General features: G+C 58.1%; 42 protein-coding genes, 1 pseudogene and 2 riboswitches (1 of these 45 running past the window's edge). Of the genes and pseudogenes, 26 read left to right on the top strand and 17 right to left on the bottom strand.

What is annotated here, in order from left to right; all coding sequences use genetic code 11:
- Positions 1-792: the 5' portion of a nitrite/sulfite reductase gene (locus AACY11_RS19435; RefSeq protein ID WP_339432922.1), read on the bottom strand. 867 nt of this gene lie to the left of the window's left edge; the window shows 792 of its 1,659 coding nt (coding positions 1-792); it begins with the start codon at positions 790-792; its stop codon lies off the left edge, out of view.
- 521 nt (positions 793-1,313) lie between these two features.
- Here AACY11_RS19435 and AACY11_RS19430 point away from each other — a divergent pair.
- Entirely contained in the window at positions 1,314-2,387 is a 1,074-nt protein-coding gene (locus tag AACY11_RS19430; RefSeq protein WP_339432923.1) for an ABC transporter substrate-binding protein, read from the top strand.
- A 6-nt stretch (positions 2,388-2,393) separates the two neighbouring features.
- On the opposite strand, the gene AACY11_RS19425 is transcribed toward AACY11_RS19430, so the two are convergent.
- Complete coding sequence (locus tag AACY11_RS19425; RefSeq protein ID WP_221732738.1) at positions 2,394-2,612, bottom strand: DUF2970 domain-containing protein; 219 nt, start codon at positions 2,610-2,612, stop codon at positions 2,394-2,396.
- Between the two features lie 113 nt (positions 2,613-2,725).
- Positions 2,726-6,436, bottom strand: coding sequence for a methionine synthase (metH, locus tag AACY11_RS19420; RefSeq protein WP_339432924.1), 3,711 nt, complete (start codon positions 6,434-6,436; stop codon positions 2,726-2,728).
- A 156-nt stretch (positions 6,437-6,592) separates the two neighbouring features.
- Between metH and AACY11_RS19415 the strand changes: the two genes are divergently transcribed.
- Both AACY11_RS19415 and nfuA read left to right on the top strand, forming a co-directional pair.
- Entirely contained in the window at positions 6,593-8,875 is a 2,283-nt protein-coding gene (locus AACY11_RS19415; RefSeq protein ID WP_339432925.1) for a fatty acid cis/trans isomerase, read from the top strand.
- A gap of 253 nt (positions 8,876-9,128) precedes the next feature.
- Positions 9,129-9,713, top strand: coding sequence for a Fe-S biogenesis protein NfuA (gene nfuA, locus AACY11_RS19410; RefSeq protein ID WP_003225494.1), 585 nt, complete (start codon positions 9,129-9,131; stop codon positions 9,711-9,713).
- Positions 9,714-9,785: 72 nt separating this feature from the next.
- Here nfuA and cobM read toward each other — a convergent pair whose 3' ends face one another.
- The 4 genes from cobM to AACY11_RS19390 all read right to left on the bottom strand — a co-directional run bounded on the left by cobM (position 9,786) and on the right by AACY11_RS19390 (position 11,934).
- Positions 9,786-10,532 (bottom strand): precorrin-4 C(11)-methyltransferase, encoded by a 747-nt coding sequence (gene cobM, locus AACY11_RS19405; RefSeq protein WP_339432926.1) that lies wholly within the window; start codon positions 10,530-10,532, stop codon positions 9,786-9,788.
- A gap of 81 nt (positions 10,533-10,613) precedes the next feature.
- Complete coding sequence (locus tag AACY11_RS19400; protein ID WP_339432927.1) at positions 10,614-11,027, bottom strand: cobalamin biosynthesis protein; 414 nt, start codon at positions 11,025-11,027, stop codon at positions 10,614-10,616.
- The gene (locus AACY11_RS19395; protein WP_339432928.1) at positions 11,024-11,725 is read right to left on the bottom strand and encodes a CbtA family protein; all 702 of its coding nucleotides are present in this window, start codon (positions 11,723-11,725) and stop codon (positions 11,024-11,026) included. Before AACY11_RS19395 ends, AACY11_RS19400 begins: the two co-directional genes overlap by 4 nt.
- 11 nt (positions 11,726-11,736) lie before the next feature.
- Complete coding sequence (locus tag AACY11_RS19390; RefSeq protein ID WP_339432929.1) at positions 11,737-11,934, bottom strand: CbtB domain-containing protein; 198 nt, start codon at positions 11,932-11,934, stop codon at positions 11,737-11,739.
- Between the two features lie 124 nt (positions 11,935-12,058).
- Positions 12,059-12,281: riboswitch (cobalamin riboswitch) on the bottom strand.
- A gap of 94 nt (positions 12,282-12,375) precedes the next feature.
- A riboswitch (cobalamin riboswitch) is annotated at positions 12,376-12,589 on the top strand.
- A 100-nt stretch (positions 12,590-12,689) separates the two neighbouring features.
- On the opposite strand from AACY11_RS19390, the gene cobW reads away from it, so the two are divergent.
- From cobW to AACY11_RS19360, 6 genes are all read left to right on the top strand, one after another.
- Positions 12,690-13,760, top strand: coding sequence for a cobalamin biosynthesis protein CobW (gene cobW / locus AACY11_RS19385; protein WP_339432930.1), 1,071 nt, complete (start codon positions 12,690-12,692; stop codon positions 13,758-13,760).
- Between the two features lie 3 nt (positions 13,761-13,763).
- The gene (gene cobN, locus AACY11_RS19380; protein ID WP_339495547.1) at positions 13,764-17,615 is read left to right on the top strand and encodes a cobaltochelatase subunit CobN; all 3,852 of its coding nucleotides are present in this window, start codon (positions 13,764-13,766) and stop codon (positions 17,613-17,615) included.
- Between the two features lie 54 nt (positions 17,616-17,669).
- On the top strand, positions 17,670-18,674 hold the full coding sequence (locus AACY11_RS19375) for an ATP-binding protein (RefSeq protein WP_339495546.1): 1,005 nt from the start codon (positions 17,670-17,672) through the stop codon (positions 18,672-18,674).
- Complete coding sequence (locus AACY11_RS19370) at positions 18,599-19,330, top strand: vWA domain-containing protein (RefSeq protein ID WP_339432933.1); 732 nt, start codon at positions 18,599-18,601, stop codon at positions 19,328-19,330. Before AACY11_RS19375 ends, AACY11_RS19370 begins: the two co-directional genes overlap by 76 nt.
- Positions 19,331-19,430: 100 nt before the next feature.
- Entirely contained in the window at positions 19,431-21,077 is a 1,647-nt protein-coding gene (locus tag AACY11_RS19365) for a phospholipase D-like domain-containing protein (protein WP_339432934.1), read from the top strand.
- A 312-nt stretch (positions 21,078-21,389) separates the two neighbouring features.
- Positions 21,390-22,949, top strand: coding sequence for a TerC family protein (locus AACY11_RS19360; protein ID WP_339432935.1), 1,560 nt, complete (start codon positions 21,390-21,392; stop codon positions 22,947-22,949).
- Positions 22,950-23,029: 80 nt separating this feature from the next.
- On the opposite strand, the gene AACY11_RS19355 is transcribed toward AACY11_RS19360, so the two are convergent.
- Positions 23,030-24,421 carry an aldehyde dehydrogenase family protein gene (locus AACY11_RS19355; protein ID WP_339495545.1) on the bottom strand — a complete coding sequence of 464 codons (1,392 nt, stop codon included), beginning with the start codon at positions 24,419-24,421 and terminating at the stop codon, positions 23,030-23,032.
- Between the two features lie 103 nt (positions 24,422-24,524).
- On the opposite strand from AACY11_RS19355, the gene ptrR reads away from it, so the two are divergent.
- Positions 24,525-25,403 carry a putrescine utilization regulator PtrR gene (gene ptrR / locus AACY11_RS19350; protein WP_339495555.1) on the top strand — a complete coding sequence of 293 codons (879 nt, stop codon included), beginning with the start codon at positions 24,525-24,527 and terminating at the stop codon, positions 25,401-25,403.
- A gap of 131 nt (positions 25,404-25,534) precedes the next feature.
- On the opposite strand, the gene AACY11_RS19345 is transcribed toward ptrR, so the two are convergent.
- Entirely contained in the window at positions 25,535-26,869 is a 1,335-nt protein-coding gene (locus AACY11_RS19345; RefSeq protein ID WP_339432938.1) for a TolC family outer membrane protein, read from the bottom strand.
- 10 nt (positions 26,870-26,879) lie between these two features.
- Positions 26,880-27,761, bottom strand: a pseudogene (locus AACY11_RS19340) (HlyD family type I secretion periplasmic adaptor subunit); the annotation flags it as partial.
- Between AACY11_RS19340 and AACY11_RS19335 the strand changes: the two are divergent.
- Together AACY11_RS19335 and AACY11_RS19330 are read left to right on the top strand one after the other, a co-directional pair.
- Complete coding sequence (locus tag AACY11_RS19335; protein ID WP_445261950.1) at positions 27,692-28,261, top strand: M10 family metallopeptidase C-terminal domain-containing protein; 570 nt, start codon at positions 27,692-27,694, stop codon at positions 28,259-28,261. The pseudogene AACY11_RS19340 and the gene AACY11_RS19335 sit on opposite strands and share 70 nt — an antisense overlap.
- A 580-nt stretch (positions 28,262-28,841) precedes the next feature.
- Entirely contained in the window at positions 28,842-29,489 is a 648-nt protein-coding gene (locus AACY11_RS19330; protein ID WP_221732769.1) for a hypothetical protein, read from the top strand.
- A 73-nt stretch (positions 29,490-29,562) separates the two neighbouring features.
- Here AACY11_RS19330 and AACY11_RS19325 read toward each other — a convergent pair whose 3' ends face one another.
- Positions 29,563-30,381 (bottom strand): alpha/beta fold hydrolase, encoded by an 819-nt coding sequence (locus tag AACY11_RS19325; protein WP_339434231.1) that lies wholly within the window; start codon positions 30,379-30,381, stop codon positions 29,563-29,565.
- Positions 30,382-30,597: 216 nt separating this feature from the next.
- Here AACY11_RS19325 and AACY11_RS19320 point away from each other — a divergent pair, with 216 nt between their 5' ends.
- Genes AACY11_RS19320 through AACY11_RS19310 form a run of 3 tightly spaced genes read left to right on the top strand, consistent with a single transcriptional unit; the run spans position 30,598 to position 41,136 of the window.
- Positions 30,598-32,304: a ShlB/FhaC/HecB family hemolysin secretion/activation protein gene (locus tag AACY11_RS19320; protein WP_339495544.1), complete on the top strand. Its 1,707-nt coding sequence runs from the start codon at positions 30,598-30,600 to the stop codon at positions 32,302-32,304.
- Between the two features lie 25 nt (positions 32,305-32,329).
- Positions 32,330-40,783, top strand: a complete 8,454-nt coding sequence (locus tag AACY11_RS19315; RefSeq protein ID WP_339495543.1) for a two-partner secretion domain-containing protein — start codon at positions 32,330-32,332, stop codon at positions 40,781-40,783.
- Positions 40,780-41,136, top strand: a complete 357-nt coding sequence (locus AACY11_RS19310; protein ID WP_339495539.1) for a hypothetical protein — start codon at positions 40,780-40,782, stop codon at positions 41,134-41,136. Before AACY11_RS19315 ends, AACY11_RS19310 begins: the two co-directional genes overlap by 4 nt.
- Positions 41,137-41,166: 30 nt before the next feature.
- Here AACY11_RS19310 and AACY11_RS19305 read toward each other — a convergent pair whose 3' ends face one another.
- Both AACY11_RS19305 and AACY11_RS19300 read right to left on the bottom strand, forming a co-directional pair.
- The gene (locus AACY11_RS19305) at positions 41,167-41,391 is read right to left on the bottom strand and encodes a SymE family type I addiction module toxin (RefSeq protein ID WP_339495538.1); all 225 of its coding nucleotides are present in this window, start codon (positions 41,389-41,391) and stop codon (positions 41,167-41,169) included.
- An 80-nt stretch (positions 41,392-41,471) separates the two neighbouring features.
- Positions 41,472-41,843, bottom strand: coding sequence for a helix-turn-helix domain-containing protein (locus AACY11_RS19300; protein WP_339495537.1), 372 nt, complete (start codon positions 41,841-41,843; stop codon positions 41,472-41,474).
- 99 nt (positions 41,844-41,942) lie between these two features.
- Here AACY11_RS19300 and AACY11_RS19295 point away from each other — a divergent pair, with 99 nt between their 5' ends.
- From AACY11_RS19295 to AACY11_RS19270, 6 genes are all read left to right on the top strand, one after another.
- Positions 41,943-44,963, top strand: a complete 3,021-nt coding sequence (locus AACY11_RS19295; protein ID WP_339495536.1) for a CHC2 zinc finger domain-containing protein — start codon at positions 41,943-41,945, stop codon at positions 44,961-44,963.
- A 12-nt stretch (positions 44,964-44,975) separates the two neighbouring features.
- Positions 44,976-46,049: a site-specific tyrosine recombinase XerC gene (gene xerC / locus AACY11_RS19290; RefSeq protein WP_339495535.1), complete on the top strand. Its 1,074-nt coding sequence runs from the start codon at positions 44,976-44,978 to the stop codon at positions 46,047-46,049.
- Between the two features lie 665 nt (positions 46,050-46,714).
- A complete protein-coding gene (locus AACY11_RS19285; protein ID WP_339495542.1) occupies positions 46,715-47,263 on the top strand; it encodes a polymorphic toxin type 50 domain-containing protein in 549 nt (182 codons plus the stop codon).
- A complete protein-coding gene (locus AACY11_RS19280) occupies positions 47,260-47,571 on the top strand; it encodes a colicin (RefSeq protein ID WP_339495541.1) in 312 nt (103 codons plus the stop codon). Before AACY11_RS19285 ends, AACY11_RS19280 begins: the two co-directional genes overlap by 4 nt.
- 98 nt (positions 47,572-47,669) lie before the next feature.
- Positions 47,670-48,098 (top strand): cysteine peptidase family C39 domain-containing protein, encoded by a 429-nt coding sequence (locus AACY11_RS19275; RefSeq protein ID WP_339495540.1) that lies wholly within the window; start codon positions 47,670-47,672, stop codon positions 48,096-48,098.
- Complete coding sequence (locus tag AACY11_RS19270) at positions 48,095-48,451, top strand: hypothetical protein (RefSeq protein ID WP_339495539.1); 357 nt, start codon at positions 48,095-48,097, stop codon at positions 48,449-48,451. The genes AACY11_RS19275 and AACY11_RS19270 overlap by 4 nt, the downstream gene beginning before the upstream one ends.
- Before the next feature lie 30 nt (positions 48,452-48,481).
- On the opposite strand, the gene AACY11_RS19265 is transcribed toward AACY11_RS19270, so the two are convergent.
- Both AACY11_RS19265 and AACY11_RS19260 read right to left on the bottom strand, forming a co-directional pair.
- Positions 48,482-48,706, bottom strand: coding sequence for a SymE family type I addiction module toxin (locus tag AACY11_RS19265; protein ID WP_339495538.1), 225 nt, complete (start codon positions 48,704-48,706; stop codon positions 48,482-48,484).
- An 80-nt stretch (positions 48,707-48,786) separates the two neighbouring features.
- Complete coding sequence (locus AACY11_RS19260) at positions 48,787-49,158, bottom strand: helix-turn-helix domain-containing protein (RefSeq protein ID WP_339495537.1); 372 nt, start codon at positions 49,156-49,158, stop codon at positions 48,787-48,789.
- Positions 49,159-49,257: 99 nt separating this feature from the next.
- Here AACY11_RS19260 and AACY11_RS19255 point away from each other — a divergent pair, with 99 nt between their 5' ends.
- From AACY11_RS19255 to AACY11_RS19240, 4 genes are all read left to right on the top strand, one after another.
- The gene (locus AACY11_RS19255; protein ID WP_339495536.1) at positions 49,258-52,278 is read left to right on the top strand and encodes a CHC2 zinc finger domain-containing protein; all 3,021 of its coding nucleotides are present in this window, start codon (positions 49,258-49,260) and stop codon (positions 52,276-52,278) included.
- A gap of 12 nt (positions 52,279-52,290) precedes the next feature.
- The gene (gene xerC, locus AACY11_RS19250) at positions 52,291-53,364 is read left to right on the top strand and encodes a site-specific tyrosine recombinase XerC (protein ID WP_339495535.1); all 1,074 of its coding nucleotides are present in this window, start codon (positions 52,291-52,293) and stop codon (positions 53,362-53,364) included.
- Positions 53,365-54,029: 665 nt separating this feature from the next.
- Positions 54,030-54,725: a hypothetical protein gene (locus tag AACY11_RS19245; RefSeq protein WP_339495534.1), complete on the top strand. Its 696-nt coding sequence runs from the start codon at positions 54,030-54,032 to the stop codon at positions 54,723-54,725.
- Between the two features lie 5 nt (positions 54,726-54,730).
- The gene (locus AACY11_RS19240) at positions 54,731-55,093 is read left to right on the top strand and encodes a hypothetical protein (RefSeq protein ID WP_339495533.1); all 363 of its coding nucleotides are present in this window, start codon (positions 54,731-54,733) and stop codon (positions 55,091-55,093) included.
- 53 nt (positions 55,094-55,146) lie between these two features.
- Here the strand turns inward: AACY11_RS19240 and AACY11_RS19235 are convergent, their stop codons facing one another.
- Entirely contained in the window at positions 55,147-55,701 is a 555-nt protein-coding gene (locus AACY11_RS19235; protein ID WP_339495532.1) for an RNA 2'-phosphotransferase, read from the bottom strand.
- 596 nt (positions 55,702-56,297) lie between these two features.
- Complete coding sequence (locus tag AACY11_RS19230; RefSeq protein WP_339495531.1) at positions 56,298-56,636, bottom strand: helix-turn-helix domain-containing protein; 339 nt, start codon at positions 56,634-56,636, stop codon at positions 56,298-56,300.
- 200 nt (positions 56,637-56,836) lie between these two features.
- Between AACY11_RS19230 and AACY11_RS19225 the strand changes: the two genes are divergently transcribed.
- A complete protein-coding gene (locus AACY11_RS19225; protein WP_339434235.1) occupies positions 56,837-57,532 on the top strand; it encodes a transposase in 696 nt (231 codons plus the stop codon).
- Positions 57,533-57,671 lie beyond the last annotated feature (139 nt).

Genomic DNA, 57,671 nt, shown 5'->3' with positions numbered 1-57,671 from the left:
CGCAAATACTTCAGGGGTCAGCGCTTTGACGAGGATCTTGATCCGCGCCTTGTATTTGTTGTCGCGACGGCCGTAACGGTTGTAGACCCGCAGGATGGCGTCGAGGTAGCTCAACAGGTCCTGCCAGGGCAGAAACTCATTGATGAACGCGCCGACGACCGGCGTACGACCGAGGCCGCCACCGACCAGCACGCGAAAGCCCAGTTCGCCAGCTTCGTTGTGCACTGGCTCCAGGCCAATGTCATGCACTTCAATGGCTGCGCGGTCAGCGGTCGAACCGTTGACGGCGATCTTGAATTTGCGTGGCAGGTAAGCGAATTCAGGGTGGAACGTGGTCCACTGACGCACGATCTCGCACCATGGGCGCGGGTCGATCACTTCGTCGGCAGCGACGCCGGCAAACTGGTCGGTGGTGACGTTGCGCAGGCAGTTGCCGCTGGTCTGGATCGCGTGCATCTGCACCGTGGCCAGTTCCGCCAGGATGTCCGGGATATCTTCAACCGCCGGCCAGTTGAACTGCACGTTCTGTCGTGTGCTGATGTGGGCGTAGCCCTTGTCGTAGTCGCGGGCAATCCTGGCCATCATGCGGGTCTGACGCGAAGTCAGTTGGCCGTAAGGCACTGCCACTCGCAACATCGGCGCGAAACGCTGGATGTAGAGGCCATTTTGCAGGCGCAGGGGACGGAATTCTTCCTCGCTCAGCTCACCTGCCAGATAGCGTCGGGTCTGATCACGGAACTGCTTGACGCGGTCCTCGATGATCCGCTGATCGTACTCGTCGTATACGTACATATAAGTCCTGTTCTCAGGCTTGGGCTACTCGGAAAACGCTGGGTTTTCGCTTGCTGGAGTCCGAGGTTGCCTCTGCAATTCTGCGCGCACGGCCGCGCACTCTCTAACGGAGCCGGGGCAATATACCCGTTTGCAGTTATGCGCAAAAGTGATGTTTGAGTATATGTAAAGAACCAAATCGCCTAACGAGAATGGCTGTCAACTAACCCACATTTGTCGTGCGGACAATCATCGTCTTAACTGTGGTCGAGTCTTTCTGCAATCACCGATAAAACCGACAAGAGGCGATGCAATGAGCAACCCAACCAAAGCAAGGAAAAGCGATAGCAGTGTCGATGCCTGGGCGATTGTGTTCCTGATCATTCTGGTCGTAGGAACGGCGGTATTCTGGGTCAGTCATCAGTAAGCGACCCCTCCGGGCCCGTGTCCGACGATTGTCGGACAAAAAACGGAATCAGGCGCCAGCAGCCGGTTTTCGAAGGCTATAATCGCGGCTGTTTTTCCTTGGGCCCGGCTGTTTCATGTTCAGGTTTTTTCACATCAGCTTTCTATTGTTTGGCGCGGTTTTCGCGTCCAGCGCGCGGGCGGAGTCCGTGCTGTTTCTCAATCCCGGCTCGACCGAGGAAACGTTCTGGGTCAGTTATTCGCAATTCATGCAGGCAGCCGCCCGGGATCTTGGCATTGATCTGCGCATTCTCTATTCCCTGCGTCGACCCGAACTGACACTCGCTCAGGCGCGTCTTGCGTTGCAGGGGCCGAATCGTCCCGATTACCTGATGTTCGTCAACGAGCAATACGTGGCGCCACAGATCCTGCGTCTGGCTCAAGACAGTGGCGTGAAGTTGTTCATCGTTAACGCTGCACTGACCCCCGACCAGCAAGCTCTGGTCGGCGAGCGCACGGATCGGGTCGGCAACCTGGTGCCGAACGATGAGGAGGGCGGCTACCTGATGATGAAGGCGTTGATTCGAATGCATCGGCCCGTGAGCGGGGGTGAGGAGATCGAATTGCTGGCGTTCTCCGGTTTGAAAATCACGCCGTCGGCGCAGTTGCGTGAGCACGGCATGCAGCGCGCACTGGCCGAACATCCGCAAGTACGTTTGCGCCAACGTGTCTACAGCGGCTGGACGCAGCAGCGCGCCTATGAACAGGCCAAACAGTTGTTCGCGCGCTATCCGAAGGTGTCACTGGTGTGGTCGGCCAACGATGAAATGGCCTTTGGTGCGATGCGCGCGTTTTCCGAGACCGGCAAAATCCCGGGGCAAGACGCCTTGTTCAGTGCGGTCAATACGTCACCGGCGGCGCTGCAGGCTCTGGTCGATGGGCGCTTGAGCGTGCTGTTGGGCGGACACTTCACTTTGGGCGGCTGGGCGCTGGTGGAACTGCATGACCACGAGCAGGGCGTGGATCTGGATCAGCATGGCGGCCGCGATCGTCAGGTGCCTTTGCTGCAACTGATCGATAAGGCTCATGCCCGGCGAATGCTGGCCATGGGAAGTTCGCCTGACTACGGCGTGAGATTTCGCAAACTCTCGGCCAAAGGGCGGCCAGCCTCGTACCGCTACCCGTTCACTTTCCAGGCCTTGATGCACTGAAACACGTCAGACGCCGGCGAAATGCACGACCAGTTTGACGATGGCAAACAGCGTCAGCGCAAACACTGCGGTGAACACAATCCCCAATATCACGAAATGACTGGGTTTGCCGTGGGTGAAGTCCCGTGCCCGGTTCTTGCCGCTCTGCACGCCGAACGCCGCTGCCATCACGCTGTGCAGCATCTGCCAGAAACTCGGCGGTTTGTTGTCGACTGGATCGTCCATAAATCCCTCGTCTGCCATGTGTGTCAGACAAGCATAGCCAACCGTTTCAAGGGCACCGCAAAAACCACTGTGGGAGCCCGCTCGCTCCCACAGAGTATTGCGTTGAAGCTGGATTAGTTGTCGTAACCCAGATTCGGCGCCAGCCAGCGCTCCGTCACGCTCAGTTCCTGACCTTTGCGCGAGGTGTAGCTCTGCACCTGATCCTTGTCGACCTTGCCCACGGCGAAGTACTGCGCCTGCGGGTGGGCGAAATACCAGCCGCTGACCGCTGCCGCCGGGAACATCGCGTAGTGCTCGGTGAGGAATACACCGCTGCGCCCGGCGCGCATTTCGGCGGCTTCTGGGTCGAGCAGGGCGAACAATGCAGCTTTCTCGGTGTGATCCGGGCACGCCGGATAACCCGGCGCAGGACGAATGCCGGAGTATTGCTCTTTGATCAGCGCTTCGTTGTCGAGCACTTCATCCCGGGCATAGCCCCAGTGTTCTTTACGTACCTGCTGGTGCAGCCATTCAGCGCACGCCTCGGCCAAACGGTCGGCGAGTGCCTTGACCATGATCGAGTTGTAGTCGTCGCCGGCATCCTGATAAGCCTTGGCCACTTCTTCGGCGCCGATACCGGCGGTGGTGATGAAGCCACCGACATAGTCGATCACTTCGCTGTCCTTGGGCGCCACGAAGTCGGCCAGCGAGAAGTTCGGTTTGCCGTCGGTCTTGATGATCTGCTGACGCAGATGATGCAGCTTGGCCAATGGCTTGCCGTCATCGCCGTACAGCTCGATGTCGTCGTCATGCACCTGATTGGCTGGCCAGAAGCCGAACACCGCACGGGCACTGATCAGTTTCTCGTCGATCAGTTTGGCGAGCATTTCCTGAGCGTCTTTGTACAACGCTGTGGCGGCTTCACCGACCACTTCGTCTTCGAGGATGCGCGGGAACTTGCCGGCCAGATCCCAGGAGATGAAGAACGGCGTCCAGTCGATGTACTCGGCCAGTACCTTGAGGTCGATGTTCTCCAGCACTTTGCTGCCGGTGAAGGTCGGTTTGACCGGCTGGTAATTGGCCCAGTCGAACTGCGGTTTCTTCGCGATGGCGGCGGCGTAGCTCAGACGTTCGGTGCGGGCACTGCGGTTGGCGGTACGTTCGCGCACTTCGACGTATTCGGCTCGGGTTTTTTCAACGAAACCGGCCTTCAATTCCTTGGACAGCAACTGCGTTGCCACGCCGACCGCGCGGGAGGCGTCGGTCACGTAAACCACGGCGTCGTTGCTGTACTTGGGCTCGATCTTAACGGCAGTATGCGCTTTGGATGTGGTCGCGCCACCGATCATCAACGGCAAGTGGAAGTCCTGACGCTGCATTTCACGGGCAACGTGAACCATCTCATCCAGCGACGGGGTGATCAGGCCAGACAGCCCGATGATGTCGCACTTCTGCTCCTTGGCCACTTGCAGGATCTTTTCCGCCGGGACCATGACGCCGAGGTCGACGATGTCGTAGCCGTTGCAGCCAAGCACCACGCCAACGATGTTCTTGCCGATGTCGTGGACGTCGCCTTTCACCGTGGCCATGAGGATCTTGCCCTTGGCCTCAGGTTTGTCACCTTTTTCCAGTTCGATGAACGGGATCAGGTGCGCTACGGCCTGCTTCATTACACGGGCGGATTTGACCACCTGCGGCAGGAACATTTTGCCGGCACCGAACAGGTCGCCGACGATATTCATGCCCGACATCAGCGGGCCTTCGATCACTTCGATCGGGCGGGCGAATGACTGGCGCGATTGTTCGGTGTCTTCAACGATGTGTGTGGTGATGCCCTTGACGAGTGCGTGTTCCAGGCGCTTGTTGACGTCCCAGTTGCGCCACTCTTCGGTCTCGGCTTCCTTGACGCTGCCGTCGCCCTTGTATTTGTCAGCGATGGCGAGGAGGGCGTCGGTGCCTTCCGGTGTGCGGTTGAGCACCACGTCTTCGACCGCGTCGCGCAGTTCCTGCGGGATCTGGTCGTAGATTTCCAGCTGGCCGGCGTTGACGATGCCCATGGTCAGGCCGGCGCGGATCGCGTACAGCAGGAACACCGAGTGAATCGCCTCACGCACCGGGTTGTTGCCACGGAACGAGAACGACACGTTGGACACGCCGCCGGAGCTCAGGGCATACGGCAGTTCGTCGCGGATGTAGGCACAGGCATTGATGAAGTCCACAGCGTAGTTGTTGTGTTCTTCGATGCCGGTGGCCACGGCGAAGATGTTCGGGTCGAAGATGATGTCTTCCGGCGGGAAGCCGACTTCGTTGACCAGAATGTCGTAGGAGCGCTTGCAGATTTCTTTCTTGCGCGCTTCGGTGTCGGCCTGGCCGGCTTCGTCGAACGCCATCACCACCACGGCGGCGCCGTAGCGCTTGCACAGCCTGGCGTGATGGATGAACTGCTCGACGCCTTCTTTCATGCTGATCGAGTTGACGATGCCCTTGCCCTGAATGCATTTCAGGCCGGCTTCGATCACTTCCCATTTCGAGGAGTCGATCATGATCGGTACGCGGGAGATGTCCGGCTCGCCGGCAATCAGATTGAGGAAGGTCACCATGGCCTTCTTCGAATCGAGCATCCCTTCGTCCATGTTGATGTCGATCACCTGCGCGCCGGCCTCGACCTGCTGCAGGGCAACTTCCAGGGCTTCGGTGTAGTTGTCTTCGCGGATCAGACGGGCGAACTTGGCCGAACCTGTGATGTTGGTCCGCTCGCCGACGTTGACGAACAACGAGCTGCGATCGATGGTGAACGGCTCCAGGCCCGAGAGGCGGCAGGCCTTGGGGATATCCGGGATTTGTCGCGGCGCGTAACCGGCCACGGCGTTGGCAATGGCTTCGATGTGGCCCGGAGTGGTGCCGCAGCAGCCGCCGACAATATTGAGGAAGCCGCTTTGGGCGAATTCTTCAATGACTTTGGCGGTTTGCGACGGCAGTTCGTCGTACTCACCGAATTCGTTCGGCAGGCCGGCGTTCGGGTGCGCGGAAACGTGGGTGCTGGCCTTGTTCGACAGTTCTTCCAGATACGGACGCAATTCGCTGGCGCCAAGGGCGCAGTTCAGGCCCACCGAAATCGGCTTGGCGTGGGCCACGGAGTTCCAGAACGCTTCGGTGGTCTGGCCCGACAAGGTCCGGCCGGAGGCGTCGGTGATGGTCCCGGAAATCATGATAGGCAGTTCGAGGTGCAACTCTTCGAACACCCCTTGCACGGCGAAGATCGCCGCTTTGGCGTTGAGGGTGTCGAAGATGGTTTCGATCAGGATCAGGTCGGCGCCGCCCTCGATCAGGCCTTTGGTGGCCTCGGTGTAGTTCTCCACCAGCTCATCAAAGGTGACGTTGCGGTAGCCAGGGTTGTTGACGTCAGGCGACAGCGAGCAGGTGCGGCTGGTGGGGCCGAGCACGCCAGCGACGAAGCGCGGCTTGTCCGGGTTCTCCAGGGTCTTGGCGTCGGCGACTTTGCGCGCCAGGCGCGCGCCCTCTACGTTTAGTTCGTACGCCAGCTCTTCCATGCCGTAGTCGGCCATGGAGATGCGGGTGGCGTTGAAGGTGTTGGTTTCCAGAATGTCGGCGCCGGCATCCAGATAAGCCTTTTCGATGCCGCCGATGACGTCCGGACGGGTGATCACCAAGAGGTCGTTGTTGCCCTTGACGTCACTCGGCCAGTCCGCGAAGCGTTTGCCGCGATAATCCTGCTCTTCGAGCTTGTAGCTCTGGATCATCGTGCCCATACCGCCGTCGAGTATCAGGATGCGCTCTTTGAGGGCGTGCTTGAGAGCTTGAAGGCGGACGCTGCGATCGGACATTTGGACTACTCGGAAAGACCATTACGAAGGAGCGGGATCATAACAAACCTGTGCGCTTTTAGAGCATGTGGCGGTTTTGCATGAATATCGCTCATGTTGGTACGACCGTCATACTGTAGAATCTCAGCGTTTTTCTTCAGGATCGGGATCAGGGACATGTCGTACCGCGTCATCAGCATCGTTTTGCTGTTCTTGAGCTGGGGCGCTGCGGCGCAAGATCCCGCGCTTTCTTATACCCGTGATATCCAGCCGATTTTCACCGAGAAGTGCGTGGCCTGCCATGCGTGCTACGACTCCGCTTGTCAGCTCAACCTGGGCAGCGGCGAAGGCGCCGGGCGTGGCGCGAGCAAAATGCCGGTCTACGACGGCGAGCGCACTCAGGCGGCGCCAACTACCCGGTTGTTCTACGACGCTTTCGGCAAGCGCGCCTGGCAGCAAAAGGGTTTCTATTCGGTACTTGATGCACAGGGCAGTCAGGCGGCTTTGATGGCCCGCATGTTGGAGCTGGGGCACAAAACCCCGTTGACGCCGAACGCCAGACTGCCAGAAGAAATCGCCCTGGGCCTGAACCGGGAAAACATGTGCACCATGCCTGCCGAGTTCGAGGCGTACGCCGGTGCCCATCCGAAAGAAGGCATGCCGCTGGCGGTCACCGGTCTGACTGATCAGCAATACCAAACGCTGCAACGCTGGCTGGCGTCCGGCGCACCCATTGACGAACAGGGTCTGGCGCCCAGCAGCAAAGAAGCGATGCAGATTGTCCAGTGGGAAAATCTGCTCAACACGCCCGGAGCCCGGGAGAGTCTGGTCGGGCGCTGGCTGTACGAACACTGGTTCCTGGCGCACATCTATTTCAAGGACGGTGAGCCAGGGCACTACTTTCAGTGGGTGCGTTCGCGCACGCCAACCGGACAACCCATCGACCTGATTGCCACTCGTCGCCCGAATGACGATCCGGGGACTCAGGTGTATTACCGCTTGTGGCCGGTCCAAGGCGTGATCGTTCACAAAACGCACATCACCTACCCGCTGAGCGCGGCAAAAATGGCGCGGGTCAAAAGCCTGTTCTACAGCGGCAACTGGCAGGTCAACGCCTTGCCGGGTTACGGGCCGCAGAGCCGGGCCAATCCGTTCGCCACGTTCGAGGCCATTCCGGCGCAGGCGCGCTATCAGTTCATGCTCGATAACGCCGAGTATTTCGTCCGCACCTTTATCCGTGGCCCGGTGTGCCGAGGGCAGATTGCGACCGACGTTATACGCGACAACTTCTGGGCGCTGTTCCAGGCTCCGGAACATGACTTGTACATCACCGATCCCAACTATCGTGGTCAGGCCACACCGTTGCTGGCCATGCCCGGGCAAAACGACGATGTCGGCAGCGTCCTGAGCCTCTGGCGCGACTACCGCAACAAACGTAACGAATACGAAGCCCTGCGCCGTGACAGTTACGCCGACCAGCCGGCGCCGAGCTGGTCGACGCTGTGGGCGGGCAACGACAATGCGTTGCTGAGCATCTTCCGCCACTTCGACAGCGCCTCGGTCACCAAAGGCCTGATCGGCGAGGTGCCGCAGACGATGTGGTTGTTCGACTATCCGTTGCTGGAGCGCACCTATTACCAGTTGGCGGTCAACTTCGATGTGTTCGGCAACGTTTCGCATCAGGCGCAAACCCGCCTGTATTTCGATCTGATCCGTAACGGCGCCGAGCAAAACTTCCTGCGCCTGATGCCCGCCGACTCCCGTGAGGATTACCTCGACGATTGGTATCAGAGCAGTGGCCAGTTCAAGATGTGGCTGGATTACGAGTCCATCGACGACGACAAGCCGACCGCGCTGAAACTCAACAAGAAAGACCCGAAACACGATTTCGCCATGCAGTTGCTGGCGCGTTATGGCGACCTCGACGCCCGACCTGACCCGATCAACCGTTGCGAGGGCGCCTATTGCTCACGCCCGAATATCGATCCGGCGCTGCAAAACGCCGAACAGGCGCTCAGTCGCCTGACATCGCGCCCCGCCGCCGGGTTGAAGGTGATCGACCAGTTGCCGGAAGCGACGATGTTGCGTATTGAAACTGCCAGTGGCAAACGCGAGGTCTATAGCCTGTTGCGCAATCGCGCGCACAGCAACGTGGCGTTCTTGCTCGGTGAGTCGCTGCGTTATCAGCCGGGCCTCGACACGATCACTCTTTATCCGGGCGTGCTCAGCAGTTATCCGAACTTCATCTTCAATATTCCCGCCGAGCAAGTGCCTGAGTTTGTCGATGCAATGGAAAACGCCAAAGACGCCAACCGCTTCGAAAAAATCGTCGAACGCTGGGGTATTCGCCGCAGTCATCCGCAGTTCTGGTTCTATTTTCACGACTTGAGCCAGTACCTCCACGAAACCGATCCGGTTGAAGAGGGGGTGCTGGACATGAATCGATACGAGAATCTCTGATCTGCCTTTGAGAAGGGCCTGCTGTCACAACCTTCAGCGGCGGCGCAATGCCTGTCGGATGTTTGTCGTCTGTGTTTTGGTAATCGGCGTCGGCTCCTGGTTGAGTTACCCATGGTTGGGAAAACGTGGCTACCGTTGGCTCAAGGCACGGACAGAAGGTCAGTCTGTCGAGAATCTTTCCCGACAAAAATACTAGGACTTTGTCCGGCGCAACGATTGGCGTAAACTGCGCCCAAGCCTGCGAGGAGTTTCCATGACCGCTATTACCATTACTGACGCCGCCCACGATTACCTGGCCGATCTGCTCTCCAAGCAGAACACCCCGGGAATCGGCATCCGCGTCTTCATCACCCAGCCTGGCACCCAGTACGCCGAAACGTGCATTGCCTACTGCAAGCCGGGCGAAGAAAAGCCGGAAGACACGGCGCTGGGGCTCAAAAGCTTCACCGCTTATATCGATTCGTTCAGCGAAGCGTTCCTGGACGACGCGGTCGTCGACTACGCCACCGACCGCATGGGTGGTCAACTGACCATCAAGGCGCCAAACGCCAAAGTGCCGATGGTCAACGCCGACAGCCCGGTCAACGAACGTATCAATTACTACCTGCAAACCGAGATCAACCCGGGGCTGGCCAGCCACGGCGGTCAGGTCAGCCTGATCGATGTAGTCGAAGACGGCATCGCCGTGCTGCAGTTCGGTGGTGGTTGTCAGGGTTGCGGTCAAGCGGACGTCACCCTGAAGGAAGGCATTGAGCGCACCTTGCTCGAGCGCATTCCAGAGCTCAAAGGCGTTCGTGACGTGACCGACCATACGCAGAAAGAAAACGCCTATTACTAAGGTGTTCGCTGCGAGCATGAAAAACGGCGCCCCGTGAGCGCCGTTTTTTATGCGTGATGTTCAAGAATGTCTTCAGGGGCGATACAAGTGCGCATGCCCGGCGCGATACAGCGAGGACTCACTGAATACCTCACTGCCCAGCACCCGCCCAACCAGAATCAACGCCGTGCGCCGAAACCCTTTGGCGGCGACCTTCTGGGCAATATCCCCCAGCGTTCCCACCACCCAGTCCTGATCCGGCCATGTCGCCCGGTGAATTACCGCGATCGGGCAGTCTTCGCCGTAATGCGGCAACAGTTCAGCAAGGATTTTCTCCAGATGATTGACCCCCAGATGGATCGCCATGGTCGCGCCATGTTGCGCCAGGCTTCCAAGTTCTTCGCCTGCGGGCATGGCGGTCTTGTCGGCATAACGGGTCAGTATGACGCTTTGCGACACGTCAGGCAGGGTCAGTTCTGCGCCTAACAACGCGGCGCATGCTGCGGTGGCCGTCACGCCGGGGATGATCTCGAAGGGAATATCCAGCTCGCGCAAATAACGAATCTGCTCGCCAATGGCGCCATACAGGCTCGGATCTCCCGAATGCACGCGTGCGACATCCTGGCCCTTGGCGTGCGCGGTTTTGATCAGCTCGATGATCTGCTCCAGATGCAATTCAGCGCTGTTGACCAGCGTCTGCGCCTGATGACCTTCCAGCACCGCTGCCGGTACCAACGAACCTGCATAGATGATCACCGGGCAATTGCGGATCAGCCGTTGGCCTTTGACGGTGATCAGTTCCGGGTCGCCGGGGCCGGCACCGATGAAGTAGACGGTCATGTAGGAATCCTGTGAAAAGCGCGGCGGGGCAATGCTTCAGATGAAGATTGCTCATGATCAAAGACGAGGATTATCGGGATTTTACGCAGCGCCAGCCAATGCCAATGTTGCCTGAGCGTATTTCTGCCGGGATATCAGCAGTTTTGCCGGTGCCTGAATCAACTGTTCAGCCAGCGCCAAAGCCGCGCTCTCTGCCACTCCATAGCAACCGGTGCGTTCGTAGGCGATCTGTGAATGGTGACTGAGCCGTTGCTGGTAATTGGCCAATTCTTCGCGGCTGAAGTAGCGCAATGGCAAGGCCAATTGTGCGGCAAGTTCCTGCAGACCGGGTTCATCGCGTTTCAAATCGATACTGGCCAAGGCTTTGACCGCTCCAAGCTCGATGCGATGCGCTTGCAAGGCCTGATCGAGTAACGCGCGCAGCGTGCTGGCAGGGCAGCCGCGCTGGCAGCCCAGGCCGACCACTAAGGTCGGCGCTGCACTGTCTCGGGTCATGCGTGGTATTGGCCATCGCTTTTGCGGCGGAACAACCACGCACTGATCAGGCCAAGGGCCAGCCAGAACGCCACGTTGGTCAGCTGCGAAGCGATTTTGAACTGAGCTTCCAATGCTTCAGGGGCCAGCATCGAATGCACTTGTGGTTGTGGCGCGCCGATCACATGTGGCACCGCAAGGATCGCCACACCGAGGATCTTCATCAGCCAGTGACGGCTGAACGCTATCAGGGCGAGGCCGACCGCAGTAGAGGCGGCAGTGCCGATCCACCACGTCTGCCGTGAGGCCAGATCTGCGGCAGCGGTGCCCGGCAGCTCAGGCGGTAGGCCAAGGGTGGGGGCGAGTACGAACGTTGCGTAACCGGCCAGCCCCCAAAGCAGACCTTGCGAGGTTTTGGTCGGCGCACGCAGGGTGTAGAGCCCCGCGAGCATCAGGGCGAATCCCACGGCGACCACCAGATTGCCGCCGGTGGTCGAGACCACGCGCTGCCAGCCATCTTCCGGCTCCCAGGCTTCGCTATCGTGGGTGTGCGCAGCAGAGCCGGCGGCGTGTTCGTGGACTTGTGCCACCGGTTCGGATTTCTCGAAGGTTTCTGCCTGCAGAATCAGCGGCGAAACCCAGAAGCTTTGCAGCAGAGTGAGAAGCAGGGCGGCCAGCAGACCGCTGAAACCTGCCGTTTGTGCAATTCGCTTGATCATGTCGGCAGGCCTCAGTGGCACGGGAACGCGGCGCTGTGGCGGGTATCGTGGGCGGCGTTGTGCACGGCTTCGATGTGCGAGAAACCGGCGAAGTAGACGAGGCCCGCACCCACAATCGACGCGAAAACAGCGGCGGTCAGGCGTTGGCTCAGGGTGGTGGTGCTGGAGATTTTGTCCGTGTTGCTGCCGGTGCTGCTGATGATCGACATGGCGCTTCCCTCTGGAATGTCAGCGAGGCAGTCGAGCGCATGAAGCCCCGGCGTGCGAGTACGCAGGGGTTCGAACAGCGCCCGCCCACCGCGGGTTTGTTATGTTCAGCGACACAAAAGGTATGCGTGCTGTGTGTTGCGGGCCGGTCTCCGGGCTCACGAGGGGTTGGCGCTGGGCCCGACCTGCAAGCATCTCCTTCCCATGCCGTATCGGCACAGTGGATCTGATGCTTCGCTCGCTTACCGTTGCGGGGGCAGCACCGGACTGACATGGGCTTGAGTAAAGCACATGATTCACCGGTTTCCCGTTTCACCCTGTGAAGGGCACCCGTAACAAGTTGTGTAGGAGAGCATGGGTGGGGGATTTGAGTCAATTGGATGGGTTGGATATGCCCTCAAACCCAATCCCAATCCAAACATTGACCCATCAGCAAGCCATGCGTAGCCTTGTGCTTTCGAGGTTCTTCGGCACTGGCCGAAGCTAAGAAGGGAACGCGGTCAATGCCGCGGCTGCCCCCGCAACTGTGAACGGTGAAGTTTACTGCCACGCCACTGCCAGCCCTTGCACAAGGCGCCAGCGGGAAGGCGCAGTGAATGCCAGGCCCAGCGCCTGAACGCCGTCAGCCAGGAGACCTGCCTCGTCACAGTTTCTCACTACAACCGGGCGGGGTGATCCGGTGGCGAACGCTTCCGGCGCGCACGCGCGTTGCCGGTTCTCGTCCCGTATGCCCGCCACCTTGCCAAAGGGCATATCGATGAAAACACTGGCCAAACTCCCCGTCACCATCGTCACCGGCTTCCTCGGTTCGGGTAAAACCACGTTGTTGCGACACATGCTCGACAACGCACAGGGCCGTCGCATCGCGGTGATCGTCAATGAATTCGGTGAGTTGGGCATCGACGGTGAAATCCTCAAACAGTGCACCATCGGCTGCACCGAAGAAGAAGCCACCGGCCGCGTTTATGAACTGGCCAACGGTTGCCTGTGCTGCACGGTGCAGGAAGAGTTTTTCCCGGTGATGCGCGAACTGGTGGCCCGCCGCGGCGACCTCGACCACATTCTCATCGAAACTTCGGGCCTGGCCCTGCCAAAACCGCTGGTACAAGCCTTTCAGTGGCCGGAAATCCGCAGCGCCTGCACCGTTGATGCGGTGATCACCGTGGTCGACAGCCCGGCCGTGGCCGCTGGCACTTTTGCTGCGTTCCCGGATCAGGTCGATGCCCAGCGCAAACTCGATCCGAACCTGGATCACGAGTCGCCCTTGCACGAACTGTTCGCCGACCAACTGGCCAGCGCCGATCTGGTGATCCTCAACAAGGCCGACCAGACCAGCCCTGAAGATCTGGCCCGGGTGCGCCTCGAAGTCGCCGAAGAGCTGCCGCCAGCGGTGAAGATCATCGAGGCCAGCAACGGTCGCGTGCCGTTGGACGTGCTGATCGGTCTGGGGGCAGGCTCTGAAGAGCACATCGACAGCCGCCACAGCCATCACGATCATCACCACGACGGTGATGACGACCACGATGACCACGATCACGACGCCTTCGATTCGATCTCCATCGAACTGCCGCAAGCCGACGAAAGCCTGCTGCTCGATGCGCTGACGCAACTGGTGGTCCAGCACGGTATCCTGCGCGTCAAGGGTTTCGCGGCGATACCGAACAAACCGATGCGTTTGCTGATTCAAGGCGTGGGCACGCGTTTCGACAAGCATTTCGACCGGCAGTGGGGCGCCGATGAAGCGCGCGTCACCCGTCTGGTACTGATCGGTCAGGAACTCGACGCCACTCAACTCGAAGCGCAACTTCGCGCCGCACTCAGCGTTTAAGCCATGCACCTGCTCAGGACCCAGCCCGGCGGTTTCGTGTCGGATGACAACATTGCCGACCTTGGGCAAACCCCCGCCGAACTGGTGATCCTGTGCAGCGGCGACTCCAGCCTGGCGTTGCTCGCCGAAGCGGCGCAGCAATTGCCCGAGGATTATCCGAGCCTGCGCCTGGCCAACCCGATGCAGGTGCAGAATTACGCCTCGGTCGATCTGTATGTCGATGAAGTGTTGCGCCATGCCAAGGTGATTCTGATCTCGCTGCACGGAGGCATTGCCTATTGGCGCTACGGTGTCGAGCGTCTGGTCGAGCTGGCCGAGCGTGGTGTGCAGGTGATTATGGTGCCGGGCTGCGATCGCCCCGACCCGGAACTCAGTGAGCTGAGCACCGTCGGCGCGGTCGACCGCGACCGGCTCTGGCAGTTCTTGCGACAGGGCGGCATGGGCAATGCGCTGGATTTCTTTCATTGTCTGGCCAACCGCTGGCTCGCACGCGATTACGCCTGGGCCGAGCCGCAACCCCTGCCGCGCACAGCGATTTACCATCCGCATAAAAACGCCGCCGCACTGAGTGACTGGCAACACGCCGATTGGCTGGCCGATCAACCGGTTGCGGCGGTGCTGTTTTACCGCTCGCATTTGCAAGCGGCGAACACCGCGTTCATCGATGTTTTCTGTCAGCGCTTGCAGGCAGCGGGACTCAATCCGCTGCCTATAGCGGTGGCCAGTCTGAAAGAACCCGGCTGCCTGTCGATGGTCGAGGATTGGCTGGATGAAGTTGAGGCAGGGGTGATTCTCAACACCACCGGTTTCGCTCAGTCGAGCCCGGAAATGCCGCATCTGCGGCCGTTTCGCCGCAACATCCCGGTGATCCAGGCGATCTGCGCCCAGGACAACGAACCAGGCTGGCGCGACAGCGAGCAAGGCCTCGGGCCAAGGGACCTGGCAATGCACATTGCGTTGCCTGAACTCGACGGACGCATCATCAGCCGCCCGATCAGTTTCAAGGATCTGGCCTGGCGCAGCGAGCGTAGCCAATCCGATGTGGTCTGCTACCGGGCGCAACCCGAGCGCATGGATTTTGTCGCCGAACTGGCGCGCCGCTGGATTGATCTCGCGCGGGTACCGAACACCGAGAAACGCATTGCGCTGATCCTCGCCAACTACCCGACCCGCGACGGGCGTATCGGTAACGGCGTTGGCCTCGACACGCCGGCAGCCGCGCTGAATATTCTTCGGGCGTTGCAGGACGAGGGTTATCCGATAACCGCCGAGCTGCCGGACAGCGGCACTGAGTTGATCCAGCAGTTGCTCGGTGGAGTCAGCAATGACCTCGACACGATTGACCAGCGTCCATGCCTGCAAAGTCTGGCGATGGACGATTACATGACAATGTTCAACGCGCTGCCCGAAGCCAATCGTGCCGCGGTGGTTGAGCGTTGGGGGGCGCCGCAAAGAGACCCGATGTGCCGTGACGGGCGAATGATGATCGCCGGCCTGCGCTTTGGCTTGACCTTCATCGGCATCCAGCCGGCGCGGGGGTATCAGGTTGATCCGAGTGCGGTGTACCACGACCCGGATCTGGTGCCGCCACACGGTTATCTGGCCTTCTATTTCTGGCTGCGCAACACGTACAGCGCCCACGGCGTGATTCACGTCGGCAAGCACGGCAACCTCGAATGGTTGCCGGGCAAAGGCGTCGGGCTCTCGGAGAATTGCTGGCCGGACGCGTTGCTCGGGCCACTGCCGAATATCTATCCGTTTATCGTCAATGACCCGGGCGAGGGCGCTCAAGCCAAACGGCGTACACAAGCGGTGATCATCGATCATCTGATGCCACCGCTGACCCGCGCCGAAACCTATGGCCCGCTGCGTAATCTGGAGCTGTTGGCGGACGAATATTACGAGGCGCAACTGCTCGATCCGCGTCGTGCCCGTGAGTTGCAGCGCGACATTCTGCAATTGGTGCGCGACACGCAAATTGATCGCGAACTGCAACTGGACACGGCGCTGGACAGCGATGCCGACGCGGCAATCTGGCTGCCGCGTCTGGACACTTATTTGTGCGATCTGAAGGAATCGCAGATCCGCGATGGCCTGCACATCTTCGGCGAGTCGCCAACCGGGCGTTTGCGCATCGATACGTTGTTGGCGCTGCTGCGCATTCCACGCGGTGACGGCAAAGGTGCGCAGTCGAGCCTGCTGCGGGCGTTGGCCAAGGCATTTGAACTGGGTTTTGATCCGTTGGACTGTGCATTGGCCGATCCGTGGGTTGGTCCGCGTCCAGAGCAACTGCAACAGGTCAGCAATGACGTCTGGCGCACCGCCGGCGATACCCGCGAACGCCTCGAACTGTTGGCCACAGAACTGATCTCCCAAACACTGCAAATCGCCTGTTGGAGCGGGCTTGCTCGCGAAGGTGTCGTGTCGGCTAACACTGCTTGCACTGACACACCGCTTTGGCGAGCAAGCTCGCTCCCACAGGGACCGGGTGGGTCTGACGTGAATGCGATTATCCAGGCGCTGCACGAAGTGGTCGCTCCGCGCCTGGACGCCTGCGGCCCGGCGGAAATGCGCGGCCTGCTCGATGCCTTGAGCGGGCGCTTCGTCCCCGCCGGCCCGAGCGGCGCGCCAAGTCGAGGCCGGCTCGACGTGCTGCCGACCGGGCGCAACTTCTACTCGGTCGATGTGCGCAACCTGCCGACCACCACCGCGTGGCGCATCGGGTTCCAGTCCGCGACACTGATTCTCGAACGACATTTGCAGGATCACGGTGACCACCTGCGTCAGCTCGGCCTGTCGGTGTGGGGCACCGCGACCATGCGTACCGGTGGCGACGACATCGCCCAGGCCATGGCGCTGATGGGGGTGCGGCCGGTGTGGGCCACGGGCAGTCAGCGGGTCGATGATTTCGAGATCCTGCCGCTGAGTCTGCTGGATCGCCCTCGGGTTGACGTGACACTGCGGGTGTCCGGGTTTTTCCGCGATGCGTTTGCCAGCCTGATCCGCTTGTTCGACGCGGCGGTGCAAGCGGTGGCAGCGCTGGATGAACCGGACGATCTCAATCCTTTGGCGGCCAAAGTGCGCGCCGAACGCGAAGCCCTGTTGCAATCGGGCCTCGATGAAGACGCTGCACGGCGCCAGGCCGGTTGGCGTATTTTCGGGGCCAAGCCCGGCGCTTACGGCGCAGGCGTGCAGGGCGCCATCGACGGTCGTCTGTGGCAGACCCGCGAGGATCTGGCCGAGGTTTATGTGAACTGGGGGGCTTATGCCTACGGTGGCTCCGACGAAGGCACCGCAGCTCGCGAACAATTCGTTCAGCGTTTGAGTCAGGTGCAAGCGGTATTGCAGAACCAGGACAACCGCGAGCACGACTTGCTCGATTCCAACGATTATTACCAGTTCCAGGGCGGCATGCTCGCTGCCGTGGAAAGCCTGCGCGGCGAAGCAGCGGCGAGTTATCACGGTGATCATAGTCAGCCGGATCTGCCGAAGATCCGCACCTTGAAGGAGGAGCTCAACCGGGTGATTCGCTCGCGGGCAGCGAACCCGAAATGGATCGACGGGGTCAAACGCCACGGCTATAAAGGCGCGTTTGAAATGGCGGCGACCGTGGATAACCTGTTTGCCTTCGACGCGACGACGCAATTGATCGACGATCATCAATACGCATTGCTGGCCGATGCTTATCTGCTTGATCCGGCCACCCGGGATTTTGTTCGCGAGCATAATCCCCACGCACTGCGCGACATGACCGAGCGCATGCTCGAAGCGCAACAGCGGGGGATGTGGCAGGCGCCGGGCGCCTATAAAGAGGCTCTCGAAAATCTGCTGCTGGACATAGAAGAAGACACCTGATGCAGCTCATTTCAAATGTGGAAGCATTTCACCGACCATGACCGAGTACTGATAATGACCGACACCCCGCATTTCCCACTCTCCGCCGTGGTCGGCGCCGATGATTTGAAACTCGCCCTGTGCCTCACCGCCATCGACCCGAAAATCGGTGGTGTGCTGATCGAAGGCCCACGCGGCATGGCCAAGTCCACCCTGGCCCGTGGCCTTGCGGATCTGCTCGCCAGCGGCCAGTTCATCACGCTTCCGCTGGGCGCCACCGAAGAACGTCTGGTCGGTACTCTCGATCTCGACGCGGCCCTGAGCGATGGCCGGGCTCAGTTTTCCCCCGGGGTGCTGGCCAAGGCTGACGGCGGCGTGCTGTACGTCGATGAAGTGAACCTTTTGCCCGATCATTTGGTGGATCTGCTGCTCGACGTCGCGGCCAGCGGCACCAACCTGATCGAGCGCGACGGCATCTCCCATCGGCATTCGGCGAAGTTCGTCCTGATTGGCACCATGAACCCGGAGGAGGGTGAGTTGCGCCCGCAACTGCTCGACCGCTTCGGCTTGAACGTTGCCCTTAGCGGCCACACCGCACCGACCGAGCGCGGTCAGATCATCCGTCGGCGACTGGATTTCGACAGCGACCCACACGCGTTCTGCGCTCTGTGGGAAACCGCGCAGCAAGCCCTTCGCGAGCGCTGTGAAACCGCCCGCAGCACCTTGGCCGGCATTCCTCTGGATGATGCGGCACTGGCGCAAATCACCGAGCGCTGCTTTGTCGCTGGCGTCGATGGTCTGCGTGCCGACCTCGTGTGGTTGCGCGCAGCCCGGGCCCATGCCGCATGGCGCGGCGCCACGGCCATCGCCGAGGAGGACATCGACGCGGTGGCGGAATTTGCCTTGCGCCACCGTCGTCGTGAACAAGCCCCGTCGATTTCTCAGCAACAAGCCGCGCAATCGCCGTCAAACGCGCAGGCCAACCCGGACGAAGGGCAGGGCCAGTGGGGCGACATGCCGGCACCAGCGCTCGCCACCGGCAGCCGTCGCGAAGTGCCGAGCTGGCCAAAAAAGATGTAGGCATTCGCCCCCGATCCGACGCGGGGGCGAATGCCAGACCCCGCGCCGGACAACTCGACAACGGACGCCAGGGTAAACGTCATGCGGCTCGCAGTGGCTCGGTCAACTGGCCGGGCACGTTGCTCAATGGTCGTCCGCAAAAACGTGAAGATCTGCTGTTTCAACTGCGCACCCGTTTACCCCAGGAATTGTGGCTGGTGATCGTCGATGCCTCGGCCTCGACCCGCCGTCATAACGCACTGAGCGATGCCAAGGGCCTGCTCGCGCAACTGTTCGACGACGCCTATCGCCAGCGTGCGCGGCTGGCGTTGCTGACCGCCAGTGGTGCGGTGCCCAAATGGCAGGTACAAGGGCTGAAGGCCTCAAGCGGTTTGCGTGTCTGGCTGGATGGGTTGGGCGCGGGGGGCGGGACGCCGTTGCTCGCGGCGTTGACGCAGGCGCAGCAGTGGCTGACGATGCGGGGCAAGCGCTTTCCTGTCGAGCAACAGCGTTTGCTGGTGGTGACGGATGGGCGTTTGAGGGCGTGGACCGGGTTGCCGGCGCTGGACTGTCCGGGGCTGTTGATCGATATCGAGCGCGGACCGATCCGTTTGGGCCGGGCGAAGGATCTGGCAGGGACGCTGGGGGCGGAGTATCGGCATATCGATGACCTCTGAAACCTGCAGCGGCTGACAAGGCCACTCGGCTTCAGATCTGCCGACATAATTCGAACCACTGCTCTATGCTCCAACCCAGCCCAATCACAAGGAGTGAGCGATGCGAATGCTGGTCACCAACCCTGAGGACGATTTTCGTGTCAAGGCTTACGCCGGCACCAACGGCGTGCTGCTGGCAATGGACCTCGCCGAGCCACGTCGCCAAGGCCTGCTCGGGTTTGCCATCGAAAAGCAGCAGGGCGACAAGCCTTGGCTGTTTCTCTTCAATAGCCTGACCTTCCCCGGCAAAGCCCACACGTTTGCGCAGTTTCACGCCACCCCCAGCGATAAGGCGCCGCTGCAAAAATTTCGCTGGGCCGATTACGCGGTCAATCCGGGGATGACGATTCACTATCGCGTTCACCTGGCTTATGGCACGCCGGATGCGCCGCAACTGGGCGAGTCGCTGGAGTTGACCATTACTTCAGACGATGGTCATCCGGCCAACCAGCGTGTGATTTTCAATCGCGCGGTGGCCGCCAGTCAGGCCTTCCAGCGCAAGTTTCCCGATCTCGATGCGCAACTTAGCGCTAACAAGAACATGCCCATCGAAGCCTGGCCCGATGCGGCACGGCAATGGCTGGAAAACGGCTTGCTCGGGCGCTTGCTGGGGTTTATCGCGCGCGCCACCGATGGTGAGTGGGCGCTGGACATCGCGATTTATGAATACCAACTGCAAGCCATCGTCGATGCCGTGAACGCTGCGTTCGAACGGGGCGTGCGGGTGCGAGTGCTGTATCACGCCCGCCCCGATGACGACGACACCACTCTCAACGAGGCGAGTCTTGCGAAGCTGCCGGCGACGAGTAAACGTGGGCGGGTCACCCACAATATCTTTCACAACAAATTCATCGTCCTCAGCCGTGTCGATGCCGCGGGTCAACGCCAGCCGCAGGCAGTGCTGTGCGGCAGCACCAATTTCACCGCCAACGGTGTTTATCGTCAGGCCAATGTTGTGCATGTGCTCGATGAGGTGGCGGTCAGCACCCGCTATCTGCAAACCTTCGAGGAAGTCTGGGCGACACCGGCAGATGTCGGCGCGACCCGTGCGTGGATCACCGAACACAACCCGATGGACGCCACGCAGCCGCTGTTCACCGGTTTCTCGCCGCGCACGGGCGGTGCGGATTTGAGCGAGTTCGTCGAGATCATCGAGTCGGCGAAGAAGGACGTGTTGTTCGTCACCGCCTTCGCGTTGCCTGACGCGATCCTCAATGCCTTGCTTGGCCAACCCCATGACGACATCCTGCGCTTCGGCCTGCAAAACACGACCAGCCGCATCACCGGGTTCCATGCCGATCGTAGTGCCGAATTCGCCGCCACGGCGTTACTCAACACCGGTTTGGAGGGTTGGCTACGCGAAAACATGAAAGGCCAGAAGGGCAATCTGTTGGTGCACACCAAAGTGGTGTTGACTGACTTCACCACTGACACGCCGACCCTCATCAGCGGCAGCCATAACCTCAGCGCCTCGGCCAGCAACGGCAATGACGAAAACTACCTGATCATTCGCGGCGATACCGATCTGGCGGATCGTTATGGGTTGGAGTTGCTGCGGTTCTACGAGCATTACCGGTTTCGTTATTTCGCGAAGAAACTGGCATTGAAGCAGGTGCGGCCGTTGGCGGTGGATGACAGTTGGGCTAACGATTATTACGTCCAAGGGGATTTGCGTGAGTTGTCGCGCCTGCGATTTGCCGGGCGCTAAGTCGTTGTTATTGAGGCCGTTCGAAACGACGTATTTTTCAAGAAATACAGATTTTGAAATGATTTCAGGCTGTAAGAAAAGTGACTCCAGGCTGTACGCTCCAAATCCTTTTTTCATGCAGGATTTACATGAACACCCTCTCGGAACCTCCCAGTTACAGCTTCCCCTCGCGCCACGGCGCGGTCTTGACGCACTCGCAGTATCCAGTCTTCCGACTCCCGACTATCGTTGATAACGCAGCCATTGAGCTTTCGCGTTGCGCCTTGCCGTGTCCGGCAGCCTGAATTCACTGAAGAGAGACAGAGACGTTTTATGGAATGGTTAGCGGATCCCACGGCCTGGTTAGGCTTGTTGACTTTGATCGTGCTGGAACTGGTGCTGGGTATCGACAACCTGGTGTTCATCGCAATCCTTGCGGACAAACTGCCGCCGCATCAGCGTGATCGTGCACGCATTATTGGTCTGTCGTTGGCGTTGATCATGCGCCTGGGCTTGCTGGCGAGTATTTCCTGGCTGGTCACGCTCACGCAGCCGTTGTTCGAGGTGTTTGACAAGAGCTTCTCCGGCCGTGACTTGATCATGCTGTTCGGTGGCGTGTTCCTGTTGTTCAAAGCCACGATGGAGTTGCACGAGCGTCTTGAAGGCCATGTCGGCGAACGTTCGACGAATACTGCTTATGCGCTGTTCTGGCCGATCGTTGCGCAGATCGTCGTGCTCGACGCGGTGTTCTCTCTGGACGCGGTGATTACCGCGGTGGGCATGGTCGATGAGCTGGCGGTGATGATGATCGCGGTGATCATTTCCATCGGCCTGATGATTGTTGCGAGCAAGCCGCTGACACGCTTCGTCAACGCACACCCGACGGTGATCATGCTGTGTCTGGGCTTTCTGATGATGATCGGTTTTGCCTTGACCGCTGAAGGTCTGGGCTTCCACATCCCGAAAGGCTACCTCTACGCCGCCATTGGTTTCTCGATCCTGATCGAGGTGTTCAACCAGATCGCACGGGCTCGCCGCAAGCGTTCGATGCAGGGGCTGCGTCCGATGCGTGAGCGCACCGCGCATGCGGTATTGCGTTTGCTGGGTGGACGTAAATTGGCGGTGGAGGAGGTCGGCGAGGAAATCTCTGACCTGCTGGACGATGGCGACGCACCAGGCGCCGAGCTGTTCGACCGACGTGAACGGGTGATGATCAGCGGCGTGCTGCAATTGGCCGAACGGCCGATCCGTGGCCTGATGACCGTGCGCGCCGACGTTGACACCATTGATTTGGCCGACGATGCCGATGCGATTCGCACGAAGTTGATGCACTCGTCCTACTCGCGCCTGCCGCTGATCCGCGACGGCGTGGTGGATGAGCCGCTGGGCTTCGTGCACAAGAAGGAACTGCTCAAGGAGTACCTGGCCGGTACTGAGCCAAACCTGGAACACCTGGCGCGCAAGACCATCAACCTGCTCGACAGCTATTCGATCCTCAATGCGCTGGAACAGATGCGCGCCGCGTCGACCCACATTGCCTTTGTGGTCAACGAATTCGGCGATTTTGTGGGGGTGTTGACCATGACCGACATTCTCGAGTCGATTGCCGGCGAGCTGCCTGATGCCAGCGAAGTCGAAGGGCCAGATGTGGTGGAAGAGCAGGGTGGCTTCATCGTCAGTGGTGCATTGAACCTGGCGCGCGTGCGCCAGCGCACCGGTTTCGGTGCCGAACCGACCGAGGATTATCAGACGGTTGCCGGTTTGGTGATGAGCTTGCTGGATCGGCTGCCGATGATTGGTGATCGCCTGGAATATGAAGGCTGGCAGATGACCGTCAAGGCTGTTGAGGAACGGCGAGTGACGCGGGTGTTGCTGGTGCGCGAGTCGGCGTAATAGCAACGTATTACGCTGACTTTACCGGCCTCTTCGCGAGCAAACCCGCTCCCACAGGTTACTGCGGCGCAGGGGGCGGGTTATTTGCGATCCAGCCACACGGTCTGCGCATTGCAGAACTCGCGCACGCCGAAGTGCGACAGCTCGCGACCGAAACCACTCTTCTTCACGCCGCCGAAGGTCACGCGTGGATCACTGGCGGAGTAACCGTTGATGAACACGCCGCCGGTGTCCAGTTCGCTGGTCAGTTGCTGGGCCAGTTGTACGTTGGCGGTGTAGATCGTAGCGGTCAGGCCGAACTCGCTGTCGTTCGCCAAAGCGACGGCGTGGGCACAATCGCGGGCGGTGATGATCGAGGCGACCGGGCCGAACAGTTCCTGTTTGAACGAGGTCATGCGGTCGGTGACATCCGCCAGCACGGTGGGCTGGTAATAGTTGCCCACACCCTCAGACTTGCCGCCGCCCAGCAGCAACGTCGCGCCTTCTTCGAGAGTGTCGCGTACTTGTTGATCCAGTTCGTCGCGCAGATCGAAACGCGCCATCGGGCCGATGTACGTGTCAGCCGCCAACGGATCGCCCACCTTCAACGTGCGTGTGGCTTCGACGAATTTGCGGGTGAATTCTTCAACGACGCCTTCTTCGATGATCAGCCGTTTGGCGGCGGCGCAGATCTGGCCGGAGTTCTGGTAGCGACCGATGACGGCGGCTTGTACGGCTTCGTCCAGATCCGCATCGTTGAGCACGATGAACGGGTCGGAGCCGCCCAGTTCCAGTACGCATTTTTTCAACGCGGCCCCGGCCTGAGCACCGATGGCCATGCCGGCGCGGACGCTGCCGGTCAGGGTGACGGCGGCAATGCGTGGGTCGGCGATGGCGGTGGAAACGCCTTCGGGGGTGACGTTGATCACTTCAAACACGCCGTCGGCAAATCCGGCACGGGTGAAAGCGTCGCGCAACAGATAGGCGCTGCCCATCACGTTCGGCGCATGTTTGAGCACATAAGTGTTGCCGGCGATCAGCGCCGGTACCGCGCCGCGCAGCACTTGCCAGATCGGGAAGTTCCATGGCATCACCGCCAGGATCGGGCCGAGCGGGCGATATTCGATACGCGCTTTGCCGCCTTCTACCTGGGTCGGTTCAGCGTCGAGCATGGCCGGGCCGTGTTCGGCGTACCACTCGCAGAGTTTGGCGCATTTTTCAATTTCACCGCGGGCCTGGGCGATAGGCTTGCCCATTTCCAGGGTGATCATGGTCGCCATGGCTTCGGCGCCTTCACGCAGCGCAGCGGCCAGGGCGGTCAGGGCGCGAGAGCGATCTTGCAGTGGCTTGCGTTTCCACTTGCCGAAGCCGTAAGCGGCGCGGGTCAGTGCGGCGTCGAGTGCTTCTGCGGACTCAAAGGCGTAATGGCCGATCTGCTCGCCGGTGGCGGGGTTGATCGAGATAGCGTGGGTCTGGCTGGAAATCTGGCTCATGGCGTTGTCCTGCGTGTTCAGTGGATGGGCCTAGAGTAGGGTGGTGTTTGTTTTCTGGAAACTGAATAATAAAGATCGTTTCTTTCACGATTGGAGAATGACTGTGGATCTGGTGCAGCTGGAAATCTTCAAAGCCGTTGCCGAACACGGCAGCATCAGCGCCGCCGCTGCGCAGATTCATCGCGTGCCGTCGAACCTGACCACGCGGATCAAGCAGCTTGAGCAGGATCTGGGCGTTGATCTGTTCATTCGCGAGAAAAGCCGCTTGCGCCTGTCACCGGCCGGGTGGAGTTTTCTCGAATATGCGCGGCGCATTCTTGATTTGGTTCAAGAGGCACGGGCCACCGTCGCCGGTGAGGAACCGCAGGGCGCTTTCCCCTTGGGCTCACTGGAAAGCACCGCCGCCGTACGAATCCCCGAACTGCTCGCGGCCTACAACCAGCTTCATCCGAAAGTCGACCTGGACCTGTCCACCGGCCCGTCCGGGACGATGATTGAAGGCGTGCTGTCCGGTCGACTCGCCGCCGCTTTTGTCGACGGCCCTGTGTTGCATCCCGCGCTGGAGGGTGTGCCCGCGTTCGAGGAAGAAATGGTCATCATTGCGCCGCTCAATCACCCCCCGGTCGAACGCGCAGCGGATGTGAATGGCGAGAACATCTATGCCTTCCGATCCAACTGCTCCTATCGCCATCACTTCGAAAAATGGTTCAGCACCGACGCTGCCGTGCCCGGCAAGATCTTCGAGATGGAGTCCTATCACGGCATGCTCGCCTGCGTCAGCGCCGGCGCCGGCCTGGCCCTGATGCCGCGCAAAATGCTGCAAAGCATGCCCGGTAGCGCGACGGTCAGTGTCTGGCCGCTGGCGGCGGATTTTCGCTACCTGACCACTTGGCTGGTGTGGCGACGGGGCACGGTGTTGCGCAGTTTGAGTATGTTTGTACGCTTGTTGGAGGAGCGCGGTGTGGTACGTGCGGGGGAGTGATTGACCCCTTTTCGTCACGGCGTACCGTTTCGACCACGCAGTCGATAGCCGGGGTGTTGGCTCAAGCGCTCGTGCCACGCCTGACCGTGGGCCAGCCGAAAACAGAGGGCGGCGGGGCTGGCGTGGGTTGTTCAGAACGACAGCCGAGGCCCCAGGTAGGCGTTGGCGCTTTCGATGTCGTCGTCGCCCAATGCGCCGACGTCAGCCGCCAGACGCAGCTTGGCCAGCAGGTAGCGCAGCTTGGCTTCGAACAGGTCGCGACGAGCGGTGAAAATCTGTTCCTGGGCGTTGAGAATGTCGATGTTGGTGCTGCTGCCTGCCAGGAAGCCTTTCTTTGACGACAGCAGCGAGCGCTCGCTGGAGCTGACGGCTTTTTCCAATGCATGAATGCGCGCTTCACCGCTTTGCACACCGCGAAATTCCCGGGTTGTGCCGGAGATGATTTCTTCGCGTGTTGCATTCAGATCCTCTTGCGCCTGGTCTCGCGTGGCGACGCTTTGCCGGGCCCGGGCACTGACGTATCCGCCGCTGTACAGCGGAATGTTGAGCTCTACTCCGGCCGAGGTGTAGCGGTTGCGCTGATTCTGGGTGGACAGGGTTTCGCTGTCGGCGGCGGTGTAGCCCAGCACCAGATCGAGGGTTGGCCAGTGACCGGCCTTGGCTTTGGCCACTTCTTCATCGGCGGTGTTGACGTTCAAGCGCCGGGCGCGGATCGACGGGTTGTCGGTGCCGGCGCGGATGATCCACGCCTGCAGGTTGTCCGGCTGCAGCGGCGGGGTGGGGAAGGTCTCCTGCAATGTGGCGATCTGGTCGGGTGCTTCACCGACGTACTCTTGCAACTGGCGCCTGGCGACGACCAGGCTGTCCTCGGCCTCGATCAGTTCGGCCTGAGCGAGATCACGTCTGGCCACCGCGTCATCGACATCGGTCACGGTGCCGTCCCCCAACTGCCGTCGGCGCTGAGTCGAGGCCACTTGCTCATTCAGTGCGCTGAGTTTGGCATTGGCCAGTTTGGCGGTTTCATGGGCCAGCAGCACGTCGAAGTAACGCCCGGCCAGGCGCACCGCCGAATCCTGTGCCTTGCTGTCGAACACCGCGTTGCCATAGTCGGCCTGATACTGGCCCTGGCGGTACTCGGCCATTTTCTGTTTGTTGAACAGTGGCTGGCGCAGTTGCAGGGTGGCACCGCGCGAGGCGTAGTTCAGATCGTTGGTGTGGCTGTTGCCGTAAAAGTCCGGCTGTTTTTGCGTGCCGTTGATGTGGTTGTCGAACGCGGTGATGCCGATTTTCGGCAGCAGGCCGGATTTGCCGATGGCGCGGTTTTCCTGGGCGGCATCCCTTTCGTGACCGGCAGACAGGAAGGTCGGGCCCTGAAACTGCATCAGATTCCACGACTCGCGCAGGTCCAGTGCCGTTGCCGATTGCGCCAGTCCTAGCAGCGCAGCAACCCCGATCACCCGCCCGATGCCGTCCACTTCATTGCTCCTTGAATGCGCTATTGACGCGGTCGAGCAATGGCTTGAGCAGGTAACTCAGCATATTGCGCTCGCCGGTCTTGATGGTCACCGAGGCGGGCATGCCCGCACGAATGTGATTGCTGCCCAGCATGGCCATCCCGGCCTCCGTCACTTCGATCTGCGCCAGGTAATAGGGTTGTTTGTTGTCTTCGCTCATCAAGCGGTCGGCAGAAATGGTCAGCACCTTCCCCGGGATGTTGGGCGTCTGCACATGGTTGAACGCGGGAAACGAAATCATCACCGGCAGCCCCGGGTTCATGCGGTCGATGGCTTGCACCGGAATCATCGCGTCGATTTGCAGCGGCTCATGGGCGGGGACGATTTCCATGATCTTGAAGCCTGACGCAATCACCCCGCCGACCGTCGACACGTTCAGGCCCTGAACCACGCCGTCGATGGGCGAGCGAATGACCGTGTGTTGCACTTGATAATCCAAGGCTTGCAAGCGATCGGTGAGGGCGCTGTTCTCCTTCTGCACATCGGCCAGCAGCGACTGCACTTCTTTGCGGTAGTCGTACTCGCGCTGAATGATGCGCAACTTGATGTCGGCGGCCTGGCCTCGAGCGCGGGCGATGTTGTTCAGGTTATCGGCCTGTGAGGCGTTCAGGTCGGAACCGGTGCGCTCCAGTTCCAGCATGCGATTGCGCGGTACATAGCCTTCGGCGGCGAGTTGGCGCACGCCCACCAGTTCCTGATTGAGGAAACCGATCTGTGATGAGCGGGCGTTGTAGACGCGTTGCAATCCTTTGACCTGGGCGTCGGCGGAATTGAGTGACTCACGCAGGATGTCCATTTCACCGGCCAGACTGGCGCGGCGTGTGGCGAACAGGTGGCGTTGCAGGCAGCAGCGGCTCCAACAGCCTGATCGGTGATAACGCAAACAACGTCCTGATGGGGCTTGGAGGTAACGACACGCTCGTTGGCGGTGGTGGCAACGACACCCTGGTGGGCGGCGCGAACCGTGACACCTTGACCGGCGGGACCGGTAACGACATGTTTGTGTTCACCTCTACGGGCGATTCAGGGACGTCCACCTTGAGTCGAGACGTCATTACCGACTTTACCCAGGGAGAGGATCACATCGACCTGTCACAAATAGATGCGCGTACCTCCGGCGGCGGATCTGGTGGAAACCAGGATTTCACGTTCCTCGGTGAGTGGAATGGCGCGGGCAGTGAGTTCAACAACCAGGCGCAATTGAAATACCACTACGTCAGTGTCAGCGGTGTTGATCACACTTATGTGGAGGGCAATGTCAACAATGGCAACGGTGCTGACTTCCAGATCGATCTGGTCGGGCATGTTGCGCTGACAGCGAGTGACTTTATCGGCGTGGTTTGATTCATTCATGTAATAAGAGCGCCCCGCCAGGATCGGGGCGTTTTTATAGCTGTAAATTGCTCATTTGCGTGCTTCAAAAGTATGACCAATTTCATTGGGTTAGTGTTGTAAATGGGAATGTCTCGCTATTGATATTGTCTCGTCAAGTTAACACTGAATGGATCCAATAAAACCTGAGAAGTTGCGTGTGAATAAAGCAGGCTAGCTGGCGTGGGCATTGCAGGGAAGTTGTTGATTAATGAGTCGTTAAGTGATGCTGCCGTTTGTCGGTAGTTCGCCCGAAAATTGAACATTCAAGCATTATGAACCTCAGATTATTCAGGACGTCACCCTTGGCGGCCGCTGCAATCGCAGAAAATAAGTGGACTCCGAACCTCATGTACATTCAGTGCAAATGGGGGTTTTTTATCTGAAATTCAGGATGCATAGTTGTTGTTCTATTGGTGCGTAAGTTGAGTGAATAGGTGATTGATGCCGCCGATTCTAAGGGTTTGGTGTGAGCGAAGTTAGAAAGTTATTGGCAGAATTTAGTCTGTTTTGTGGCTGACCTGAACAGCTGATTAAGTTGGAGAGTATGATCGTGACAATAAATACAATGATGAGCCTGTTTGAGCAAAAAGAATTCATGGAGTTTCTGCGCCTGGGTGTCATATATGTTCATTTGGTGGCGTGTTGTGTGGCAATGGGGCTTGTGTTGACCAGTGATGTTGCGATGGTGAGTGACCTGTTAAAACAAAAAATATCCTCTGAACATGACAATGCTCATATGGAGAAACTGCAGAAGTCGGTGGTGGTTGCCCTCATAGGCTTGTGGCTGACCGGTACGGCGGTCGTCGGTATCGATTATCTGGATAAAGGCATGGATTACTTTATGAATCCAAAGCTGCAAGCCAAAGTGATCATCGTTGTGATGTTGAGTTACAACGGCGTCTTGTTGCATCGCCTGGTGCTGCCGGCGCTGCAGAAGGCAGGCTCGCTGCTCCATCTCGGGTTCAGCGCAAGAATGCTCGCACTGTTCTGCGGCTCGCTCTCGGCAGTGTCCTGGATGTATGCCGCCATGCTGGGGGTCGGGCGTCCGCTGGCCTGGAAGTACTCTCTTTCTGAATTGTTGATGGCGTATCCGGTCCTGATACTGCTTGGTTTCATAGTGATGTCGGCGTTGACGTACCGTGCTAAACGCCAGATGGAAGCGACTGAGCCGCAGTGGATCGAACTCAGCGCTCGCTGATCAACTGAAAGCCCGCCAGGCAAAAGTCTGGCGGGCTTTTTTATGCCTTGGCGAAAGGCAGACGGGCCGGCTCTCAGCGGCCCAGGAACGCCAACAAATCCTCGTTCAACGCTTGCGCATGAGTCACCGCAAAGCCATGCGGCGCACCCTCGTAGACCTTCAGTTCGGCACCCTTGATTTGCGCGGCAGACTGTTTGCCGGTGATGTCGAATGGCACGATCTGATCACCGTCGCCATGGATCACCAAGGTCGGTACATCGATCTTGGCCATGTCTGGACGGAAGTCGGTTTCCGAGAATGCCGTGACGCAATCCAGGGTGCCTTTGAGCGAGGCCAGCAGGGCGACATTCAGGGTTTGCGTGAGCACGCCGTCAGAGACGTTCTGACCTTGATTGGTGCCATAGAACGGTGCGGCGAAATCGGCGATGAACTGCGCGCGATCTTGCAGCAGGCCCGCCTTGATACCGTCAAATACCGACTTGTCGACGCCCTGCGGGAAATCGGCTTTCTGGCCGAACAGCGGCGTCACCGCGCCCAGCAGCACCAGGCCGGCAACCCGCTCGCTGCCGTGACGGGCGATGTAGCGGCTGACATCGCCACCGCCCATGGAGAAGCCCACCAGCGTGACTTCACGCAGATCGAGGTGATTGATCAATTGCGCGATGTCATCGGCGAAGGTGTCGTAGTCGTAACCGGTCCATGGCTGATCCGAGCGGCCAAAACCGCGGCGGTCGAAGGCGATGGTGCGGTAGCCGCGGCTGCTCAGGTATTCCATCTGGTATTCCCACATGTCGGCATCCAGCGGCCAGCCGTGGCTGAACAGCACGGGCTTGCCGCTGCCCCAGTCCTTGTAATAGATCGCGGTGCCGTCTTGCGTGGTGAATGTGCTCATGGGAACTCCTTACGTGGCGAATGGATGCCGTGATGGCAGCGTTCACTATCGGCGTAAAGCTCAAGGGGGACTTGTACGCAAGTGCTCGATTATCGAATCCGACAGATCGGCGACAAGCTCCGAAAAATTGTTTCAACTTATGTTTGACGTCAAAATGATGGCCATCTAACATCTCGCCACTATTTTGATATCACTTTCCGTCTCGAGGGATCGAACATGTACCCACCCGCCCTCGCGGCGAGGTTGTGCGTAGCTTTGCTGTGCCTGTCCGCGCTCCAAACCGCTTTTGCTGCCCCCACACCCGGTGAAACCGACCTGATCCGCGACCGCCAGAACCGTCTGCTCGAAGAGCAGCAGCGGCGTCTCGAAGAACTCAAGGATCTGCCCGGCAAGGACGCCAAACCTGCCCAACCCGCAGCGCCCACAGACACCCGTTGTTTCCCGATCAAGGATGTCGAACTCAAGGGCGCCGACAGCCTGTCCGAGCGCGACAAGGCACGCCTGCTCAACCCCTACATCGGCGAATGCCTCGGTGTGCCACAGCTCAACGAGCTGCTCAAAGTCATCACTGACCATTACATTGAGAAAGGTCTGGTCACCAGCCGCGCGTACCTGCCGCAACAGGATCTGTCCGGCGGCCATCTGAAGGTGCTGGTGGTCGAAGGCAAGCTCGAAGGCATGAAGGGCGCCGAGAACAGCAAGCTGTCGGAGCGCGAACTGGCCATGGCATTCCCCGGCAAGTCGGGCGAACTGGTCAACCTGCGCGAGATCGAGCAGATGGTCGATCAGCTCAATCGCCTGCCGTCCAATCAGGCAAAAATGGAACTGGCGCCAGGCAAGAACGTGGGTGGCAGCACGGTGCTGGTGACCAACACCCCGCAGAAACCCTGGCGTGTCGGGCTGTCGCGCAATAACGACGGCCAGCGCAGCACTGGCGAACAGCAGTGGGGCACGACGTTGGACTGGGACAGCCCGTTGGGCCTGGCCGATCAGTTGAGCCTGCGCGGCGGTCACGATGCGATGACCGATCACCAGCACACCTCCAGAAACGCCGTGCTCAATTACAACCTGCCATGGGGCTGGTGGAACTTCAGTTACACCTACAGCCAGAGCGAATACCGCTCGCAGATCGCCGCCAACGGCTACAACTTCAAGCAGACCGGTGACAGCGAAAACCATCAGATCCGCGCCGAGCGAGTGATCCACCGCGACGCTGTCAGCAAGACCTCGCTCAACGCCGGTTTGTCCTACCTGCGCACCAACGCCTACATCGAAGACAGCAAGCTCAAGCTGAGCAGCAACCGCATCAGCGAAGCGCAGTTCGGCTTCAACCACGGCCGCCGTGTCGGCAGTGCGTTCGTCAACTTCGACGCCGGCATGCAGGAAGGCATCGGCGCATTCGATGCGCAGGGCAGCCACGATCCAGGCCCCGGCGAACCGAACGCGCGCTACCGCAAATACACCGCCACCCTGAGCTACTTGCAGCCCTTCAAAGTGTGGGGCGAGTCCTTAACGTTCAGCAGCCTCATGACCGGCCAGCGCAGCGAAGACGTGCTGTTCAGCTCCCAGCGCACCAGCCTTGGCGGCTCGTCGTCGATCCGTGGTTACAAGGACCAATCCTTGTCGGGCGACGGCGGCGGTTACTGGCGTAACGATTTGCGCTGGGCACGTCCGGTGACCGCCGAATGGTTGCGCCCGGTGTTCGCTGAATACGGCACCAGTCTGGGTTATGACCAGGGCGTGATCCGCGGCGATCGCTACAACGGTAATCAGCACGGGCGCATGTCGAGCAACTCGCTGGAACTGTTCGCCCGTGGCGAGCACGTCGCCGCCAGCGTGACGTTTGCGCACTCGCTGGAACGCCCCGATGTGCTGACCGAGCGTGAAGCACCGATCTATTTCCGCCTGGATTTTTTCCTTTAATTTTCGCCCGCCCCGAGATTCTGACATGGACATCCGTCAATTGGCCTACCTGGCCGGTCAGCCTTCTGCTGTCGTAAAACACCACGAACGCTTTCTGGGCATGCCCAAGCGCGGCCTCGCGTTCCTGTTGGCAAACGTCATGTTCTGGCAACCGATCTGGGCGCGGGCGGATGGGATCGTAGTCAACGCGCCTGGCACAACCCTTGATCGTGCCGGCAACGGCGTGCCCATCGTCAATATCGCCGCGCCCAATGCGACGGGGCTGTCGCACAACCAGTTTCATGATTACAACGTCGGTGCTGAAGGCGTCATCCTCAACAACGCCACGGCGCGCACACAACTGACGCAAATGGGCGGCATCATTCTAGGCAACCCGAATTTGCGCGGGGCTGCCGCACAAACCATCCTCAACGAAGTCAACGGTGGCAGCCCGAGTCAACTGCGCGGTTACACCGAAGTGGCAGGGCAGTCGGCGCGTGTCATCGTCGCCAACCCTTACGGCATCAGTTGCAACGGCTGTGGGTTCATCAACACGCCGCGGGTGACCCTGACCACCGGCAAACCGGTGCTTGATAACGGTCGACTGGATCGTTTTCAGGTGGATCAGGGCGGTGTGTCCATCGACGGCACCGGTCTGGATGCGAGCAACGTCGACAGCTTTGAAATCATCACCCGCAGTGCGCGGATCAATGCGCAGATTCATGCCAAACGCCTGAACATCACCACCGGTCGCAATGACGTCAATGCCGACACTCTCAACGCCACCGCGCGGGCTGACGATGGCAGCGCCAAGCCGCAACTGGCCATCGACTCTTCTGCGCTCGGTGGCATGTATGCCGGCGCGATCAAACTGGTGGGCACGGAGCAGGGCGTAGGTGTGAAGCTGGCGGGCGATCTTGCCGCCAGCGCCGGTGACATCCAGATCGATGCCAACGGTCAGTTGAGCATGGCCAAAGTCACTGCCAGCAGTGCCATTGATATCAAGTCCAGAGGTCTTGATGCCCAAGGGCCGGTTTACGCTGGAACGCAACTGGCGGTGCAGACCGCTGAACAACTGGTCAACCGCCAAAGCCTTGTCGCCCGCGATTCTGTACGCCTGAGCAGCGGCGGCAAACTGACCAACAGTGGTGTGATCGAAGCCGGGGTGAACGCCGACAACACTCGCAATACCACAGGTGATCTGACCGTCAATGGTGCTGCGGTGAGCAACACTGGCAGCCTGTTGGCCAGTCGTTCCCTGAGCGCTGCGGCCACCGGTGTATTGGATAACCAGAATGGCATCGTCCAGGCGAAAAACGTCACGGTGAGCGCTGCCCGGCTGGTCAATCAGGGCGTCAACGCGCGTATTTACGGTGAAACCCGTCTGGCACTCAGCGCGCCGGCCATCGTCAATCTCAAGGGCCTGATCCGCTTTGCCGATGGTCAGGCCGCGACGCTGTCGGTCGACAGCCTCGACAACCGTCTGGGCCGTATCGAAATCGCTGGCGGCAGTCTCAAGCTCAATGCCCGGGATGTGCAGAACGCTGACGGCAAAATCGTTGCCGGACGCCTGGATATCGATGCCCGGCAAGTTGACAACACCCGTGGTCTGATCGGCGCCGGTCAGAGCGATGCCAAGGTTGTCGCCCGAGAGCGGCTGGACAACGCACAAGGAAAAATCCAGGCGAAGACCACGCTGGCGGTGTCCGGCGGCGAATTGCTCAACCATGGCGGAACGCTCGCGGCTGACCGGATTCTGGTCACTGCCGCACGACTGGATAACAGCGAAAAAGGTGTCGTCAGTGCTGAAAACGGTGCTGCCGAGCTGACACTGGAGCAGGATCTGGATAACCACGACGGCAAAATTCAGGCATCGGGTCGCCTGACCGTCGCGGCTCAGAGCATCAATAATCGTAATGCCAGCCTGATCGGCCAAACCCTCGAAGTGAACAGTCGCGGCACACTCGACAATACCCAAGGCACCCTTTCGTCCGATGACAGCGTGGTCACCAGCGAAGACCTGGACAACAGTCAGGGGCTGATTCAGGGCAATGATCGCCTGAACGTTACCGCTCGCGATTTGCAGAACTCGGCCGGCAAATTGCTGGGCGGCGTAGTTGACGCGCAACTGGCCAACCTCACCGGCAACAACGACGGCACCCTCAGCGCGCAAAGCGGCAAGCTTACGCTGATGGTCCAGCAGCACCTGAACAACGCGTTGGGTCGGTTGCAAGCCAGCCAGGGTGATGTGGCTATTCATGCCGCTTCGCTCGATAACCGTGGCGGTGTCGTCGCCGCACAGCAATTGCTGGTGATGGCTGAAAACGGCCACGTCGACAACCGTGGCGGGCGCATGATCAGTGATGGTCTGGACCTGCACGCGGCCAGCCTCGATAACAGCGATAACGGTCTGTTGGCAGCAGGTGTTGACGGTGCGCGGTTGATCCTCAAACGAGCTGCTCCTGGCCAGTCGCAACTGCTCAACGTCAAAGGCCGGATCCAGAGCGATGCCGACCTGCACATCGAAAGTGATGCCGTCGACAACAGCGCCGGCGTCCTGCTTGGCCAAGCCATCGACGTGACTGCCACGCAACTGAACAACAATGACAACGGTGGCATTGTCGGCAACGGCGGTGATGTCGCACTGAAAATCAGTGGTGTCTTCAGCAACGTCACTGGCGTGGTCGATGCCGCTGAACAGCGTCTGCTGCTCGATCAGCTCACCGAGCTGGATAACCGTGGCGGCACCCTGCGCGGCAAGCGACTGGACATCACCAGCATTTCGATCAACAACAACGCTGCCGGCCAGATCATCGCGGGCAGTGATGGCCTGAAAATTACCGGCAAAACCCTGCTGAACCAGCAAGGCGTGATCTTCGCCAATGGCAGTCATGCCGAACTGGCTCTGGGTAGCGGAACCCTTCAGAACCAGGGCGGCACGCTGCAAGCCGACACATTGGAGATCACCAGCGCCGACCTCGATAACAGCGCGGTTAACGGCAAGGCCGGATTGATCTCCAGCCTGTTGGGTGATCTGAAATTGACCGTCACTCGCCTGACCAACCGGGCCGGCAAGATGTTCGCCAAGGATCAGTTGGTATTCGTTGGCGACAGTCTGGACAACACCGGCGGCGAGATCAGCGGCAATCGATTGGCGCTCGAAGCGGTCAGCCAGATTCTCAACCAGGGTGGCCTGATCGAATCGGCGACCCATCTGCAACTCGCCAGCGGCCAGTTGAACAACAGTGCCGGCGGCCAGATTCGCGCACTCGGCGGCGCCTCCAGTCAGATCAAACTGACCGGCAACCTGAACAACCAGAGCGGCGTTATAGAGATCGGCAGCCAGGATCTGACACTCGCCGGCGGCCAACTCAATAACCTCAGCGGCAGCGTGCGTCACGCCGCGCAGGGTGTCTTCGATCTGGATCTGAGCAATCTGGCCGGCACCCAGGGCAGCCTCACCGGACTGGGCAAAGGCGTGTGGGATGTCGGTTCGGTCAATGGTGTCGGCACCTGGCAACTCAACGGCGGCCTGACCTACACCAGCGCTCAGGATCTGAACCTCAATGCCAGTGACCGCATCGCCAGTGCTTCGGCAATGAGCCTTCAGGTCGCCAACCTGACCAACGCCGGACAACTGCTCAGCGACGGCGATCTGACGCTGACCCTGACGGGCAATCTGCTCAACAGTGGTCGGGTATCGGCGCAAAAGAAGCTCACCATCAGCGCCAACGACTTGATTCAACAGGACGGGCGACTGGTCAGCGGGGGCGATACCGCACTGACCCTGCGCGGCACGCTCGACAACCTCGGTCGTCTGATCGCCAACCAGAACCTCACGGTGACGGCAGCACGCATCAACAACAAAGGCACCCTCGGCGCCCAAGGCAATCTTGAGTTCACCGCTGCCAACGGCATCTACAACGACGCCGACACCCTGCTGTTCAGCGGCGGCACGATGAAGCTGCACGGCAACAGCCTCAACAATTTCTACGGTGACATCTACAGCCGCGGCAACCTGAGCTTCGACGCTGTGGGCGGCGGTCGTGCCGCGTTGTTCAGCAACCTGTCGGGCACCGTCGAAGGTGAGGGTGATATCGACATCAATGCTGTCTCGGTGGAAAACGCCAAGGCAGAATTCGAGATGACCTCGGGGCAATCATCTGGCAGCTTGAGCTGGGTGTGCGCCCAGCATTGCGGTGGCCATGACGGCTGGAAACGCGGCTATATCACCATTACCACTGACTTCAACGATCAAGTCCTCAAGGACTCGCGCGCGGCACGATTCGTCGCCGGAAAAAACTTCAACATCCACGCCAATCAAGTGGAAAACCGCTACAGCCTGCTGGCGGCCAACGGCGACCTGACGGTGACTGCCGACAGCCTGTTGAATCAGGGAGCGGTCTCGCGCTCGGGCCATCGGGTGGTGCAGATCGGCACGCCGGGACACATCGATAACAGCCTCTGGGATCAGATGGAGTTCATGGACATCCCGGCGTTCAATGCCGCCACAGCGGCAGGCGATTTCGACGAGGCACGTTTCGAAGAATTGGTCAGTCGCTCCAGCGACTCCCGATTCGCTCAGACCAGCGACGTCACCACCTGGAATGAAAACGGCAACAATGTCTACTCGGCGGTGCTTCAGGCTGGTGGCAAAGTCAAACTGGATGTCACCAACAGCATTCAGAACGGTACGCTGTACGAAAACACCTATGGGCAACTGACCGGGTTATTGTCCAGCGATCAGACCTCCGTGGTCGGTGGTATCAACATCAATCTGGGTAAGCACAGCACTGACGCCAGCACCCAGGCAGCGAAAAATGTAACCCGCATCGAACGTGTCGATGCCGACGGCGTGAAGCAGATCAGCTTCGTCCCGGTCGACTTTAAGGGTGTACCTTTTGCGGCGGTCGATCCGACGGCTTCCTCGACGTTCCGTCTGCCGAAAGGCCCATATGGCATGTTCGTGCAGAGCACGAATCCGCAGAGCCGTTACCTGATCGAAACCAACCCGGAGCTGACCCAGACCGCGGCGTTCATGAGTTCCGACTATCTGCTCGGCAAACTCAACTTCAGCACAGATGAAGCAGCTCGTCGCCTCGGCGACGGTCGCTACGAATCGCGCTTGATCAGCGACGCAGTCATGGCCCAGACGGGCCAGCGTTTCCTCGCTGGCGGCCTGGAAAACGACTACGAGCAATTCCGTTATCTGATGGATAACGCGCTCGCCAGCAAGAACGAACTGAACCTGTCGGTCGGCGTCAGCCTGACCTCCGCGCAGGTTGCCGCACTGACCCACGACATCGTCTGGATGGAAGAACGCATCGTCGACGGCCAGAAAGTGCTGGTGCCGGTGCTCTATCTGGCACAGGCCGAATCGCGCAACGTGCGCGGCGGCAGCCTGATTCAGGGCCGCGATCTGGAACTGCTCGCCGGCAATGACCTGGTCAATGTCGGCACCTTGAGCGCTACCAAAGACGTCTCCGTCGACGTCAAGGGTAGCCTCTATCAGGGTGGTCTGGTCGAAGCCAACGAGCGCATCACGCTCATGGCCACCGACAGCATTCGCAATGCCTTGGCCGGCGAGATTCGCGGCAATCAGGTCAGCCTCACCAGCCTCAAGGGCGACATCGTCAACGATCGAACCGCTGTCGCTGTGCGTGACGGCAACGGGATGCGCACGCTGGTCGATGACGGCGGCAACATCACCGCGCGCGACAGCCTGACCATCAAGTCCGGCCAGGATCTGGTCAACTCGTCATCCATCAGCAGCGGCGGCGACGCCAGCCTGAGCGCCACCCGTGACATCAACTTGCTGGCGACGCGCAACGAAAACGAACTCCACGAAGTGTTCAATGGCGGCCATCGCTCGGTCGTCACCACCACCGTGGAAAACCTTGCGTCAACGGTGAAAAGCGGCGGCAACTTGAAGCTCGACGCCGGCCGCGACATCAACGTCGTCGCCAGCACCGCCGAAGCCAAAGGTAACCTCAACGTTGACGCCAAGCGCGACATTTACATGTCCTCGGCCGGCGACGAAAACAACGTCGAAACCCACAGCAAGGACGGCAAGAAACGCGTCCACGAAGAAGACAACCACACCGTCCAGAACGCCGCCGAGTTCATCGCGGGCGGCGACGTGAAAACCAGTTCCGGACGCGACACCACGCTGGTCGCAAGCAAGATCAGCGCAGGCAATGAAGCCTACGTCTACGCCGGCAATGATTTGAACCTGCTGGCCGCGCAGAACAAGGACTACACCCTCTATGACATGAAAGAGAAGGGCGGCTTCGGCAGCCTGAAACTCAAGCGCGACGAAGTCACCCAGGTCACCCACGTGGGTAGCGAGATCAAGACCGGTGGCAACCTTTCGCTCGTCAGCAAGGGTGACCAGCTCTATCAAGTGGCCAAGCTCGACAGCGGCAAGGACATCGTTCTCGACAGCGGCGGCGCCATCACCTTTGAGGGGGTGAAGGATCTGCATGATGAGAGCCATACCAAGACCAACAACAACGCCGCGTGGGTGTCAGCCAAAGGCCGTGGCAATACCGACGAAACCCTGCGCCAGACCCAGATGATTGCCAAGGGCAACATCGTGATCAAGGCCGTTGATGGGCTGAAGATTGATATCAAGGATGTCAATCAGCAATCCGTCAGCCAGACGATTGACACGATGGTCAAGGCTGACTCGCAGTTGGCGTGGTTGAAGGATGCCGAGGCGCGGGGGGATGTTGATTGGCAGCTCGTTAAAGAGATTCACGAATCCTTCAAGTACGAGAATTCGGGTCTTGGTCCGGCATCGCAGATGATCATTGCGATTGTGATGGCTGCAGTAGTTGGACCGGCAGCTTTGACGGCCTTTAGTGGAATGGGTACGTTCTGGGCTGCAACCTTTGCTGCTGTGGCAACTGGAGCGTCCACGAATGCGGCGACCAGCTTTATCAATAACGGCGGCAATCTTGGTGCTGTATTCGCTGACGTAACTTCTTCGGAGGCATTTAAAGGCTATGTTGTATCTGGGCTGACAGCCGGATTGATGGCTGATTACCTGAGCAAACTGACTGGTATTTCCTACGATGCAAACGGAAAACTCGTCGGGCCGTCGTTGGCGACATGGGAAGGCGTCAGCAGGTTCGCCGGAAGTCAAATACTTCAAGGTGGCACCTCTGGCCTGATCAACAAAGCAGTGGGAGGAGATGCAAGCGTCAGCGATATTCTAAAAACAGCGCTCTTCAACACTGTTGCCGCGTACAGCTTTAATCTGGTGGGTGATCTTACGAAAGGCGTTGTGGACGACGGCTCTGCGAGCAAGATCATCATCCATGCTGCGGTTGGCGGCCTGTTGTCAGAAATGAGCGGCGGAGATTTTGCGACAGGTGCGTTGGCGGCTGGCGCGAATGAGGCACTTGTAGCCGAACTGAATAAGATGGTGGGTGGTGATAAAGATCTGCTCTTGATGGCATCTCAGATTGTAGGGGTGTTGTCGGCCACTGCACTGGGCGATACAGATCAAGAGTCAATGGAGCTAGCCTCTTGGATTACCAACAACGCCACACAGTACAACTTCCTCAATCACCAGCAAGTTGACGACCTCGTCAAGGATTTGAAAGGTTGCAGAGCTAGCGAAAATCCGGCTGCTTGCCGGCAACAGGTGAAGGATCGTTATGCTGAGCTTAGCGCCAAGACCAGCGGTGCTGAGCTGTTCAAATGCGAGGGGTTCACTGAATGCAATGGTCAAACGACCTCTGCAGAAGGTGGGACGTTGGCGTTGGAGGATTACGACGCCAATGGGGGGTTAAATTCTGATGAGCTAGGAATCGTCCAGGACTTTCAGGATTCGAACCACACGGATCAGCTGAACTCTCACCATAAAACGATGCTGGGTGATCATGCTGAAATCGCTGGGACCATTCTGACCGGCGGGATCGGCGCAGGTACCAAATTGGTTGGGAAGACTGAGGAGGTGCTGGGTGCGGCAAAAGGGGGAGGGGCTGTAGGAGAAGCGGCGGGTGCTGTTCCTAAAAATCCTTTATTTGCTGATTCGATACCTAGAAACGGTGATCGTCTAGTTGTGAACCAAGGGCCAGTGCCTACTTGTGGTCACAATTCATGTGGGATGGTTTTGAACACCATGGGCAAAAAAGTTGATATAGGGACTCTTGTCCAAAGGCTGCCCCCTTCTGAGAAAGGAATATTTACTCAGAATGTTGCTGACTTGATGAAGTCTGAAGGTATTCCTGCAAGTGCCTTTGGAAACAGAAATGTTGCTGACTTAACTAGATACACTTCAAGTGGGACTCCTGTAGTTGTGCGTATAGCTGACAAGACAGGAGGCTCTGATTTCTCTCATTTTGTAGTGGTAGATGGAATCACAACTAGAAATAACATTCCAGTTGTTGCTATTCGTGACCCTCATGGCACGCAATACTTCAGTCCTGTCACCACTTTTGAAAAAAGCTTTACGGGTGAGGTTGTTGTTCCTCGGAGTGCGTTGAAATGAATTTAAGTATTGAATTTCCATCGGATATGAGAACTGAGCAATTGCTCAGGCAGGTACGCATCCCCTGTTTGTGCAGGATTTCTAGCGAGTTTGAGGTTTCTTTTTCAGATACTGTTCCTATTTCATCTGGGGTCGTATTGGAGTGGGATCGTAAGGAATTGGAGTTAAGAGCTGTTGCAGGTGGAGGAGGCCAATATACACACTATGCGAATAGCCTGATTACCTTAAGAGAAATTAAAGCCAATCTTTACAAGATTATTGACCTGGAAATGTTTTACACAGATTTCGGATGGTGCGTTGTTTTGAAAGATGGTGAATATGCGCCACCAGGTGATTTCTGGGATGAAGAATAAAATATCCCCGGCCAAGCCGGGGATGTTTTCTTACTCCGCCGTAATCACCAAGCACCCCTTCATCACCCGCACTTTAACGTTCTCGTTCACCTCAAACCCCGCCTGCCGTAGCCACAGCCCCCGTAGCCTGATCCAGGGTACGGGGCGGGCGGTGGCGTAGTCATTGTCCTTGTCGTTGGCCGGGTAGAAATCGGCGGCGATTTTCAACCGGCGTTCAGTGATCGGTGATGGTGACGTATGATCGGCCTTAGCCATGATTCAGCTCCTGTTTAGCTGCTTGTGGTTAGCGGGCCGTATGGGTTGCCGCCCATACGGTCCGCGCCTTCTTTTGAGGTTTAGCGGGTCTTCGATGACCAGCGTTCAGCCTCATATTTGATAATCATCCCTTCCAATAATTGCCTGACAACCCGTTGTTCCTCGGCGGGCATGTTGCTGATCGCTTGGAACTGCAAGCGCAGATCTTCATCAGGCGCTAATTCCTCCGGCTCAAAAATCAGTGAGTCCGTGGTGACGCGCAGGGTTTGCGACATTTTCTTCAAGGCTTCCAGTGAAGGCTGTGAAGTACCTGCCTCGTAGCGTTTGACCTGGGTGATATGCAGGCCGAGCGAATCAGCCAGCGCTTGTTGTGTCAGGCCCTTCTGTTTACGCAGGGATACCAGTCGTTGGGCAATGCTCATCGTGATTATTCGTGTGATGAAGGTAGCCATGATGTTATCCCCCAGTATCTATCGTGCTTGACATTGGTAGCATAAGAGAATCTAAAATGCGACACAAGAGAACCTTGACGCCCTTTTGGAGAAAACTCGATGGCCCGCATCCCCACCGCCGAACTGGAACGCCTCAAGCGTGAGGTGTCGCTGGTTCGGCTGATCCAGTCGCAGGGCCACGAGCTGAAGAAGCGGGGCAAGGACTGGGTGATGCGTTGTGTGTTTCACGAGGAAAACACCCCCAGCTTGTCGGTGTCGCCGGAGAAAAATCTCTATCACTGTTTCGGCTGCGGGGCCGCTGGCTCGGTGATTGATTGGGTGATGAAAACCCAGGGCGTTTCGTTGCCGCACGCGGTGCAGCTGTTGCGCAATGACGCGCCTTTGGAGAGTGCGGAAAAGGTCGGGGTGTCGCGCAGTCATGCCCGGCATTTGCCTTCTTTAGCCGCTGGTTCTTCGGCCTCTTCCACGTCCGAAGTCGAAGACGCGGCGCTGTTACGGTCGGTGGCCGAGTCCTACCACGCGAACCTGAAACAATCGCCTGAAGCCTTGGCTTACCTGGAATCTCGCGGGCTGAAGCACCCGGAGTTGGTCGAGCATTTCCAGCTCGGTTACGCCAATAAAACCCTGACTTACCGCTTGCCGCCAGGACATACCCAGGCGGGCAAAGCGTTGCGGCAGCAGTTGCAAACCTTGGGCGTTTTACGGTCCACCGGGCACGAACATTTGAACGGCTGCCTGGTGGTTCCGGTGCTGGGTTTGGACTCGGGCGAACAGGCCGGGCGGGTGATGCAGGTGTACGGGCGGCGGATGCAGCCGAACAATAAAATCCCCGCCAATCAGCCCCGGCATTTGTACTTGGCCACGCCGTTGCGCGGGGTGTGGAACGAGGCGGCATTGCTGACCAGCTCGGAAGTGATTTTGTGTGAATCACTGATCGACGGTATGACGTTTTGGTGTGCCGGGTTGCGTAACGTGATCAGCGCTTACGGGGTCAATGGATTTACCCAGGATCACTGGCAGGCCTTGAAACAGCACGGCACGCAGCGGGTGATCATCGCGTTTGACCGCGATGAAGCCGGCGATAAGGCGGCGGACAAACTGGCCGAGGAACTGCGCTCGGTGGGTATCGAAGTGTTCCGGTTGTTGTTCCCGCAGGGCATGGACGCCAACGCGTTTGCCTTGCAGGTGGAAAACCCGGGCCAGGCGCTGGGGGAGTTGGTGCGCCAAGCGGTGTGGCAGGGCAAGGGCGCGCTGGTTGAGGTGGAAATCACTTCTTCTTTAGCCGCCGTTGTTTCCGAGCCGGAATCTGTAGTCGTATCGGTTGCTCCACTGGCCCCGGTTCCCGGGGTTTCGCTGGTTGAGCCGGAATCCGTAGTCGAATCCTTTTCTGAAAACGCCCAGGGCGATCTGTTATTGACCGTCGCCGACCGGCACTGGCGGGTGCGGGGCTGGAAAAAGAACCTCGGTCCGGAGCAGATGCGGGTCAATTTACTGGTGCGCCGCGAGGTCAGCGATACCAACGAAGCCGCGTATTACGTGGACAGTTTCGACCTGTACGCGGCCAAGGCGCGGTTCAGTTATATGCAGCAGGCCAGCCGGGAACTGGGCGTGGTGGAAGAGGTGGTGAAGCGCGATTTGGGCCTGCTGTTGCTCAAGTTGGAAGGCTTGCAAGAAGCGGCGATCCAGGCGGCTTTGGCACCGAAAAATCCCGCGCCGACTTTGAGCGCCGAAGACGAGCAGGCGGCGTTATCGTTGCTGCGCGCCCCGGATCTGCTGGCCCGGATCGAGTCCGATTTATCCCGTTGCGGTGTTGTCGGCGAATCTTCAAATCTATTAGCCGGGTACTTGGCGGCGGTGTCCAGAAAGCTCGATCAGCCCCTGGCGGTGTTAATTCAGTCATCGAGCGCGGCGGGTAAATCTAGCCTGATGGATGCAGTTTTAAACCTGATCCCCGAAGAAGAACGCATCCAATACAGCGCCATGACCGGCCAGAGTCTTTTTTATCTTGGCGAAACGGATCTGCAACACAAGATTTTGGCCATCGCCGAAGAGGAAGGCGTGCGCCAGGCGGCTTACGCGTTGAAGCTGCTGCAATCGGACGGCGAACTGAGCATTGCCAGTACTGGAAAAGATGAAACCACCGGCAACCTGGTGACCAAGCAATACACGGTCAAAGGCCCGGTCATGTTGATGCTGACCACCACGGCCATCGACGTGGACGAAGAGTTACTTAATCGTTGTTTGGTCCTGACGATCAACGAAAGCCGCGAACAAACCGAGGCTATCCACGCGTTACAGCGGCAAAAACAAACCCTCGATGGGCTGCTGGCCAACGCGGAAAAACAGGCGATTACCCGCTTGCATCAAAACGCCCAGCGTCTTTTGCAGCGGATCGCGGTGGTCAATCCTTACGCCGATCGGCTGACGTTTCTCTCGGATAAAACCCGCACCCGGCGCGACCATATGAAATACCTGACGCTGATTCGGGCGATTGCCTTGCTGCATCAGCATCAGCGGCCTGTTCACCAGGTCGAGCACCGGGGGCAGATGCTGGCTTATATCGAAGTCACGCAAGGCGACATCGTGCTAGCCAACCGGCTGGCCCATGAAATTCTCGGGCGAACCCTGGACGAGCTGCCGCCGCAAACGCGGCGTTTGCTTGGGCTGTTGCAAAACTGGGTAAAACATCAAAGCCAGGTACTGACGCTCAAGCCGGGGGAGTTTCGTTTTAGCCGCAAGGAGCTGCGCGAGGCGTCGGGCTGGGGAGATACCCAGCTAAAAATCCACCTGGGCCGCTTGGTCGAGCTGGAGTATTTACAGCTGTACCGCAAGGGTTTGACCCACGAATACCGCCTGACGTATGACGGCGACGGCCGCGACCAGGCGCACCTAATGGGGCTGATCGATGCGACCGAACTGGACAATAAATCCGCTCGGTCGGGGCATCAGGAAGAACGGTCGGGGTCTGGTCGGGTGGTGGTCGGTACTCGGTCGGACTTGGCAAAAGCTCCTCAAAGCCAGGCCCCACAAGGGCTACAGCCTGAGGCGGTCGGGGTGGACGAAAAACCACGGTTCTCAGGAAATAAAAAGTCTGTGCCGCCGTTGTCCCGTGCCCACTAAGTCGAGGCGGTCATGAGCCAAACACACCGAAAAATAAAAATCGCCGACCAGGTGATTGGCCCGCAGGGCGACCCGGGCAGTTTGTATTTCCAGATGAAACAGTTCCTTCAACATCAGCGCGAACGCGGCTACTCGGAGCGCACGGTGGGCAACCGCGAAGACTTGCTGATCGCTTTTATTCGCTGGTGTGACGAACGGGGTTTGACCCGACCGCAGGAGATTACCCGGCCGATCCTGGAGCGTTACCAGCGTCATCTTTTTTTATACCGAAAGGCCGACGGCGAGCCGCTGTCAGCCCGCAGCCAAACGGTGCGCATTACACCGATTCGGGTCTGGTTTAAATGGCTGACCAAGAGCAATCGTCTGCTTTATAACCCCGCCGCCGACCTCGATCTGCCGCGCATGGAACAGCGCCTGCCGAAACATATTCTCAGCAGCGACGAGGCGGAGAAAATCCTCAACGTTCCGGACGTGGCCACCTTCACCGGTGTGCGTGACCGGGCTATGTTGGAAACGCTTTATTCAACCGGCATGCGCCGTATGGAACTCATTAACTTGAGCTGGAGCAGCATTGATTACGAGCGCGGGACGGTAATGATTCGCCAGGGCAAAGGCAAAAAAGACCGGATGATCCCGATTGGTGAAAGAGCCCTCGCGTGGATCAAAAAATACCGTGATGAAGTGCGTCCGCAGTTTGTTTTAGGTGACGACGATGGAACGTTGTTCCTGACCCAGCAGGGCGAATCCTTCAGCCCGAATCGCTTAACTCAACTGGTGCGTGAACATATCGACGCGGCGCAGATCGGCAAGCGCGGTAGTTGTCATTTGTTCCGTCACACCATGGCGACCTTGATGCTGGAGAACGGCGCGGATATCCGTTTTATCCAGGCGATGTTGGGCCATGTAAGTTTGGAGACGACGCAGATTTATACCCAGGTGAGTATTAGGGCATTGAAGGAAATCCATACGGCAACGCACCCGGCGCGGTTGAAGCGACAGGCGAAAGAGCAAGATCAACAGCAACAGCCAGATCAAGTGCCAGATCAAGTGCCAGATCAAGTGCCAGATCACGATCAAAAACAATAAGGGCTAACAGCTGCTTCGCAACTGTCAGGCTATATGCCGGGGGTAAATGCGCGGCTTCGCCGCTCATTCAACATAACGCGCATTACACAAAGTACAGCCCCGGCACTTACCGCGGTGAAGCGTGCGGCGCGCCGGGGCTGCACCGCTTCGCGCCCTTCGGGTTCGTGTAATGGGCGTTATGTCAGGCCCCCGGAAGATCAAGCGCCAAAGCATTTGCATTTACGCCCGGCTTCGCCACCGGCTGGCTAAAAGCGTTTATCACCCCGCCCGCCCCGCCGGTCAGTCGTTGCGGGCTCGCGCTTCGCTGCTCGTTCCCCGCACCGTCTGCCCGGCTCCCGTCCGCCCCAAGGGGCTCCCCAAAGCCAGAGCAGAGCCCGATCAAAAGCAGATCAACAGCCAAAGCGTGCAGTCATGAGGTAAGCCGTCTTGCGGTCGCCTCACCCCACGCCCCAGCCTGTTCTGGCCGAGGTGCGGTCAAGGCCAAGCCCTGCAGGTGCGCAAGCGCAGCCTTGACCAGCCCGAGCACGTGTCAGGCCTCGAAGAGGCAGAGCCTAACGCGCTGCGCTTGTTGGCCCCTGGCCGTCCCGGCGGCTACGCCACCGCGCCGTCCAGGGGCTTGATTTTTTAGCTGCGAAAACGCGGCTGCGCCGCTAAGCTCGGTGGCCATGAAAACCCTGAATCGTCAGAACCCGCTTCTCTGGCTGGGCCTGCTGTTGTTGGCCTGGCTGGTTCTGGGCGCGCAGGTGATGGAGCCAAAAACCGCGTCTGGGCCATTTTATGCGGCGAGTGAGCATCGTCTGGGTGTCACCCGCTGGGAAGCCGCACCACGTCTGGCGTTGAGCGCGTGGACAACGGATTTTGCGTCGGGCGATACAGTTGGTGCAAAAGCCACTGGTGCGTCGCTGGACAACGTAGCCAGCAGCATTCATGCTGGGCAGCAAGGCAAGCATATTCTTGGGCACAACAATTTTATTCCAGGACGCAGCTATTTTAATGAGGGAGTGGATCCCCAGAAGCTGTTGAATGGTACCCATGCAGGAGAGCTTCCTGTCGTAGGCTATGGTTCCCGAGGGCAGCCAATAGTCGATTTTGGAACAAATATTGGAGTCGATGGTTCATCAGGCTTAGCGACAAGATATGGAACAATACATTCAGGTAAAAGCGGAGCGCATATTGTTCCAACAAATCCTTCTACTGTTGGAGTAAAACCATGAGAGCTTTGCCTGATTGGTTGGTTTTGTGTGTTTGGCACGCTCTGATAGGTGAGATATATCCTGCAATAAGAGCAATCGCTCTTTCATTAGCGGATGATCGAACATTGTTTATATGTTATTATCTTGACAGGCAGCCTACAGAATTTGATTGGGAAAGCTTAGAAGTTGTTGCTACGAATATTTCAGCTTCAATTGGTCAGGATAAAGTTCTTCATATAGAAGTGGAGTGCAAATTCTCATCGGACCCAATAGGCAATCTTGAGTGTTTTGAAGGTTTTGCCTATTGCCGCCGAGAATATGATTCGTAGCGGCAAAAGGGGGAGGGGCTGTAGGAGAAGCGGCGGGTGCTGTTCCTAAAAATCCTTTATTTGCTGATTCGATACCTAGAAACGGTGATCGTCTAGTTGTGAACCAAGGGCCAGTGCCTACTTGTGGTCACAATTCATGTGGGATGGTTTTGAACACCATGGGCAAAAAAGTTGATATAGGGACTCTTGTCCAAAGGCTGCCCCCTTCTGAGAAAGGAATATTTACTCAGAATGTTGCTGACTTGATGAAGTCTGAAGGTATTCCTGCAAGTGCCTTTGGAAACAGAAATGTTGCTGACTTAACTAGATACACTTCAAGTGGGACTCCTGTAGTTGTGCGTATAGCTGACAAGACAGGAGGCTCTGATTTCTCTCATTTTGTAGTGGTAGATGGAATCACAACTAGAAATAACATTCCAGTTGTTGCTATTCGTGACCCTCATGGCACGCAATACTTCAGTCCTGTCACCACTTTTGAAAAAAGCTTTACGGGTGAGGTTGTTGTTCCTCGGAGTGCGTTGAAATGAATTTAAGTATTGAATTTCCATCGGATATGAGAACTGAGCAATTGCTCAGGCAGGTACGCATCCCCTGTTTGTGCAGGATTTCTAGCGAGTTTGAGGTTTCTTTTTCAGATACTGTTCCTATTTCATCTGGGGTCGTATTGGAGTGGGATCGTAAGGAATTGGAGTTAAGAGCTGTTGCAGGTGGAGGAGGCCAATATACACACTATGCGAATAGCCTGATTACCTTAAGAGAAATTAAAGCCAATCTTTACAAGATTATTGACCTGGAAATGTTTTACACAGATTTCGGATGGTGCGTTGTTTTGAAAGATGGTGAATATGCGCCACCAGGTGATTTCTGGGATGAAGAATAAAATATCCCCGGCCAAGCCGGGGATGTTTTCTTACTCCGCCGTAATCACCAAGCACCCCTTCATCACCCGCACTTTAACGTTCTCGTTCACCTCAAACCCCGCCTGCCGTAGCCACAGCCCCCGTAGCCTGATCCAGGGTACGGGGCGGGCGGTGGCGTAGTCATTGTCCTTGTCGTTGGCCGGGTAGAAATCGGCGGCGATTTTCAACCGGCGTTCAGTGATCGGTGATGGTGACGTATGATCGGCCTTAGCCATGATTCAGCTCCTGTTTAGCTGCTTGTGGTTAGCGGGCCGTATGGGTTGCCGCCCATACGGTCCGCGCCTTCTTTTGAGGTTTAGCGGGTCTTCGATGACCAGCGTTCAGCCTCATATTTGATAATCATCCCTTCCAATAATTGCCTGACAACCCGTTGTTCCTCGGCGGGCATGTTGCTGATCGCTTGGAACTGCAAGCGCAGATCTTCATCAGGCGCTAATTCCTCCGGCTCAAAAATCAGTGAGTCCGTGGTGACGCGCAGGGTTTGCGACATTTTCTTCAAGGCTTCCAGTGAAGGCTGTGAAGTACCTGCCTCGTAGCGTTTGACCTGGGTGATATGCAGGCCGAGCGAATCAGCCAGCGCTTGTTGTGTCAGGCCCTTCTGTTTACGCAGGGATACCAGTCGTTGGGCAATGCTCATCGTGATTATTCGTGTGATGAAGGTAGCCATGATGTTATCCCCCAGTATCTATCGTGCTTGACATTGGTAGCATAAGAGAATCTAAAATGCGACACAAGAGAACCTTGACGCCCTTTTGGAGAAAACTCGATGGCCCGCATCCCCACCGCCGAACTGGAACGCCTCAAGCGTGAGGTGTCGCTGGTTCGGCTGATCCAGTCGCAGGGCCACGAGCTGAAGAAGCGGGGCAAGGACTGGGTGATGCGTTGTGTGTTTCACGAGGAAAACACCCCCAGCTTGTCGGTGTCGCCGGAGAAAAATCTCTATCACTGTTTCGGCTGCGGGGCCGCTGGCTCGGTGATTGATTGGGTGATGAAAACCCAGGGCGTTTCGTTGCCGCACGCGGTGCAGCTGTTGCGCAATGACGCGCCTTTGGAGAGTGCGGAAAAGGTCGGGGTGTCGCGCAGTCATGCCCGGCATTTGCCTTCTTTAGCCGCTGGTTCTTCGGCCTCTTCCACGTCCGAAGTCGAAGACGCGGCGCTGTTACGGTCGGTGGCCGAGTCCTACCACGCGAACCTGAAACAATCGCCTGAAGCCTTGGCTTACCTGGAATCTCGCGGGCTGAAGCACCCGGAGTTGGTCGAGCATTTCCAGCTCGGTTACGCCAATAAAACCCTGACTTACCGCTTGCCGCCAGGACATACCCAGGCGGGCAAAGCGTTGCGGCAGCAGTTGCAAACCTTGGGCGTTTTACGGTCCACCGGGCACGAACATTTGAACGGCTGCCTGGTGGTTCCGGTGCTGGGTTTGGACTCGGGCGAACAGGCCGGGCGGGTGATGCAGGTGTACGGGCGGCGGATGCAGCCGAACAATAAAATCCCCGCCAATCAGCCCCGGCATTTGTACTTGGCCACGCCGTTGCGCGGGGTGTGGAACGAGGCGGCATTGCTGACCAGCTCGGAAGTGATTTTGTGTGAATCACTGATCGACGGTATGACGTTTTGGTGTGCCGGGTTGCGTAACGTGATCAGCGCTTACGGGGTCAATGGATTTACCCAGGATCACTGGCAGGCCTTGAAACAGCACGGCACGCAGCGGGTGATCATCGCGTTTGACCGCGATGAAGCCGGCGATAAGGCGGCGGACAAACTGGCCGAGGAACTGCGCTCGGTGGGTATCGAAGTGTTCCGGTTGTTGTTCCCGCAGGGCATGGACGCCAACGCGTTTGCCTTGCAGGTGGAAAACCCGGGCCAGGCGCTGGGGGAGTTGGTGCGCCAAGCGGTGTGGCAGGGCAAGGGCGCGCTGGTTGAGGTGGAAATCACTTCTTCTTTAGCCGCCGTTGTTTCCGAGCCGGAATCTGTAGTCGTATCGGTTGCTCCACTGGCCCCGGTTCCCGGGGTTTCGCTGGTTGAGCCGGAATCCGTAGTCGAATCCTTTTCTGAAAACGCCCAGGGCGATCTGTTATTGACCGTCGCCGACCGGCACTGGCGGGTGCGGGGCTGGAAAAAGAACCTCGGTCCGGAGCAGATGCGGGTCAATTTACTGGTGCGCCGCGAGGTCAGCGATACCAACGAAGCCGCGTATTACGTGGACAGTTTCGACCTGTACGCGGCCAAGGCGCGGTTCAGTTATATGCAGCAGGCCAGCCGGGAACTGGGCGTGGTGGAAGAGGTGGTGAAGCGCGATTTGGGCCTGCTGTTGCTCAAGTTGGAAGGCTTGCAAGAAGCGGCGATCCAGGCGGCTTTGGCACCGAAAAATCCCGCGCCGACTTTGAGCGCCGAAGACGAGCAGGCGGCGTTATCGTTGCTGCGCGCCCCGGATCTGCTGGCCCGGATCGAGTCCGATTTATCCCGTTGCGGTGTTGTCGGCGAATCTTCAAATCTATTAGCCGGGTACTTGGCGGCGGTGTCCAGAAAGCTCGATCAGCCCCTGGCGGTGTTAATTCAGTCATCGAGCGCGGCGGGTAAATCTAGCCTGATGGATGCAGTTTTAAACCTGATCCCCGAAGAAGAACGCATCCAATACAGCGCCATGACCGGCCAGAGTCTTTTTTATCTTGGCGAAACGGATCTGCAACACAAGATTTTGGCCATCGCCGAAGAGGAAGGCGTGCGCCAGGCGGCTTACGCGTTGAAGCTGCTGCAATCGGACGGCGAACTGAGCATTGCCAGTACTGGAAAAGATGAAACCACCGGCAACCTGGTGACCAAGCAATACACGGTCAAAGGCCCGGTCATGTTGATGCTGACCACCACGGCCATCGACGTGGACGAAGAGTTACTTAATCGTTGTTTGGTCCTGACGATCAACGAAAGCCGCGAACAAACCGAGGCTATCCACGCGTTACAGCGGCAAAAACAAACCCTCGATGGGCTGCTGGCCAACGCGGAAAAACAGGCGATTACCCGCTTGCATCAAAACGCCCAGCGTCTTTTGCAGCGGATCGCGGTGGTCAATCCTTACGCCGATCGGCTGACGTTTCTCTCGGATAAAACCCGCACCCGGCGCGACCATATGAAATACCTGACGCTGATTCGGGCGATTGCCTTGCTGCATCAGCATCAGCGGCCTGTTCACCAGGTCGAGCACCGGGGGCAGATGCTGGCTTATATCGAAGTCACGCAAGGCGACATCGTGCTAGCCAACCGGCTGGCCCATGAAATTCTCGGGCGAACCCTGGACGAGCTGCCGCCGCAAACGCGGCGTTTGCTTGGGCTGTTGCAAAACTGGGTAAAACATCAAAGCCAGGTACTGACGCTCAAGCCGGGGGAGTTTCGTTTTAGCCGCAAGGAGCTGCGCGAGGCGTCGGGCTGGGGAGATACCCAGCTAAAAATCCACCTGGGCCGCTTGGTCGAGCTGGAGTATTTACAGCTGTACCGCAAGGGTTTGACCCACGAATACCGCCTGACGTATGACGGCGACGGCCGCGACCAGGCGCACCTAATGGGGCTGATCGATGCGACCGAACTGGACAATAAATCCGCTCGGTCGGGGCATCAGGAAGAACGGTCGGGGTCTGGTCGGGTGGTGGTCGGTACTCGGTCGGACTTGGCAAAAGCTCCTCAAAGCCAGGCCCCACAAGGGCTACAGCCTGAGGCGGTCGGGGTGGACGAAAAACCACGGTTCTCAGGAAATAAAAAGTCTGTGCCGCCGTTGTCCCGTGCCCACTAAGTCGAGGCGGTCATGAGCCAAACACACCGAAAAATAAAAATCGCCGACCAGGTGATTGGCCCGCAGGGCGACCCGGGCAGTTTGTATTTCCAGATGAAACAGTTCCTTCAACATCAGCGCGAACGCGGCTACTCGGAGCGCACGGTGGGCAACCGCGAAGACTTGCTGATCGCTTTTATTCGCTGGTGTGACGAACGGGGTTTGACCCGACCGCAGGAGATTACCCGGCCGATCCTGGAGCGTTACCAGCGTCATCTTTTTTTATACCGAAAGGCCGACGGCGAGCCGCTGTCAGCCCGCAGCCAAACGGTGCGCATTACACCGATTCGGGTCTGGTTTAAATGGCTGACCAAGAGCAATCGTCTGCTTTATAACCCCGCCGCCGACCTCGATCTGCCGCGCATGGAACAGCGCCTGCCGAAACATATTCTCAGCAGCGACGAGGCGGAGAAAATCCTCAACGTTCCGGACGTGGCCACCTTCACCGGTGTGCGTGACCGGGCTATGTTGGAAACGCTTTATTCAACCGGCATGCGCCGTATGGAACTCATTAACTTGAGCTGGAGCAGCATTGATTACGAGCGCGGGACGGTAATGATTCGCCAGGGCAAAGGCAAAAAAGACCGGATGATCCCGATTGGTGAAAGAGCCCTCGCGTGGATCAAAAAATACCGTGATGAAGTGCGTCCGCAGTTTGTTTTAGGTGACGACGATGGAACGTTGTTCCTGACCCAGCAGGGCGAATCCTTCAGCCCGAATCGCTTAACTCAACTGGTGCGTGAACATATCGACGCGGCGCAGATCGGCAAGCGCGGTAGTTGTCATTTGTTCCGTCACACCATGGCGACCTTGATGCTGGAGAACGGCGCGGATATCCGTTTTATCCAGGCGATGTTGGGCCATGTAAGTTTGGAGACGACGCAGATTTATACCCAGGTGAGTATTAGGGCATTGAAGGAAATCCATACGGCAACGCACCCGGCGCGGTTGAAGCGACAGGCGAAAGAGCAAGATCAACAGCAACAGCCAGATCAAGTGCCAGATCAAGTGCCAGATCAAGTGCCAGATCACGATCAAAAACAATAAGGGCTAACAGCTGCTTCGCAACTGTCAGGCTATATGCCGGGGGTAAATGCGCGGCTTCGCCGCTCATTCAACATAACGCGCATTACACAAAGTACAGCCCCGGCACTTACCGCGGTGAAGCGTGCGGCGCGCCGGGGCTGCACCGCTTCGCGCCCTTCGGGTTCGTGTAATGGGCGTTATGTCAGGCCCCCGGAAGATCAAGCGCCAAAGCATTTGCATTTACGCCCGGCTTCGCCACCGGCTGGCTAAAAGCGTTTATCACCCCGCCCGCCCCGCCGGTCAGTCGTTGCGGGCTCGCGCTTCGCTGCTCGTTCCCCGCACCGTCTGCCCGGCTCCCGTCCGCCCCAAGGGGCTCCCCAAAGCCAGAGCAGAGCCCGATCAAAAGCAGATCAACAGCCAAAGCGTGCAGTCATGAGGTAAGCCGTCTTGCGGTCGCCTCACCCCACGCCCCAGCCTGTTCTGGCCGAGGTGCGGTCAAGGCCAAGCCCTGCAGGTGCGCAAGCGCAGCCTTGACCAGCCCGAGCACGTGTCAGGCCTCGAAGAGGCAGAGCCTAACGCGCTGCGCTTGTTGGCCCCTGGCCGTCCCGGCGGCTACGCCACCGCGCCGTCCAGGGGCTTGATTTTTTAGCTGCGAAAACGCGGCTGCGCCGCTAAGCTCGGTGGCCATGAAAACCCTGAATCGTCAGAACCCGCTTCTCTGGCTGGGCCTGCTGTTGTTGGCCTGGCTGGTTCTGGGCGCGCAGGTGATGGAGCCAAAAACCGCGTCTGGGCCATTTTATGCGGCGAGTGAGCATCGTCTGGGTGTCACCCGCTGGGAAGCCGCACCACGTCTGGCGTTGAGCGCGTGGACAACGGATTTTGCGTCGGGCGATACAGTTGCTGCAAAAGGTGGCGGTTCTAGTGGTCCAAAAGGGACAGTAGATATAGGCAAGGGAGTTACAGGCCGAACTCAGCTAGACCCTACAGAGATTTCTTTTTCACAAGCGACTGTTGCGTATCAAAAGAAAAATTCCAATCTAAATTACGATGACCTTGTTCGGTCTATGAAAAAGGATGGATGGCAAGGAGAGCCTGTTGACGTAGTCAGGATGCCTGGTGGCGCGCCAACAAGTGTTGATAATACTCGCATACTTGCCGCGCGCGAGGCGGGGATTAAGGTTGAAGCGAATGTCAGGAATTATAATGACCCAATATCAGACGATCAGGCACGTAGATTTATACTGAATGGTCAGGTTCCTAAAACTTGGGGAGAGGCTGTGGAGTTTCGGGTGAGGAAACAAAGCCAGATGCCTGGGGTGGATAAGAGCTGGGCAGAGAAATTTCCCAGTGGATCTATTTATGATCCTGAGATTACGAGGTGATGAAAATGCAGGAGGGGTTTTGTCCTTATTCTGTCGATCAATTGCCAGCTGGCTTTAAATATCCCAGTAGATATTTGGATTTTGCCAAGTCTATTGGTCTGCCTAAAGATTTTCCCTGGTGGTTTGACGATGCGAGCACGGAAGGCGGTCAGTTGTCGTGGAAAATGCGGGGAAGTTATGGTGCGTGGGTGGGTTTAGAAGGGAGAAATCTAATACCCTTTGCGCAGCTAAATGATGATGCTGCTTTTTTTGATGGTGATGACTTAAGTGGCGACCCCAAGGTTGTCGTCATTGATTTAGGCAACAAAGAGAGAGTTTATGAACTGCCGAGCTTTGAGGCTTGGCTCTACGATGTTCTCCAAGACTGATTTTGAGAGGGTGCGTATTTTTTGTTTAGAAATTGCGACTGTGAGTAGTTAGCTCACAGGCCATGTTCATATAAAAAATTTTCTGGCACATGACTAGTTAACCAAACCCCATTATCTGCCTGAAAGAATTTGAAGCCCTGTTGGTGCATCCGCAGGGCTTCAATTTTTAGTACCACAGGTTTTCCATAGCGCTGCCCAACAGTAATAGCCGTAGTTATGTCCTGCGACAGGTGCACATGGTGGCGAGAGCCCGCAATCAGTCCTTGTTGACGAATCGACTCTAGAAAACGTGTAGCGGTGCCATGGTAGAGAAATTTTGGTGGCTCTTTTTCGGTGTGCTGCAGGCTTACGCTGGCTGTTGAGTGGCCCTGTACGGCACGAATGCGTAGGCCATCATCCGAGATAGTAAAACGCTTTTTATCGCTGCTGCTGACGACCGCTTGAATAAGCGCAATATCTAAGATTCGTCCATCTTTAGCCGCGCCCGCGATCAAAGAGTCAATATCTGCCCAGCCCTCGCTGTCTAGCTGCAAGCCGATGGCGTGTGGTTCATGCCTGAGAACATAGCTAAGAAATTTGCTGGTCTCGTTGAGTTGCTTGGTATTCATCCTGCTTAACGCCTCAAAATTATTCACTGATTGGCAGCGGTTTGAAGAAAAGGGGACTGAAGAAAAGGGGATCTATTTAATTAGTCTTCAAGCACCGGCCTCGTGCCGGTGTTGTTTTATCTGCGGTCAGCGCCAAGCAATAACTGCCGAGGCTGTCTGTAATCTGTCTGCAGAGTGTCTGTAATTTGTCTGCAAACAGTCTGCAGATTGTCTGTAGTTTGTCTGCAGTGATAAAGCCCGCGCCTCAATCGGGCAAGCCGATTGTCGATAACCGACCCGCTGTCCGCTTTGACCCTTAAATCTGGTGTGTATTCAGGGCTTTGTATCGTCCTTAACTGCTGTTGATCGGGCTATACACCATACGCACCTTACCGGTGCTGCCAAAGCCCCGGATTTACTGGGTTGCAGCGGTTTATTAGCAAGCAGGCTGTGGCCTCATGCGGCCACGCTGTTGGCTACAGGCCCCGTATTACCTGATGCCATGAGGCCACACCCGTGCCACGGTGCCTTTTTCTTTAGCCGCATTCTTTAGTGGCCTGCGGTCTTGCCATTTTCGGCCTGTGGAACGAAGAAACGCTTGGTCTGATGCTTGAGGATCATGGCATCGAGCAGGGCCGGGCCAGTATCGAGCGGCGCTCGTCCTCGTCCATCTGCGCCACGGCTTCGAACTTCAGCTTCAGTTCGTCTTGCGGTTCGCGCTCGCCTTGCTCGAACACCAGCCAGTCGGTGGTCACGTTAAACGCGGTGGCGACCTTCTTCAGAATCTCCAGCGACGGTTGGGCCTCGCCCGACTCGTAGCGTTTGACCTGGGTGATGTGGATGCCCACGGTCTCGGCCATTTGCTGCTGGGTCAGGCCGTGTTGCTTGCGTAGCTGCAAGAAGCGCTCAGTGAAGCTCATCCAGAACAAACCTTGATGGTGGTCGATGCCTGGCATTGTCACCTCCGGTTCTGATGAGGGTTGACGAAAGTATCTGTGTAGAGCCTACAATAATCCCTGATAGGATACTTGACAATGGGTAAAGGGGGACAGACCACGTTTAACGTAATTCACTGCAACAATAGGTAAAAATTTGCCTTCATTTGTACCTTGCGGCCCGCTAAGCTTTCAGTTCGACCAATTGAAAGGATTCATCGATGCCGCGTAGACCCCGAGTTTTGATACCAGGCGTACCATTGCACTTGATTCAGCGAGGAAACAATAGATCTGTCTGTTTTTTTACCGAGGAAGATTACCTTTTTTATTTGGAGCTTTTGGTCGAGCAGGCTTCTAAAAATGATTGTGATATTCATGCGTGGTGCTTAATGAGCAATCACGTTCATTTGTTAGTCAGTCCTCATAATTCCAATAGCGCAAGCCTGCTGATGAAAGGTGTCGGGCAGCGATACGTCCAATATATAAATCGTACGTATAGTCGCAGCGGAAGTTTGTGGGAAGGCCGGTTTCGTTCATGCCTTGTTGAGAGTGAACGATATTTGTTGTGCTGTTATCGTTACATCGAAATGAATCCCGTCAGAGCGAAAATGGTAAATCATCCGGCAGAATATCGCTGGTCAAGTTACCGTTTTAACGCACAATCAGAGCGATCACACATTGTTACCCCTCATGCTCAATATTTGGCGCTTGGAGTGCAGGGCGGGCAGCCGGCAGATGCTTACCGCGAACTGTTCAAAAATGACTTAGAGTCAGAGTTGGTTGACCAGATTCGTGACGCGACCAATGGAAATAATGTTTTTGGCGGTTCAAAGTTTGCTGTTGATGTCGAGGCAATGATCGGTCGTCGCGTGCAGCGAGGGAGCCCGGGACGGCCAAAAAATCGACCATCTAGTTAAAACGTGGTCTGTCCCTGAGGGATCCCCACAAATCTACTCCAGGCTCTGCGCCTGATGATGCACCTCATCGCGCAGAGCTTTCTCCAATTTTTCCCAGTCTCCGCTGCCTCCGAACTCTATGCATCTACGCCAGTATTCC

Source organism: Pseudomonas sp. RA_105y_Pfl2_P56, assembly GCF_963970845.1.
Lineage (GTDB): Bacteria > Pseudomonadota > Gammaproteobacteria > Pseudomonadales > Pseudomonadaceae > Aquipseudomonas > Aquipseudomonas baetica_A.
Note: the sequence above shows the minus strand (reverse complement) of the source record. Positions and strands in the feature narration are given on the sequence as shown.

Excerpts from the sequence above, each read along its gene's own strand:
- AACY11_RS19355 (WP_339495545.1), bottom strand. The coding sequence starts at position 24,421 with ATGAGCCAGATTTCCAGCCAGACCCACGCTATCTCGATCAACCCCGCC.
- AACY11_RS19235 (WP_339495532.1), bottom strand. The coding sequence starts at position 55,701 with ATGAATACCAAGCAACTCAACGAGACCAGCAAATTTCTTAGCTATGTT.
- AACY11_RS19225 (WP_339434235.1), top strand. The coding sequence starts at position 56,837 with ATGCCGCGTAGACCCCGAGTTTTGATACCAGGCGTACCATTGCACTTG.
- cobW (WP_339432930.1), top strand. The coding sequence starts at position 12,690 with ATGAAAACACTGGCCAAACTCCCCGTCACCATCGTCACCGGCTTCCTC.
- AACY11_RS19360 (WP_339432935.1), top strand. The coding sequence starts at position 21,390 with ATGGAATGGTTAGCGGATCCCACGGCCTGGTTAGGCTTGTTGACTTTG.
- AACY11_RS19375 (WP_339495546.1), top strand. The coding sequence starts at position 17,670 with ATGACCGACACCCCGCATTTCCCACTCTCCGCCGTGGTCGGCGCCGAT.
- AACY11_RS19395 (WP_339432928.1), bottom strand. The coding sequence starts at position 11,725 with ATGATCAAGCGAATTGCACAAACGGCAGGTTTCAGCGGTCTGCTGGCC.
- AACY11_RS19320 (WP_339495544.1), top strand. The coding sequence starts at position 30,598 with ATGTACCCACCCGCCCTCGCGGCGAGGTTGTGCGTAGCTTTGCTGTGC.
- AACY11_RS19265 (WP_339495538.1), bottom strand. The coding sequence starts at position 48,706 with ATGGCTAAGGCCGATCATACGTCACCATCACCGATCACTGAACGCCGG.
- AACY11_RS19400 (WP_339432927.1), bottom strand. The coding sequence starts at position 11,027 with ATGACCCGAGACAGTGCAGCGCCGACCTTAGTGGTCGGCCTGGGCTGC.
- AACY11_RS19415 (WP_339432925.1), top strand. The coding sequence starts at position 6,593 with ATGTCGTACCGCGTCATCAGCATCGTTTTGCTGTTCTTGAGCTGGGGC.
- AACY11_RS19365 (WP_339432934.1), top strand. The coding sequence starts at position 19,431 with ATGCGAATGCTGGTCACCAACCCTGAGGACGATTTTCGTGTCAAGGCT.
- AACY11_RS19315 (WP_339495543.1), top strand. The coding sequence starts at position 32,330 with ATGGACATCCGTCAATTGGCCTACCTGGCCGGTCAGCCTTCTGCTGTC.
- AACY11_RS19230 (WP_339495531.1), bottom strand. The coding sequence starts at position 56,636 with ATGCCAGGCATCGACCACCATCAAGGTTTGTTCTGGATGAGCTTCACT.
- AACY11_RS19305 (WP_339495538.1), bottom strand. The coding sequence starts at position 41,391 with ATGGCTAAGGCCGATCATACGTCACCATCACCGATCACTGAACGCCGG.
- AACY11_RS19325 (WP_339434231.1), bottom strand. The coding sequence starts at position 30,381 with ATGAGCACATTCACCACGCAAGACGGCACCGCGATCTATTACAAGGAC.
- xerC (WP_339495535.1), top strand. The coding sequence starts at position 44,976 with ATGAGCCAAACACACCGAAAAATAAAAATCGCCGACCAGGTGATTGGC.
- cobM (WP_339432926.1), bottom strand. The coding sequence starts at position 10,532 with ATGACCGTCTACTTCATCGGTGCCGGCCCCGGCGACCCGGAACTGATC.
- AACY11_RS19255 (WP_339495536.1), top strand. The coding sequence starts at position 49,258 with ATGGCCCGCATCCCCACCGCCGAACTGGAACGCCTCAAGCGTGAGGTG.
- AACY11_RS19280 (WP_339495541.1), top strand. The coding sequence starts at position 47,260 with ATGAGAGCTTTGCCTGATTGGTTGGTTTTGTGTGTTTGGCACGCTCTG.
- AACY11_RS19425 (WP_221732738.1), bottom strand. The coding sequence starts at position 2,612 with ATGGACGATCCAGTCGACAACAAACCGCCGAGTTTCTGGCAGATGCTG.
- AACY11_RS19285 (WP_339495542.1), top strand. The coding sequence starts at position 46,715 with ATGAAAACCCTGAATCGTCAGAACCCGCTTCTCTGGCTGGGCCTGCTG.
- AACY11_RS19260 (WP_339495537.1), bottom strand. The coding sequence starts at position 49,158 with ATGGCTACCTTCATCACACGAATAATCACGATGAGCATTGCCCAACGA.
- metH (WP_339432924.1), bottom strand. The coding sequence starts at position 6,436 with ATGTCCGATCGCAGCGTCCGCCTTCAAGCTCTCAAGCACGCCCTCAAA.
- AACY11_RS19310 (WP_339495539.1), top strand. The coding sequence starts at position 40,780 with ATGAATTTAAGTATTGAATTTCCATCGGATATGAGAACTGAGCAATTG.
- AACY11_RS19245 (WP_339495534.1), top strand. The coding sequence starts at position 54,030 with ATGAAAACCCTGAATCGTCAGAACCCGCTTCTCTGGCTGGGCCTGCTG.
- AACY11_RS19430 (WP_339432923.1), top strand. The coding sequence starts at position 1,314 with ATGTTCAGGTTTTTTCACATCAGCTTTCTATTGTTTGGCGCGGTTTTC.
- AACY11_RS19295 (WP_339495536.1), top strand. The coding sequence starts at position 41,943 with ATGGCCCGCATCCCCACCGCCGAACTGGAACGCCTCAAGCGTGAGGTG.
- AACY11_RS19390 (WP_339432929.1), bottom strand. The coding sequence starts at position 11,934 with ATGTCGATCATCAGCAGCACCGGCAGCAACACGGACAAAATCTCCAGC.
- AACY11_RS19300 (WP_339495537.1), bottom strand. The coding sequence starts at position 41,843 with ATGGCTACCTTCATCACACGAATAATCACGATGAGCATTGCCCAACGA.
- AACY11_RS19270 (WP_339495539.1), top strand. The coding sequence starts at position 48,095 with ATGAATTTAAGTATTGAATTTCCATCGGATATGAGAACTGAGCAATTG.
- nfuA (WP_003225494.1), top strand. The coding sequence starts at position 9,129 with ATGACCGCTATTACCATTACTGACGCCGCCCACGATTACCTGGCCGAT.
- xerC (WP_339495535.1), top strand. The coding sequence starts at position 52,291 with ATGAGCCAAACACACCGAAAAATAAAAATCGCCGACCAGGTGATTGGC.
- AACY11_RS19240 (WP_339495533.1), top strand. The coding sequence starts at position 54,731 with ATGCAGGAGGGGTTTTGTCCTTATTCTGTCGATCAATTGCCAGCTGGC.
- cobN (WP_339495547.1), top strand. The coding sequence starts at position 13,764 with ATGCACCTGCTCAGGACCCAGCCCGGCGGTTTCGTGTCGGATGACAAC.